The organism is Ohtaekwangia koreensis, from assembly GCF_900167975.1.
GTDB lineage: Bacteria > Bacteroidota > Bacteroidia > Cytophagales > Cyclobacteriaceae > Ohtaekwangia > Ohtaekwangia koreensis.
Window position 1 is genome coordinate 757,229 of the sequence record NZ_FUZU01000002.1, and the last position, 57,671, is coordinate 814,899.

Below are 57,671 nucleotides of genomic sequence, written 5' to 3' on the forward strand. Positions count from 1 at the left end.
CTTCTTTATATCCTCTATACTTATATGTATACCGTTGTCTTTCTACTATGCGTGGGCCAATCCGTCCTTGACGGACGCGTATGCCACTGCATTTCCTTCTATGGATTACAAGACCTTTAAAATAGAAAACAAGATGTCGCTGGGCCAGGCATCGGAAGTGATTTTCATGTTGTTGCTTCCCTTTGCTTTTCAAAAGTTTGGCGTAAAGAAAATACTGATCATTGGGTTGATCGCATGGATCACCCGTTTTGTATTCTTTGGATATGGTACAGCAGATACATCTGTCTGGATGCTATATACTGCAATTTTACTCCACGGTGTATGTTACGATTTCTTCTTTGTAACCGGACAGATCTATACCGACTTAAAAGCTGGTGACAAGATCAAATCGCAGGCACAGGGATTAATATCATTGGCCACCTATGGCGTAGGTATGTTTATAGGCTCTATTATAGCCGGAAAAGTAAAAGATATATACTCCTCTGGTGATCCGCTAGTAACAAACTGGACTAACGTGTGGCTTGTACCTGCCGGTATTGCAGCAGTAGTGCTCGTGCTCTTTATCTTGTTTTTCCGGGACAACAAAACCCAGGCAACAAAAAGTATATAAGCATCTTCATACAAAAAAAGATATATAACTAAAAAACTACAACATTATGAACATCGCCATGCTCGGTTCCGGTTTTATCGGACGATTTTATGCTGATTCATTGCAAGGCTATAGAAGCAAAGACAAAATTGTCAGCATCTATTCGCGCAGGGAAGAGAGCGTAAAGAAGTTTGCACAAGACTATAACGTTGCCTTCGCCACAACCACCATGGAGGAAGCGATCAATCGTCCTGAAGTAGATATAGTATGTATATCACTTCCCAACAATCTTCATGAGGAGGCGGTGTTACTTTGCTGCAAGCATAAGAAAGGTGTAATCACAACAAAACCATTAGGCCGAAATGCAGAGGAAGCGAAGCGTATGCTTCTCGCTGTAGAAAAGGCTGGTGTCTTCAATGGCTACCTCGAAGATCTGGTATATACTCCTAAGTTTATCAAGGCGCAGGAAAGTGTAAAGGCTGGTGCGTTGGGGAGAATTTTATGGGCGAAGTCACGTGAGACACACCCTGGCCCGCATAGTGATTGGTTCTGGGATATAGAGCAAGCCGGTGGTGGATGTATACTTGATCTCGGTTGTCATTGTGTGGAGATCACGCGCAGTTATATAGGGAAGGATATAAAGCCCGTTGAAGTAATGTGCTGGGCTGATACACAAGTAAAACCCATTGACGCAGAAGATCATGCGATCGGTTTGGTTAAATATGAGAATGGTGCTATAGGACAGTTTGAAGTAAGCTGGACTTTCCGCGGGGGATTGGACTTGCGTGATGAAGTGATGGGAACGGAGGGTACGATCTGGATCAACAGTTTTCTGCGCACGGGCTTCGATATGTTTACAACGGGTAAAGGTGCAGATTACGTTGCTGAAAAAGCAGAGAGCAATACAGGGTGGTTATTCCCGGTAGGAGATGAGTTGAATGAGCTGGGATATAATCACATGTTCATGGATATGTTCAACGCATACGAAAAAGGTGTTGATCCTAAAGAAACGTTTTACGATGGCTATGTTGTAAACGCTATACTGGACGCTGCCTATAAATCTGCGAAGACAAAACTTTGGGAGCCTGTAAAGCTCGATATCTGGCGCGGACGTGAGGGTGTGTCGAAAGATAGCCACCTGGTAGAATATGATGCTGATCATTACCTTATTAAAGAAGAAATGACGCATTACGGTTCTAAAAAAGTAATCCTGAAGAATAAGAAGACAGGGAAAATTTCAGAGAAAGTTTTGGAATAGGTCCATTCAGATTATAGTATATATTTAGCTGTGAACGTGTAACTTTGCAATATGAAATTAACAGGTCTGTGTTTGTTGATCGTTCTCTTGTCAGCATGTTCGCTGAAAAAAACAGGCGAGAAAACGGGCGAAGCCGTTGGCCAGTTTATCAAAGGTGCTTCCAGTGGTGTTCAGAATTCTTTTAAAGTAGAAGTTGAATTAAGTCCGGAGCTGAAAGCACAAGGCATTGAACTTGGCAAGGTCATTATCGCCAACGACACCCTCGGAGTTGATAATCTTGTAAGTGTATACTGCATCTTCAATAAGGATTTTCAGGATACTGTTTTGTTAAAGGCATATGACAATCAAAAGCTTGAAACAGGCAGAAGTAAATTGGTAATCAACGCCAGGAAAGATGAAGCCGGATTCTATGATTTCCCCTTCGACAGAAGAACAAATCTTGACTCGGAGGATTGCCGGTTGATTCTTCAATAATTTTCCTTTCCTAACCTATATATAGTTATGAGATTTTTACCTGTTAGTATTGTTATATGTATTTTACTCGGTGGCTGCCAACGGGCAACGCTTTCTGTAAGTGAGATGCGTGAAATTTTGCATGAGCGAAATGAAAAGTTGAGTGCACTTTTTAAAGAAGGTAACGCCGAAAAATTAGTCACCATGTATACCGACAGTGCCAAGCTTTGTCCGAATGGTGGCTATGAGATTTACATTGGTAAGAACGCCATCAAGAGATTTTGGAGTGATGCTTTAAATGGATCCGAGTTATTGGATATGAAAACGCAAACCTTGTCAATTGACGGAAGCGGTGACTATATCTATGAAACCGGGCGCACGACTACTAAAACAAAGTACCAGGATTCTGTTTATACTTCTGAAGTGAAGTTTGCCAACGTATGGAAAAAGCAATCCGATGGAACCTACCTATTAGATGTAGACATCTGGAATTCGATTAAGCATTGATCAACGTCCGGATTTAAGTATAGAAGCAAATTCATTACTTAACTTCGTCCGAGAATATTTTTCTTCAGCCAGTAAGCGACTCGCTTGCTGGCTTTGTTTTAGCAGTTTTTTATCAGCGATATATACTTGAATCTTCTGAACAAATGCAGTCGGGTGTTTAGGATCGCTATAGAACCCACAGCTATACTTCTCTATCTCCTCTTTGATCCACCCACCAAAATTGACAACGATAAGTTTACCGGCAGCAAGACCATCAAAGTATTTGTTGGGCGATCCGGTTTCGAGTATAGGCAACGGTCGGTAACAGATAAACGATGCATCGGTAATGTTCATCAGCTCTTTTACTCCATCACGATTTGTGAAGGGAACAAAAGTCAAGTTGCTCAATTGAATTCGTGCAGTACTCTCTCGCAGACGGTTGGCCATACCGCCATCGCCACACAAAAGAAAATGAACAGGAAGTGATGCCTTCTGGCAGTTGCGTGCACATTCAAGAAAATAATCCAACCCATTGGCATACCCAATGGCACCTATATATGAAACAACAAACTTGCCTTGAACACTATATTTAGCTTCCAGTGCTGGATCCTTTGATTCCGGGTAATAGAAATCAGTATCTGCCATGTTGGTAATGAGGTGTACTTTCTTGCCTGAAGATTTCTTTTCGATCGCGGCTTTGATCATAGGAGAAAGTGCCACAACAGAGTTAGCTTCCTCGTAAATATATTTCTCAAGACTATATAGCGATTGTTTCAAAAAGTAGTTCTTGATGACGCCAATCTGTATAGGAGCATCCGGCCATAAATCGCCAACCTCGAAGATGTATGGAATTTTAAAACGCTTCTTGATCCACAAGGCAGCGAGTCCAATGGTGAGCGGTACAGAGATCGCGTAGCAAAGGTCAACGTCTTTGATCGTACCGGCAACACGAACGGATTGCATTATATATTTTAAGAACGATACACTGCGTTTATAAAAACCGAATTGATTTTGATACGGGATCGGCAGATAGTGAACTTCAATCCCCTCTATCGTTTCAACCCGCTGAACATTCTCGTTGTGTCCTGTTATTACAACGGTGTGAATTCCCTGGTCAGTCAATGCCTTTGCGAGATAATAAGAGCGGAGGGCTCCTCCTTTTTGGGGTGTATTAAAATGTTGATGAAGAATCAGGACTTTCACGGTGCAAAGAAAGAAAAACAGTTAACAGTCAGAGTCTGCGGGCGACAGTTTTTTTCGATCTGTTACTTTTTATTTACTTTTATGTCGAGTTTAAACGCCTCTGAAAAAGCTAAACATTTTAATTTCTTTGCCTGGAAGGGTCTGATCGCGTCAGCACTTTCGTGGCTCACTTTATCAAAAACTGTTTATAGTTCTCAAACTATACTTCAGTGGTTCCATGATTATGGCCTGAAATCGTGCTGACTTCTTTGCGATAGTTTATCTTTTTTAATCAACAAGTATTTACAAACATGTTAGAAACAACACGACTTGAGCTTGTGCCATTGACGCATGAGCAAATGGTACTGTATAAAAATAATCCACAAGGTTTAGCGGAAGATCTCGGTATAAAATATGAGCCACGACAAAACGATCCTTCGGTAGCGCAGGATCTCGAAGAAGCCATTGGCTTCTGGATCATGAACACAGACGTTTACCGGTCATCTTTTAAGTGGTATACCAATTGGGAAATTATAGTCAAGGACAAGAATGTGGCCATTGGAGGCATCGGTTTTACAGGTCCTCCAAATGAAGAAGGCAAATCCATGGTAGGGTATGGACTCGATATCCGGTATCATGGCCAGGGTTACGCAACGGAGGCCCTACAGGCAATGGTTGCATGGGGTTTTTCGCATGAATCGCTCAAAGCCATTACTGCGGATACACCGCTTATGAATATTCCGTCACATCGGGTATTGGAGAAAAATAATTTTGAAGAAGTTAATCGAGACGAGAGTCTCATCCATTGGCAATTGATCAAATAAATTGAACAGCGCAGGCTACAAGTATATATACCTGTAGCCTGTTGCTTATAATCGATTTCTTCTTAGCATCGTTGTACGAAAAAAGTATACATTTGACCGCATACATCACCGGTAAACAAACGAAGTGTTGTTAGCGACAACAATTTCATCATGATTAAGCCCTCAACATCATCTCCTTACTTTATCGGAGGTATATTCATTGCTTTGGCAGGAGCAATTTGTTTTTCTACAAAAGCCATCTTTGTAAAGCTTGCATATCGCGACACCACTATAGATGCTGTAACGCTGCTCGCGCTGCGTATGCTTTTTGCACTGCCGTTTTTTATTGTGTCAGCGGCTGTTTCATCACGTAAAGACGATAACGTAAAGTTCACCACCCGGCAATGGATCGGTGTCGCCATTGTTGGCTTGCTGGGATATTATGTCAGTAGCTTGCTTGATTTTCTTGGATTGCAGTATATATCTGCAGGTATGGAGCGGTTAATTCTATTTATATACCCAACACTGGTGCTATTGATGTCAGCCGTTTTTTACAGACAAAAGATCAAGGCTTACCAATGGCTGGCATTGATCGTTACCTATGGCGGACTAGCATTAGCATTCTACAGCGAAGTAGACTGGAACGAACAACGTAACCATGACTTTTATCTTGGTGCTGCTCTCATTTTTTTATGTGCGATTACATACGCGCTATATATTGTGGGAAGCGGAAGACTTATACCCCTTGTCGGTGCGGCAAAATTCAACAGCTATGCCATGACGTTTGCTTCGGCTGGCGTGTTGGTACATTATGCCATTGTCAGTAACACTTCACTGTTGAACTTATCGCCCCTGGTATATTTTTATAGCTTCGCGATGGCGATTGTCAGCACGGTTATTCCATCCTATTTGGTAACAGAAGGAATCAAACGCATCGGTTCTGACAACGCAGCTATTGTAGGAAGCATCGGCCCGATGTCAACTATACTGCAAGCTTATTTCTTTTTGCACGAACCGATTTATGCATTGCAGATCACCGGGACAATTTTGATCCTCGTTGGTATCCTATTGATCGGAAGAAAAGGAAAACAGCAAAAGATTAAATCCTGAACTGAGTGGTTCAAACTATATTTAAGCCGTTTCGGTTTTAAATGTCGAGTGTACAAAAATACTTTCGTCTATTATCAGTAAGTTTCGCAAAACATGTATTGCTATGAAACAACTTTTGATAACCGTTTTGATGATTGCAGCCTTTTCCGGTTTCAGTCAGAGTAAAAAATACTCGTTTGTTTTTCTGAATAAGAAAACGGACGCAGAGGTTATATCAAAAGAGCAGTCGGATAAATTGATGCAAGGACACATGGCCAACATTACGCGATTGGCAAAAGAAGGCAAGCTCCTGGCAGCCGGTCCGTTTGATGGTGGCGGTGGTATATTTATTCTCAATACTCACTCTGTAGATGAAGCGAAGCAATGGCTAAGCACAGATCCGGGTGTACAAGCCAATCGCTGGAACGTTGAGATTCTCCCCTATACTTCGCGTGTCAGTGCGCCTTGCAAGGCTCCCGAACCATACGAGATGGTCTCCTATTCCTTTATTAGGTTCGATGCTGTAATAAGTAAATTTACTGCTGGCAATTATCCACAGATCATTGAAAAGCATAATGCATTTTTAAAGAAACTGGTCAACACCGGAAATGTAGTTACCGAAGGTATATTTGGCGATCACGATGGCGGCATTCTGATCATGCGTGGTGAGTTGCAAAAAGAAGTGATTGAAGCAGACCCAGGTCTTCAGGAAGGATTACTCGAAGTTAACTATAAGAAACTTTGGATCGCGAAGGGATCTTTTTGTGAGAAGTAATCAATGATGGAATTCGAAAGAATTTGCTTCTTCATCTTTTGGAAGCGAGGACGGATCGAATAAAAATTCTTTCCGTACTTCCCAGATCTTTCCATTGTGTTTCAGCAATACTATACATTCCACATCAAAGCGTGCTGAGAATTTTCGTTCCTGAAATTCAGCCCAGGCTTTTTCGTACATCGGTTTTTTCAAGTCACGAAAAGCAAGTGTCAGGTGCGGATGAAAAGGCTGATCCTTATACGATGCGTTGAATAAATTCAGTTCGCGTTTACAGAAACGATGAAGCTCTTTGTTAAGGAGATCCAGTGAATCGTTTTGCACGACATCGATAAAAATAACGCGTGGTGGAAAGGAGCCGAAATTATGAAGCTCCATTTTAAATATAGGCCTTCCCAATGCGAATCTCGAGAATGCAGCTACCAGCTCATTCTCTTTTTCCTCCTTCCATTTGAAAGGCATGTGGAGTGTAATGTGTGGTGGTGAGTTGAGTGATGCTTTGCTATTATACTGATCACGAAAATAATTTTTGAAACGCAACGCATCGTCCGAAACCGGTGGGGGCGGAACGATGGCTATAAAATATTGTTTCAGTTTTTCTTCGCTTCTACCTGACATAAATTTTCAATGGCAGCTTTCAGGTCAGGAAATTCGAAAACAAATTCTTCATCTAATAATCTTTGCGGATAAACTTTTCTGCTTTTTAAAACCAATTCTGTTTCGGTGCGAATTAATTGCGCCCCGAATTTGAGAAGAGATACAGGAAGCGGTAGCCCTAGGGGTACATTTAAACTGTGTCGCAGTAATTTCATAAAGTCGATATTACACAACGGTTGGGGTGAGCAAACGTTGTAAACTCCCGTAGCAGGTCGATTGATAAGCCAATCAATTACTTTGCGAAAGTCTTGTATATGAATCCAGCTGAAGTATTGTTTGCCATCTCCCATTTTTCCACCGAGACCAGCTTTCACAAGTTTTAAAAGTGGCGCCAATGCTCCGCCCTTCGGATCCAACACTATGGCTGTACGCAGAATTACTTTGCGGGTTCGTGGTGTGATACTTTCATTGAACGCAGCCTCCCATTGCTTGCATACATCCATCGAAAAGTCTTGTCCGGTTTCACCGGTACGTTCGTCCATCAGCTTGTCGTAAGAGGCGCGATAAATAGTAGCAGAGCTTGAGTTAAGCCATACCTTCGGTGGCACTTTACATTGACGTATAGCGGTGCCTAATACGCGTGTAGAGGTAAGTCTTGATTCGTAAATCAGCTTTTTGTTTTCTTCAGTATATCTGCAGTCAACAGACTTGCCACTCATGTTGATCAATGCTTCTGCTCCTTCGAGTTCGTGATTCCAGCCGCGAAGTGTTTTCCCATCCCAATATACTTCTCTTGCGCGTTGCTGCTGGCTTATTCCTGGTTTTCTGGAAAGTATAACGACTTCCTTATTCTGTTTTACAAAATAATCGGTCAGTGCTCTTCCCAGAAAACCTGAACCACCGGCTATAACGATCTTGTTCATTTGGAGTAGTATAGTTGAAATATAGTTAATTACAATTGTTATACAGCAGCTTTTGCAACTTCGCGTGCTTTTCTGCGCAGGTTAAAGAGTATAAAGAGATTGAAGAAATGCATTGCGCCCAGTACAAGAATGATCCACCCGATTTTTTCGCTTAGTGTCTCAATCATGGTTTGTGTACTGTCGATTGTGTGCCAGATCTTCAATGTATATACTGCGTAACCGATGTTCACCAGATAAAAGCCTACCAGGAGTAATTTGTTTACGCTATCAGCCAATGTTGCATCCTGGTGAAAAATCTCGATGAGAAATATACGTCCGTTTGCAAAGAGTGTTCGTGCTACCCAGATGGTAAGCAGAATAGTAACGACCAGGTAAACGCTGTAAGTTAGAATGATGTAGTTCATAAATATATGGTTAAGTGAAAAATTAAAAGCTGAGATGAGGTAGAAATCCACTGCGCTTAATTTTAGGAAAGCACCACCGGAGTGTGATAATGTAATAGTATATTCCCAATGCCCATGCAGGAACGGTGCCATATATCAGGGTATATACATTAGGAATTTTATAGTGAGAGATAGCAGCTCCGAAAACGAAAAGAGACAGTATATAGAAAACAGAGATAAGCAAATGTTTTCTTCGGGAGGAGTTATTCTCAGGATGTTTGATAAGCGAAATAATGCAACTGGCAACTTGCCAGCATCCAAGAAAAAACTGACAAACGAAAATAAATCCCCTTACATCATGGTAGAATATACCCAGGAACAGGAAAACCAATGCAGCAGCAATGAACAGCGTCTGAGCGATTGTGTCGATGTATTTCATATTGATTGTACTTTTGGTATTTTCAGAAAATATTGAAACATAGGGATAAAAAAATATGAATTTTACTTCATGATTTTTAAGACTACATTCCAGAACCAGCTCTCTTCTGATTTGATGAAAGTCTCCAGTAAGCCATCAGATTTTTCCGCAAAATTCTTCAGGTCTTTTACTACGCGTTTTAATTCTTTCGCTTCCTCTGATCCATCGCTCTGCACATCATTTACTTCGCGTAATACTTTCAGGATCGGCTCGAGTTCACGCTTTCTTCTTTCCTTTGCTACTTGTCTCGCCAATGCCCAAATGTCTTTTTCCGACTTGAAGTATTCTTTACGCTCACCAGGAATAAGTATTCTCGAAATAATTCCCCAGTCAAGAAGCGCACGGATATTCATGTTAGCATTTCCCCGGGAGATAGAGAGCTCTTGCATAATTTCCTCTGTTGAAAGCGATCTTGGTGAGACCATCAGAAGTGCATGAATCTGTGCCATGGTTTTATTGAGGCCCCAGCTATATCCCAGGTTTCCCCAGGCCTGGATCAGTTCTTCTTTTGCCTCTGTATACTTCATACGATCAAATCTACCAAAAGTTTCTAAACTTTCAATACTTTTTGAAAGTATCCTATAAAAAGAAACCCTGGCTGTTATAACCAGGGTTTTTCCTTTTTGTAATTAATGTTGATTAAAGTTTGCCTGAAAGCTCTTTGCTGGCTTTGAATTTGGCAACTTTTTTAGCTTTGATCTTAATGGCTTCTCCTGTGAAAGGGTTACGGCCTTTACGCGCAGCTCTCTTTGCTACAGAGAATGTACCAAAGCCAGTGAGTGTAAGCTTGTCACCTTTCTTCAACGTTTTTTCAACAGCACCAAGGAATGATTCCAACGCAGTGTTAGCAGCTACTTTCGTGATGCCTGTGTCTTCTGCGATCTTGCTAATTAATTCAGCTTTTGTCATACGTAATTAAATAAAATTTATTTTGATGGGGCACAAATATAAAGGCTTTTTGAATTCAGCAAACGCTTTACAAACAAAAAGGCTCACAAATATACCGTGCGTTTTTTTCTCGCTATAAATTTTAATTTGGCTGTATATATATTAACAATTTACAAATGTATAGGCAACACTTTGATACTGTTGAACTTTTACAAATGAAAATCTATACTCAATGCGCTTCGAGCCAGTTGGTAGCAATGCCAACTTCAACTTCCATTGGCACGGCCAAGTGCACAGCATGTTTCATCAAGGCTATAACATTTTCCTTTACGAGATCAGCTTCATCTTTATGAAGATCGAATACCAATTCATCATGCACCTGCATGATCATTTTTGTTTTCAGATTTTTCTTCTCGAGCCAATGGTGGATGTTGATCATCGCGATTTTAATAATATCAGCAGCGCTTCCCTGGATGGGTGCGTTGATGGCGTTTCGCTCGGCAAAGCCACGCGTAGTTATATTACGCGAATTGATATCACGCAAGTATCGTCTTCGTCCAAGAATAGTTTCCACATATTCCTTCTCGCGCGCCATGTTAATAGAATCGTCCATATAGCGCTTGATAGCCGGGAATTCCTTAAAGTATGAATCAATAATTTCTGCAGCCTCCGTGCGGGATATACCCAGGTTTTGTGAGAGACCAAAAGCGGTGCTGCCATATAGGATACCGAAATTTACTTCCTTCGCTTTCCTTCGCATGTCTGGCGTAACTTGCTCCAATGGCACCTTGAAAACTTTCGCTGCAGTAGTCGTATGGATGTCACGTTTATTTCGGAAGGCTTCAATCATCACTTCATCTTTGGCAAAGGACGCAGCAATTCTTAATTCGATCTGCGAATAATCTGCAGACATAAAAAGATACTCTTCACCGCGCGATACAAAGGCTCTGCGAATCTGTTTTCCTTTTGCAGTTCTGATCGGTATATTCTGAAGGTTAGGGTTGTTAGAGCTTAATCTCCCGGTAGCAGCAACAGCTTGTCTATAGTCTGTATGAATGCGACCATCAAACTTGCTGATCATTTTAGGAAGCGCATCTACATACGTTGATCTTAGTTTTTCGTATTCACGATAGTCGAGAATTTTCTTCGCTATATCATGCTTGGGTGCAAGGCTCGTGAGTATATCTTCACCGGTAGCGTACTGACCTGATTTTGTTTTCTTAGGTTTCTCGATCAGCTTCATTTTTTCGAAGAGCACTTCTCCCAACTGCTTTGGCGAACCTATATTAAATTCTACACCGGCCAACTCATAGACCTCCCGTTGTACCTTCTCCAATTCCTGGCGAAGTTCATCTGACATTTTAGACAGCGCAGCTGTATCTACTTTTACACCTTCAAATTCCATAGCAGCCAGCACACTCACCAGTGGCATCTCGGTGTTATTCATCAACAACGATTGTCTTCGTGTTTCAAGGTCTTGCTTCAGCTTAGGGCGAAGCTGCATCAACTGGTCTGCGCGCTCGCAGAGTTGTTCGCGTAAATCTGAATGACTGATTGGAAGCAGATCGTATTGCAGATACTGTGTGCAAAGTGTATGTATATCATGAGCCGCTTCCGGCTCGATCAGGTAATGCGCCAGCAGTGTATCAAACAATGGACCGCGTATGGTTACACCCGCTTTCTTTAAAGCGAGAATTGTTCCTTTAAGATTGTGACCAATTTTCAGAATCTTTTCATTTTCAAAAGCGTCTGCGAAATCACGAAGTATAGTGCCTACTTGTTCGGCATTCCCCAAAGGCAAAAAGTAAGCTTCACTTTCACGGTAGCAAAAGGACAGACCTTTGATAACGTATTCAAAATTAACAGCGTCATCAATAACAGAATCAATCGCGAAGCTGCTTTGCTCTTTCAACTTTTCTGCAAAGGCTTTATATTGTGTTTCCTCCAATACCTGGTATTGTACTTTACCGGCGTCAAAACTTCTTCGCTCTCCTGATTCTACAGTTGCTGTTTCAGCAGGCTCTTCGGAAGCTCCACCAAACATGGAAAGTTGTGAGCTCTGTGGCGATGCCTTGACAGGTGCTGCTGCGATTGAACCTGCTTCACCAAACACGCGCGCAGATATAGTTTTAAATTCAAGGTCGTTAAAGATCGGCTTCAGTTTCTCTGCATCAGGACCACTATATACAAGTGCCTCTTCGCTGAATTGAATAGGCACATCAGTAATGATGGTAGCGAGCTTCTTTGAGAGCAATGCTTGCTCACCGAATTGTTTAACGAGATCTTTTTGTTTCCCTTTCAACTCATCAGCATGCGCTATAATATTTTCTATAGACCCGAACTGTTTTAAAAGTGTCGCAGCAGTTTTTGGTCCGAAGCCCGGAATACCCGGAATGTTATCGGATGTATCGCCCTGTAATCCCAGCATGTCAATCACCTGTGATACATTTTCAATATCCCACTTCTCACAAACTTCTTTTACTCCCAATACATCTACAGCATTGCCCATATAGGCAGGCTTGTATAGGAATACACATTCATTCACAAGCTGTCCGAAATCTTTATCCGGAGTCATCATATATACTTCAAAACCTTGCGTACAAGCTTGTCGCGCAAGCGTACCAATAATATCATCCGCCTCGTAACCATCCATCTCCAGGATCGGAATGTTAAAGCCCTGTATAATCTCTTTTACTTTAGGAATACCATATCGAATATCTTCCGGGGTTTCCTGACGATTGGCTTTATATTCTGCGAAGATTTCATCGCGAAAAGTTTTAGTAGCTGTATCGAACGCAATACCGATATGAGTAGGCTTCTGTTTTTGCAAAACTTCCAGCAACGTATTGGTGAAACCAAAGGGCACCGAAGTATTTAATCCTTTGGAATTAATGCGCGGTGTTTTGGTAAATGCAAAATGGGCACGATAGATAAGTGCGTAAGCATCGAGCAGGAAAAGTTTTTTATCAGGTTTACTCATGATCGCAAAGTTGTAAAAGATGATTAAATATCCGCAGTCAAATGAAAATAAAAACAATCATTTCGCTGCTTGTCTTTATCTAACCTCAAAACACATGATAAAAATTCGATTTTAAGATAGTGAATGACTATGGAGGTTGAAATTGGAATAGCGTATCTTCCGTTATGACATTAAAATCACAATAGGCTTAAATAAAAAAGCACAACCATTTTAATGGTCGTGCTTTGAAATGATTTTGGAAGATGCTATTTTTTTATGGCTTCACATTGATATACCAGGTGTGACTTGCCAGTATCTATCGTATAATCGAAAAGAAGACCAGCATCGGTTATTGTACCAGAGCCTGAAATAACAATGGACATTTTTTTGCCTTTAAAAATTTGAGGCTCAATATAAAAGTTATTCCCTCGCACAACTGCTGTTACGGGAACATACATCACATTACCAAAGTTGGCTAATTCAATTGCAGCGATCCCTGCAACAGATTTTGTAATTGTAATCGAATAATTTTTCGATTCAATACCAGCGCGTCTTTTGTCTGAAACATTATACGTTCCTGTTACATTTTTGATGTGGGACTCAACATCCTCCGGGTTATTATCAACACGGGCCGACAGTGTGAAGACCGCGAGCAACAGAAATAGTAATGTTCTTATACTGTGTATAGAATACCTTTTCATATAAGAATTTATTTTAAAGCCAGATACAGATGTAAAAACGTATACCATGTGCCTGGAGTTCCTTTGCATTACCATATCCCCTTACGGAAATGTTTCTGAAAAGTTTAAAAGAATTCGTGCGCAATCGATAAACAATGATAAATTGATGGAATAAACCAGCTAAAATGATTGCCAGCACGCCTTTAGAAGCTTTTTACTATTGGGAAAAAAATTCACCGGATCAACCTTTTTTACGGCAGCCTCTTCCGGGGCAATGGAAAATTTATACCTATAAACAAGCTGGCATAGAAATTCGCAAAGTTGCGAATGCGTTAAAGGCACTCCATTTAGCACCGCAAAGTAAAATTGCAATTCTATCCAAGAATTGTGCACACTGGATTATGGCCGATCTTGCTATATGGATGGCAGGCTATATTTCTGTTCCTATATATCCAACCCTGTCGGCTACCGGAATTCAATATATAGTGGAACATAGCGAAGCGAAAGCTATATTTATAGGGAAGCTGGATGATTTTGGGAAACAACGTGCTGCTATAGCTTCGTCTGTTCACAAAATAAGTTTTCCCTTCTATGGACCCAACGAGGGAAGTCTGTGGGATGATCTGCTAAATACATCTCCACTCGCGGAGAGTCCTTTACCGGCAGCTATAGATATTGCATCCATTATGTATTCCTCCGGAACAACGGGTACACCGAAGGGTGTAGTGCTCACATTTGGCGCTTTTGATTTTGTGGCAAAAAGTCTTGCTAAAAATTTATATATACATAAACCCGAGCAATTCTTTTCCTACTTGCCACTTAGCCATATCGCAGAACGTTCCTATATAGAAATGCTGGTTTTTTATTCTGGCAGTACTATATCTTTTACAGAGTCACTGGATAAATTCGGTGACAATCTTCGTGAAGTACAGCCAACGCTTTTTGGAGGTGTGCCGCGTATCTTCGCGAAAATCCAGGAAGGTGTATTGCTTAAAATGCCACAGCAAAAACTTGATCGTTTGTTATCTATACCTATAGTTTCGTGGATTGTAAAAAAGACGATTCGTAAGAAACTTGGTTTTAGTAAAACGCATTTAATTGTAGGCGGGGCTGCTCCTATACCTGTACCTCTATTGACCTGGTTTGCAAAACTTGGTATTGAAATCCGCGAGGTGTATGGTATGACTGAAAATGGTGGCTATTCACATGGCAACCATGGCACCACTGTAAAGATTGGTACTGTAGGTAAGCCATGGCCAGATATAGAAACAAAGTTTACAGCGGAAGGAGAAATTTTGACCAAGCATGCTGGCTTAATGTTGGGTTACTATAAAGATGAGGAATCTACAAGGCAGTCATTTACCAGTGATGGATTCTTGAAAACCGGAGATAAAGGTATAGTTGATGCCGATGGCTACCTGACAATAACGGGTCGTGTTAAAGATCAGTTTAAAACAGACAAAGCTAAATTTATAGCACCCGCACCAATCGAAATGAAATTTACTTCCAATAAAGATATCGATAGTATATGTGTTGTAGGGATGGGTATACCACAGCCTATAGCATTGGTTGTACTTTCTGGTTTAGCTACCGGTAAGAGTAAAGCAGAGATCGTTGAGGGATTGCAAGCAACGCTTGATGCAGTAAATGCTACGCTGGAGCATTATGAACGTATAGAAAAAGTTGTAGTCCTTTCTGAAAGCTGGACCATTGAGAACGGATTTATAACGCCTTCTCTAAAAGTAAAGCGTCATGAAATTGAGAAAGTGCATGCTGCGAGCTATATCGACTGGTATAAACAAAAGGATAAAATCCTTTGGTCTTGAATATAAATCTCCCGCAGAATTTCAAAGATCGTGCAGAGTAAAAAATACACTCTTGCATTTCGTCAGCGTTAATCTATGAAGGTCTGCGGGAGTATAGTTTTATTTTAACTTGCCTTTGAAGAACTCCAGTGTGTTTGCATAAGCATCTTTCGAGGCTTCCTCTTTGTATCCTTTCGCATTGCTTGGATTAGCAAAGCCATGGTCAGCATTGTAGTTCTTGATAATTGCTTTCTTTCCTGCTGCCTTCATGTTCGACTCAAACTTGGCAACCACTTCTGGTGTGATATACTTGTCTTCTATCGCAAATATACCCAGGACTTCAGAGTTGAGTTTCTTTAGCTTGTCTATATCTTCTACAGGCATACCATAATACATAACGCATGCTACGGTTTGCTTGCCCGCGGTGAGTGCCGCCTGAAGCGATTGGCCGCCACCAAAACACCATCCGATCGTACCGATCTTTGCATTTTTACCAGCATAGGCTATAGCACCTTTCACGATAATATCGCCACGCTCTTGTTTAAACTCTTGCATATACTTAGCGGCAGTTTCACGTTCAGCGGAAACTTTCCCGTCATACATGTCCAGTGCAAGCACGTTCACATTGCCAAGATCCTTGAATAAACTTTCGGATTGTCTTTTTATATAGTCATTCAATCCCCACCACTCCTGGAAAACAAAAATCCAATTGTCGGTTTTGACTTTGGACATGAGTAAATAGCCATTGGCATCTTTTCCGTCAGCACATTTAAGAGTGATCATCTTACCGCCTTCTTCGCTTACGTGAATATACTTTCCGGGTAATGGATGCGATGCGTTGAAATCTTTGTTGGAGGCAAACATGGCAAATTTCTCTGTAGCCGGAGTATGGCAAACAACAATATCGTTTTGCGCATAGGACACGGTTGTTATCCAGGCACAGAAAATAAATAGATATATACTTTTCATGATAATGGGATTATACTTTTATTAATGATCTAATATACCTAAAATTTATATATCAGATAATGCTTTATCAACCTTTTAACTGGTCGCGAAGGATGCGGTCGTAGGTAATGAAATCTGTATTGATGGGTTCGAATCCGTTCTGGCGAAGGAGCATAGCAATTTGTGCTCGGTGATAACTGGAATGATTTACGAGGTGGATCATGATAGTCTCGACATTGTTCGTAAAGGGATCACCTGTATAATTTGTATAGGTAAGTTCTCTGTCGAAATCATCAGTACTCTCTACAAAATCAAGCCATTGCTTACCCGCGCTATCGGCCATTGCGACTAACTGATCAAAGGTATATATACCCCATAACTTTACAGGGGGTGGAGGAAGCCCTTTAACACGATGCAACCATAAAAGTTGTGCGGCTACAATGTGACCCAACAATGTCAGAATCTTTTCGTCTTCTATATGTTGGCGCTCAAGGCAGCCCAGCACGCGTTGATTAGCCCAGGCGTTGTATTGATATAGTTTAAGGAAGTACTTTTTCATGACAGGATTTTATAGATGTCTTAAGTCAGCAACCTGATCTAATATCCAGCCAGTAAGGCTCAGGCGTTCGCGCGTGGCAGGAATCACCTCATGTTCAATCTGATCACTTCGAAAGCAGATCAGCCTTCCTGCTATAGGAAGAAAATCCAGCGCCCCTTCATCTGCTAAATGCATTCGAAGTTGACCACCATGCTCTTCGTGCCAATCATTGTTCAAATAACAAATCACCGACAACTTACGGTGATCATCTTTTTTAAATTGATCCAGGTGACGCTTATAAAAAGAACCTGCCGGATAAATCGTCAAGTGTACTTCGTAATCTTTCAGGCTTAGAAAAAGTGTGCGGTTTATATACTGGATCAATTCCTGAAGCCGGTCAAGGTATATCTTTGCTGGCGCAGAAGCCGTTTGTTTATCAAGCCAGTAAATATAGTCGCCACGAATAGCTTCATTTATTTGGAGGTCTTGCTTTTTACCGATGCCCGCTTTTTTAAACTCGTCAATTCCCTGAGCGAATTCATGAATAGCCAGTATAGCATCGACCTCGGCCTGGCTTAAAAAAGAATCTGCTACTGCATATCCTTTTTCAGCCAGACCATCTACAATCGATTCAAAAGTTTCGTACATGGAGCAAAAATACGGACTTACTGCCCTACAAGAAAAACTGCATTGGATAAAAGCATTTTTCCATCCTCCCAGAAGCAACGGAACATCGGATTATCTACCAGGTATACTATGTTACCTTTGCCTTTTTGTTCCACGCCAAATACTAAACTGTTTGCTAATTTTTCGTTTGCATATTTACCGGCAAATCCCTGAACAGGTTTTAGCTTTCCTTTCAGCACACCCACGTTCCATCCATTTTCAATATATCCGTATCGCAGCTCGTTTGTTTTCAGGGAGTAATAGGTAGCAGGCAATCCAAATCCGAGTGGATGTGAATTGTCAAGCGTGACCTTGTAAATAGCACCTCCTATAAAATTGGAAATCTCTTTTCGATCTGCATCTTCGTAGCGGGTGAGAGCATCTTGCTTCGCTATATCTTTCTCTTTCTTCTCCGCCTTCTCCTTTTCATCATCATCTGTATACGGCTTCAATGCAAATCCTTTTTTATCTGCGAAAGCATCCAATCCGTTTGCGATAACAATCAGTTTCCCTCCGGCTGATACCCATCCGGAAATCTTCTCCAGGAATTTTTCATCGAGTGATGAATATCTTCCTTCCGGGATAATCAATACATCATACTTATTCAGCGCAACATACTTTATATAGTCAGTGCCAAGCGTTGTAATCGGATAATGTAATTGTTGCTCGAAGAAATACCAGATTTCACCGGTAGACAACGAAGACGTCTCATCACCGAATAGCAACGCAACGTTTGGCGCCTTCACGTAATTGACGGAGCTTGAACCGAAGTCTTTACCACTTTCAACAAAACCTGTTGGTGAAGTATATATTTTTCGATCGAGGCTTTTAGCAAGTGATTGAACTGTATTATCGAAGTCTTCTACTTTTTCATTATTTCTTCGTGTGACGATTAGAGCTCCACGGTCGAAATCTTTGCCGTTTACTTTGAACGCCTTTAATGACGAGCGAACCTTTATACCTTTTTGCATGAGTGCGGAAAGAAAAGCAACGTCCTTTACACCCTGATACTGGAATATATAGGCATACGGTTTAGAGGCTATTGTTGTATTATCGGCAACTTTAGATTCATAGGCTTTACCTGCATTGATGCGTTCGGTCAGTGCATAGGCTTTCAAATTATATGCGTACATCAAGTTCCATGCAGTAACGTCATACGTTAATGAGTCCGGTAATTTTGATTGTGGCTCAAACACCGCAGTAATGAATCGTGATTTTGGTTGATATATATTTATCACAATATCGTCTGTAGAAACCGAAACATTTGTAGTGGTTTGTGTTTGGTAATCAAAACCACGTGTTGCTTTGCCAGCAGAAGAATAACCATACTTGATGGAATGAGCATCCATCCATTTTGCAAGCTGATCAATCTTGTCAGGATTGTTGTTGCCTTTAATCACGTATGTTTTATAGGTTGATGCCGGGTTGTTAAGATTATCACGAAAGTACTTTTCAAACTCGTCAACCACACGACTATAGTTAATCGAGGTAATCTCTACTGTCGATAAACCGGTTGTGTGATGATGCGTCAGACGATCTTTCAATGTTAATGGATCGCCCTCTTTCGTAGAGATTGTGATTCCGGTTTGTCCACCTTGCTCATACGTCATGCCAATGGCACCGCTATAGGTTGGGTATGTGTCTCCATAGCTTGGATAGTATAGATCGAATACTTCTTTGGTGAAATATAGCCATCCTTGCTCATCAAAGTACTTGGCATTATTCTTCCCGATCATCACCTGGAATTCACGCTGCCATTTTGATATGATCTCATGAAAAGGTTCTGCAGCAGGAGCAAAGAAGTATGGATGATTATGGCCTTGCTCATGAAAGTCAACATGTACATGTGGCATCCACTGGTTATATACTTTTAAACGTGCTTGCGTTTCAGTCTGCGTGCCCCAGGCCCAATCGCGGTTCAAATCAAACATATAGTGGTTAGCACGTCCGCCAGGCCACGGTTCATTATGCTCGTGTGAATCCTCGCTGCCATTCGGAGGTACGTTGCCATATTGATTATAAAAATTAGCATAGCGATCACGACCATCAGGATTAAGACATGGATCCAGAATTACTACTGTATTCTTAAGCCACTCTTGCGTTTTCTGATTCTGTGGATTACTTAATTCATATAGTGTTTGCATGGATGCTTCGGTACTGTTCGCTTCATTGCCATGTACATTATAACTCAACCACACGATAGCTTTTTTATCTGCTGAAGGAGCACCGTCAGCCATGCCGGCTTTCTTCAGATTGTTTAAACGGATCTGTTCAAGATTTTGAAAATTTTCAGGCGATGTAACAACAACGTACACCAATGGACGATGTTCATATGTTTCGCCATATTGATAGAACTCTACATTCGGAAGAGCATCGGCTACATGTTTATAGTATTCAACAACGCGATGATGGCGTGTGAAACGGTCGCCAAGTTCGTATCCTAAAAAATCTTTCGGACTAAGAAGTTTTTGTTGTGCCTGGAGGCTGAAGGAAATAAATGTTAAAATAAAAAAGAGAATACGTTTATTCATATAGCAAGGTTAAGTTCGGCAAGTAAGGTATTTTAAATATCAATAGGCACGAGTATTAATTTTTTAAAAGGTGTTTCACTTGTGGCCAGTGGTGATGTATATGTTCATGAAAAAAAGCCATCGCTTGCAGAACGTCAAGCCTCCCGACAACTGGATGTTTATAAATTTTCTTCCGGATATTTTTCTCAGCGATTTTTTCAAGGAGATTCCGAAGTACGTCTCTGACGGAGTCCCATTGCCGTATGAGCTCTTGTAAAGGTAATGCGTCTGGTGTGTTTTCTATCAGCACTTTGGGGGCACTATACTTGATGGGCAGCCGCTGTGATGCTTTCAATACAAGAACTTTAAAAGACTCCAGGGCCCCCGAATTGTCGAGTTGATCTACTCCATGCGATTTCTTGCGCATATAGAGTACCGATAGCTTTTCTGAAACCATGATGTGTGTGAGAATCTGGTTGATAGACCACTTACCCTGTGGTGCCTTCCAGAGTATATCTTCATTCAACGCGATTAATTCGTTCAGTAATTTTTTTCGATCTGTTTCAATCTGCTCAAAGCGGATACGGAGTTTTGGATGCATGGAGTAAATCGTATATATCTATATAAAAATAAAGTATCTTTAACTAAACCAAAACTTAATCACCTTTATGGAAAATCAACAAACAGCTCCGGTGTTATCGACCAAAGATTGGGTCGTTACGCTCTTAATTTCGTTTATACCGCTTGTGGGTTTAATCATGTTATTCGTCTGGGCCTTTGGTTCGAGCGAGAATCCTAATAAAAGCAATTGGGCAAAAGCTATATTGATCTGGTACGCCATTGGATCTGTCTTTGCAATCATCTTGTGGGTAACGGTATTTGCTGCTATAATGAGTAGCTATCAAAATTACTAAACGCAATTTAAGGAAGGCTGATGGATCGTCAGCCTTCTCTTATAGTTTTCGGGTTACGAACGAAATGGTTGTGCCTTGCGTGTTTTGCATGTTAAACTGCCCTTCGATAGCTTCTGCCCTTCGTTTCATATTTCGAAGTCCGTTGCCTTTTGCAGAACCATTTACAGAAACGCCTTTGCCGTTATCTTTGATCACCATTTTAAATTCACCATGATCGACAGCGAGCAACACCGTTACCTCGGTAGCTTGTGCATGCTTGACGATGTTATTGATCGCTTCCTTAAAGATCAAGTATATATTTTGCTTTTGAACCGGATCAAGAATTTTAGAAGGATCTATACCGATTGCCTGAAATTCTAAACGTATATTCTTGGCTTGCAATAATTCGGTAGCGAAATCTTTCATACGCAACATCAATGCTTCCAGTGTATCGTATCGGTTGTCGATAGACCATACTATATCGCTCATGGTTGTCACCACTTCACGGCTCAATTCGCTAATGCCTCTCAGATAAGCTTTGCTCTCACTTTCTTCGGATCCGTTTTGGACGAGATCAGAATAGATGGATATGCGCGTAAGACTGGAGCCCACTTCATCGTGTAAGTCACTGGCTATTTTATTCCGTAAGCGTTCAACTTTCAGTGATTGCTCCAGGCGGTAGCGATGTATAGCATACATGATACTGATGGAGACTATTATCACCAACACGATAAACCACCACGTTTGCCAGAATGGAGGATGGATAGTTACAACCGTAGATATACCGGGATCAGTCCAGTAGCCATCGGAGTTTGCCGCCCTTACATGAAATATATAGTGCCCGGGATCAAGATTGGTATAGTGCGCTTCTCGCTCGTTGCCGGCATCAACCCAGTCGCGATCAAAACCTTCCAGCTTGTAAGTATACTTTATTTTATCAGGTGACGAGAATTCAATCGCAGCAAAGGAGAACGTAATATAGTTCTGCGAATATTCAAGATCTATATTCTGCTGCGGCTGATAAAATTTATCAAATATAGTGTAGCCTTGTAACATCAACGATGGAGGCGTTGTATTCGCTTTGATGTCCGCTGGCTTAAAAATGCTAAAGCCGTTAACGCCTCCGAAGTAGAATTCACCAGAAGAGCTTTTAAGCGCAGCATTTGAATTGAACTCGTTGCTCTGGAGGCCATCGTCTTCCGTATAGTTATTAAAGGTATAAGTCTTGGGGTTGAATTTACTCAGACCACCATTGGAGCTGATCCAGTAATTTCCATCGGTATCTTCCAGCATTTCATACACTACATTATTCGGCAGTCCATCCTTCTCGAAGAAGTGTGTAAACTTTCCGCTATTTATATTCAACTTGTTGAGACCGCTGTGCGTACAGATCCAAAATATACTATCGTTTTGCTGTGTTATACTGATCACCACCTGGTCACTCAAGCCGGTTGCATTTTTTTGGTCGTAACGGTAGTTGGTAAACTTTTGAGTACGCTTGTCAAACATGCTCATGCCGCCACCCCAAAACCCAATCCACAGATTTCCTTTTTTATCTTTGGTGATGCTGTTGATAAAATTAGAACCGATCGTATTATCGTCATCTGGATTAAAACGATATTGTGTTACGTTTTCGGTTTGAGGATTATAGTGTAACAGACCGTTCTCATTCGTTCCAATCCACAGCGTGTTGTCGTCATCCAGCATCAATTCATTCACCATTGTTATTTTACCCAACGGTGAATTGTGAGCCCCCAGATAAAATGTAGACTTGCCCGTATATTTTTCATAACGCACCAGGCCAGCACTGAAGGAAGCAATCCAGAAAACACTATCCTTGTAAATCATCTTGTATATATTGCTCGCTATATTTCCGCGGTTATCGCTGATGGTTAGTTGGCGGAATGATTTTGTTTTAGGATTGAATATGTTGATAGGCCCACTCTCCGAACCTATCCATATATTCTTCTCGTCATCTTCACAAAATGACCATGTCATGTTTTGTGATAGACTGTTTGGATCGCCTTGCTTGTTTTGATAAGTCTCGAAAATATTTTTATGAGGATCATACAAGTCCAATCCATTTCCGGAGACCCATACTATACCGGTGCGATCTTCCATCAATGCATAAATGGAATTGTTGCTGATACCTGAAGGGTTCGCTGGATTATGCTGATAGGTATAGAATTTTTTGGATCGATTGTCATAAAATCGGAGTCCGTTGTTTGTACCGATCCATACGTTGTTGTTCGTATCACATATAATTTTATTCACATCGTTTTGAAGAAAATTCGGTACACGAATGAAACGATTTACCGATCGATCCAGTATAATCACGCCAGCTTCATAACTGCCAATCCATAAGTTACCCTGCTTGTCTTCTGCTATGGAAGTTATACGATTACCACCCTCTAGTCCATATTCACCTTGAGCATTATAACGTTGAAAGCGGATTCCTTTTTCATCTTCAATAACACGATTTAAACCACCATTCCATGTGCCGATCCAGATCGTTCCGCGACTATCACAAAATAATGTTCGCACTGCGTTGTCACTAATAGATTGTTGATCATCCGGATCATTCTTGAAGCTGGTAAAAGTATTCGTCTTTTCATTGTATAGATTGAGACCGCTGCCCCAGGACGAAATCCAGAGTCTTCCCTTTTTATCTTTTATAAGATAGTTAGGCCTGTTACCGCTGATAGAAGTAGAGTCTTGCGACTTATGATAGTATTGCACGAACCTGTCTTCCTTGCGTATATATCTGCACAGTCCCTGAAATGTACCCACCCATAAATCTCCCTTGTTATCTTCTTGTACAGACCAAACCCAGTTGTGAGTAAGTGTTGTGCTGTCGAATGGATTGTTTTTGAAAATTTTAAAATGGTTGCCATCAAATCGGTTTAGTCCGTCCTGCGTGCCGATCCAGATATACCCGTAGCTGTCCTGGGAAATGCAATAGGGTTGTGATTGCGAGAGACCGTCTTTAATGGTGAGGTGATTGAATCGGAAAGGTATAGATTGGGCGTGTGCCCATTGTGTCGATACTAGAAGAAGTAATATACAGAAGGTCAGGTATGTTCTCACGGATGGTCAAAGGGTCAATTGCCAAACAACGAAAATACAATTTCGCGCGCACTAAACGAATCGCTTGAGAATAGAATTTACTTGTGCAAGGTAACTGCTGCCAAAAAGATTCACGTGTACGAGCAATGGATATAAATTATAGAGGTCAATGCGATTGTGAAATTCAGGCAACAAAGGAAACTCTTCGTGATAGGCTTCCAGGAATTCGGCATTGAATCCTCCAAACAGTTGTGTCATAGCCAAGTCCATTTCGCGGTGGCCAAAATATACTGCAGGGTCAATCAAACAAGGCGCTTCGTTGTGACTGGTGATCACGTTGCCGCTCCACAAATCACCATGGAGCAACGAAGGTGGCTCTTCCGGAAGGAGCGAAGGTAGCTTGATATATAGTGCGTCGAAGTTTCGGAGAAGAGATTTTTCGGCAAGTCCTGATTGCATCGCGAGTTTTAGCTGAACTTGCAACCGTTGATGAATAAAAAAATCGACCCAGGAAGAATTTGTTGCGTTCGTTTGAGGAAGTGAACCTATATAATTTGAGTGATCTAGTCCAAAAAATAAAGAACTGGTTCGGTGAAGTGTGGCGAGTTGTTGTCCAAGATCCTTCCAGTAATTTGCTGATCGTGATGATTGATCAATGAATTCCAATAAAAGAAATTGATATCCTTCTGCTTCGGATACTCCGATAACTTCTGGTATATAAATGCTCTGCGTAGCGCTAAGTTTTTTCAAGCCCTTTGCCTCGGCTTCGAACATGCCTGGAAATTTTGAAGCATCATTCCACTTAAGAAAATATCTTCCCTCCGATGTTGAAAGTTTACCTCCATTATTGATGCATCCTCCCGCTATAAATGAAAAGTCTTTTATAATAATAGAAGAAGAAACCTGTTGCTGTAATAAGGTCTGTACACGTTGATGAATAGCTTCGGGAATACCTCTCATTCTATTTTTTATAAAGGCATGTAAGCACTATATGTATAACTACTCAAGCTTCCAACCTGTTTTTATACCGGCAAAATAATTAATGCCAGGTGCAGCATTATAGTATCGGCCTCCGAGTGCATTCAGGTCATTTCCCAAGCTATATTTCTTGTCAAGCAGATTGTCGACACCGCCAAAAATATCGAGCGATAACTTCTTCCATTCCTTACGAAAGCCTGCGCGGGCTGCCAACAGTGAATAACTATCTGCGTAGTCGGTGTTGGCATCGTTCAATGGTATACTGCTGGTATAGGTATAGTTTACATTCGCATAAACACCCGGTTGAAGCTCAGCATCCATACTCGCGAAAAGTATGTTAGGCGCTACACCAGTTAGATCATTGCCGTCATAGCTGGTATTATCTTTTTTATAGTCTTTAAATGTATAATCATTGAAAGTATAACTTGTCGAAAGCCTGAAGTCGGATAAAAAAGCCTGAGGCGATAAATCAGGCGACCAGCTCAATTGTACTTCGGCACCACGTTGTAGTGTTTTTCCCGCATTAACAAAATACTCTCCGGAGTCCTCGAGACGTCTTACAACAATGGTTTGATCGAGATGAAAATTATATACTACAAGATCGTATGATAGTGTTTTTTGGAGCGCTGTTCCGCGAACACCAAACTCGATATTGTTGCCGCGTTCGGGATTTAAACTCTGGTCAAAATACCCGGCAGACGGGTATAGCTCCTGAACAGTAGGAGGCGAGTAACCCTGGCTATAGCTTGCATGGATAGATAGATCATCGTTTACTTTTTTAAGCAAAGCAACTCGGGGTGAGAAAACTACATCAAATTTCCTATCCGCTTCAAAGGAAGGCATATCTGATAATCGCAGAAACGATACATTAAGTTTATTTATACTTCCGCCAAGCGTTACAAAGAAATCAGAAGGAAGAAAGAATTCTGCTTGTGCAAAAGCAAAGTATGTATTGATGGAAATCTCATCATCAGTTTGCAATGCGGCACTTTGCCCGAGGTTGTTCGCATATACTTTCACAGGTGAAAAGCTGCGTTGATATTCTCCGCCAAAATTTACTTTCCCCTTTGTGAAATCGTATTGTGTATTGGTTCGTGCACCAAGTCCTTGCTCCGCTCTGCGTTCGTAGTTACGGATGGTTGGGTTATCAAATTGAGTAAGCGTTCCATATGCACCTGTCTTATTAGACCACCGGTCATTCCAGCGATAGTCATAACTTAAGCCTGAATAAAAAGTTTTGTTATATATAGTGGCGTGTTGTTCGACCGCACCAGGGCCGGCTCCGCTTGCTGGCCGTGCTTGCTTTGGATTTTCATCGAACTGCTGTTTAGTAAGTGCACCCGGTGTTTGATAGTATATATCCGTATATAAAATGTTCGTGGACAAAGTTCCTTTATCACTTACCATAAAATCGCCTTGTGCCTGTATAACGTCTCTCGCCATTTTGGTCTGTTCGCGATACCCATCGGATTGCTGGTGCGCATAGAGCACCCGTATGCTTGATTGCTCATCCTGTGCTTTTGCTTGTACACTATATTGCATAAGACCATAGCTTCCTGCCAATGCAGAAATATTTACGCCACTCGGTGTAGCGGGAGAATTTTTTAGTAACAGTACACCACCTGTACCTGCACCATATAAACTTGTCCCAGGCCCCTTTATAACCTCAGCCTGTTGAAAAGAGCTCTGATCAAAAAGATTGATATAGGTATTTCCACCTGCATCTGTAAAGGGTAAACCATTCCAGTATACTTTAACGTTTCGCACACCGAAGGGTGAGCGTAGTGAGCTTCCGCGTATAGCCAGTCGGTAGCTTCCTGGTGAACGTTCTTCCATTCGGACACCAGGTATAGTATTGATCGCAGGAAGCAGTGAAGAATTGCTAAATCTTGAAAAGTCTTTTTCACTTACAACACCAACCGAAGCCGGTATTTCTGATAAAGGTCTATCGTATTGAAAGGCCTCTATCACTACTTCGGAGAGTATTTTTGTCGAGTCTGTTGATCGACTTTCTTGTTGTGCTGTAGCGGAAAAAGCAAGCACTATACAAATAAAAAGAATTAAACCTCGTATCATTGCGTAGGGAGAAGCCTAAAATATAACAGAATCTCCCTTCCATCAAAGAAAATAGAACCAAAAGGTTCACAATTGGGTTATAATATTAAACTACAACAATTAAATCATGGGAAGACCTCCAGTATTACCGAAGAAGAAAAAAGACGGGTTTTGGCTTGAAATACGCAATAAGGGTGCAAAATCGGGTGGTACGATTCTTATCCGCGACACATATGAGGCAATGATGCAAGCTGCCAGACAATATGAAATAACAAAAGACGTGGTCATTTTAGGAGAACACCGTAATGGCAAGAAGGTTGAAGATGCCTCGCGTAAAAGAAAAAGTACTGCTGAAGCTGAATAGTTAAAATATAACTGGAGTCTGCAGTTTTTACGACTGCGGACTTCCAGTAAATTTTGTCAGAATCTCGTCAACAGATCGTTCTGGTTTAAAGAACTCAAGAACACGCAGCATAACTCTGTCCACTAAGGTATCAGGACATGAGGCGCCACTTGTTAAAATAATCTTGACTATGTTTTTACCAGGCAGGAAAGAGTGCGTCACAACATTTTGTTTTGTGTGATAGTTATAGTGATGAATCTCTTCTTCCGATTTTATTTCCTTCTCTGAATTTATAAAGTAGGTTGGAAATTTGCGCTCGCATAACTCAACAATGTGAGACGTATTAGAGCTGTTATATCCTCCTACAACAATAGCAAGGTCAGCATCAGTTTCTAACAACTGATATGTAGCGTCCTGATTGTCATTTGTGGCGTAACATAATGTGTCACGCGTATCTGCAAAATGCTCCTTGATGTTTTCTATACTATATAGCTGTATCATTAATTGTCTGAAGTAATCCGCTATAGCTTGCGTTTCCGTTGCGAGCATGGTAGTTTGATTCACAACACCAACCCGTTTCAAATCCTGAAGCGGATCGAATCCCTCGGAATGTTTGCCTGCAAACTCTTTGTAAAACTCTTCCTTGCTTTTTATGCCTAATATATATTGACCCAAGGCTTGGGCATCTTCTATATCACGAACGATTATTGAATGACCGCTTTGAGCACTGTGCGAAAATGTTGCGCGTGTCTCTTCATGCTTTGGCTTCCCGTGGATAATGATAGTATAATTTTCACTGCCCAATTTTTCAGAACGATTCCAAACCTTTTCTACAAATGGACATGTAGTATTATACTTTTGGACTTCGATGCCTTTGTCTAATAGGAGATGCTCAATTTCAACAGTTGTACCGAAGGCAGGAATGATCACTATATCTTCCTTCTTCAGATCATCCCAAGGTATAAACTGCCTGCCGTCAGTGTCCATGATAAATTGGATTCCGCGACTTTGCAAATCATTATTCACCTCCTGATTGTGAATCATCTGGCTCAATAGAAAAACGCGCTTGTCAGGATTTTCTTCGAGGGCACGATAGCTTATTTCTATAGCGTTCTCTACACCATAGCAAAAACCAAAATGACGTGCTATATAAAATTGTACTGGACCGAAGTCTAAAAGCGTAGGAGAGAAGTCTTGCTTACGCAGATCTTTAATTCTGCGTGCTTCTTTTATTTTACCAGTAATGGAAGACCGGTAATATGCTGGGATATCAAATTTTTTGATGGCAATTAAATTTTACACTAACTGCAAAGTTAGTGGAAGTTGCTAAACGTTAACTGTTATCCGTTAACAGTTGTTGACTTTTAAAGTTCTGTTAACGGATAACGTTTTAACGATTTATGCTGCCTTGGAGAGTTTATCTTCTTTGATCTTGTTTGTTCTGATTTCCTTACTTTCAAGATCAAACCATTTAACTTCTACAAAATTGTTTTTGATGTACTTGAGAACTTCCATCACTTTACCATCAATCTTGCTGCGAACACGTTCGCCCTTTTTAAAAAGTCTCCTCATATATTCCTATAAAGTTTACATTCTAAAGGCATAATTGAATTCTCTTGGAACGTCTTCATATGTGCCTGAGAGAATTACCAATTCACCAGATTTCTTCTTCTTCAATAGTTCGTTAAACTCTTTAACGGATTTCACTGACACCTCGTTCACTTTTGTGATAATAAAGCCTTCACGAATATCAGTGTACTTGGCCAGCTTGCCGCTTCCGAGTTCTTTTACGCGAACACCGTTGTTAATATCTAATTTTTTCAGAACATTTCCATCTACTTCTTCAACTTCTAATCCGAGTGATGCAAAACCAGTGCGTTCTTCGGGTTTCACTGTCCCGGTTTTTCCATCCCGATTTTTTAGAACCACAGGTAAAGTGACTTCTTTACCATCCCGGTTTACAGTTACATTCACTTTGTCTCCCGGACGATGGCGTCCTATATATTCTATCAATGCAGAGCTTGAAAGAATTGGAGCTTCATCAATTTTCACCACGACATCTCCTTCTTTCAATCCGGCATCTTTTGCAGAACTAGCCGCAGCAAAACCGGATACATATGCGCCCGCGTTAACATGCAGATTATGTTCTTTCACCAGTTGACTGTTAACACTGCCGATTGATACTCCTAACCAACCGCGTTGCACTATACCAAACTGAATAAGATCTTCAACAATTTTGCTAACGATGTTGGCTGGTACTGCAAAACCATACCCGGAGTATGAACCTGTTGGACTCGCTATAGCGGTGTTAATACCAAGCAAGCCACCATTCAAATCTACCAACGCACCACCGCTGTTTCCAGGATTGATCGCAGCATCGGTTTGGATGAAGGATTCAATTGCTGTATTGCCTTCCTGTGAATTACGTTGAAGTATATTAATACTTCTTCCCTTTGCACTGATGATACCGGCTGTTACAGTAGAGTTCAGATTGAACGGATTTCCTACTGCCAACACCCACTCACCAACCTTCGCTTTATCAGAATCCACAAATGAAAGATGTGGAAGAGTTTTCTCATTTATTTTAATCAACGCAATGTCTGTATCAGGATCTGTACCTACAACTTCAGCTTTATAGGTACGGTTATCATATAGTGTCACCTCTACTACGTCAGCATCCTGTACTACGTGATTGTTGGTAACTATATATCCGTTTTCATTTACAATTACGCCCGAGCCTGAACTTTGGCTAGGACCTTGGGGCATCATGCGTGGACCAAAAAACTCACGGAAAGGATCGAATGTTTCAGGTGATGATTCATTGCGTGTACTTCCTTCCTGTGTAGAACGAATGAATACTACTGCAGGTGTTACCAGTTCAGCAGTCTTGGTAAAGTCGAGAGGAATCACCTGGCCATTCTCATCAACCTTATAGGCCACCTTAGATATAGGTGTACCACTAAGGTATTCCAGTTTCACGCCCTCTTTATCTTTATCCAACCATTTAAATGTAGCAACCGTACTCGCACTTCCGAGCACCGCTGCCAGAAAAAGTGATGCAAATCTTTTCATAATCACAATTTAATTAAGCTTGTTTTTAGTTAATCAAAAACCAGGCAGAAAGCCTTTAGAAAGAAATTTTGTCAGTTAATTCACGCCCCACATCTTTCGCCTGCTGCCAGATTTTAACCTTTGGTATCTTAAGTACGAAAACTTTCGGATTTTGGTTCTAACTGTTATGTCAATATTGTCAGTTTTTTCTGGATGGTAAAATTTAGCTGAGGTTTGTATATCTCGCGATGAAGTAACAACCTATATAGTCTTCGTAACAAAGAGTGCTTGTCAATTAATTTTATTGTTGATGAATTAATTACGATGGAAGGTTTGCTTTATGACTACCTTGCTAAAAATGAAAGTTATGAGAATTGTCCTTATCATACTCACCTGTGTTGCGTTAGGTCCAAGTCTTTTTGCGCAACAAAAAGAATTTGGATGGTTGATTGGTACTTGGAAGTTAAAGGACAAAAATTCGTTTGAGCATTGGACTTATGATGAGAATCAAAAAGTGTTGCGAGGAATTTCATATCGTGTAAAGAATACCGCGGACACCACGATTACTGAAGAGATTGTAATCAAGTATCAGAACAATTCATTCTACTATATACCGGATGTTGCTGGAGAGCAGGGACCTGTTGAATTCAAAATAACAAAATACGATGCGACTACATTTGTAGCAGAAAACCCGAAGCATGATTTTCCGAAGATCATCCGGTATAAATTTGTACGCAAGAATAATGAAGATATAAACGAAGCTTCTATTGAAGGCAATGGAAAGACGATCTCCTACACGTTCGTTAGGGTGAGATAATCGTAACGTGTCTTACGGTATTTATATACTTGATTTGAACTTTTTGTGAAAATCACCCATCAAAAGGTAAACTATCAGTGCTCAAGTCCCGTAACGATCGTAATGGAAAACTACTCCCCAACCTATACCATGCAGTCGAACCATAGCGACAAAGAAACCGCACACCGCAGACTAAGAAGACTGCGCACACTTCTCATCATCTGGTTAATCTCTCTTTTGGCAACAGTGATTTGGTTTTCATTAAGTTCTTAGCAGAACCCTGATTCAAATTTTAATCCTTCTCGTACAACTATATCAGATCCCTCCGCCAGGAAAACAGAAACAGGTGCCTCGTTTTTTAAGAATTCAAATTCATTTCCATATATACTTCCAAAACCAACATCTATAGCATAACTCTTCACCGGGTATACTTTCCACTGTGGGTGTTCAACGCCGTATTCGGATGTTTTCTGATTGCTTATCCTGGTATAACCCCAATAATGTTCAGTGATAAATTCTTCCTCACTTCCCACTTTAATCGCGACTGCATTTTTTGAGGTGGTCACCTCGAGAGAATTCCATTCTTTTAATTTCCAACGGTACTCAACAGTAAGATCATTCTCGCCGGTTTCCCAGCGGTGCGTCATTGGCATGGTCTGGTAATTTTCTTTATAGATCTTGTTCGCGACAAAAGTCAATGCATGCTTCGGTACAATCTCTTTGATGAACACCACACCGCGCTTCCATCCATCAACATCTTTATATCGTACATAGAACCGAAGGTTAACCTCCTCAAACGTAGAATGAAAAGGTATACGAAATCCAAGCAGGCGTGTATTGACAAACATAAACCCAACCAGGCTTACATAGCAGGTATCATTCCATAAATCAAGTTCTGTTTTATATGGAAGATGACGTTGAAGGATGCCTGGATCTACTGCATAGTTTGCCAGGGCAAGCTTGCGCCACTCTGCTGTCAGGAAAACACGCGCCATAGTCAGAGGTGTTTTACCACTTCTGATATTTCCACTTCACCGTTAAATTTCTGAATGAGTTTACGGTCATCGTAGATGTATATAGAAGGTGTTTCGATCTGGCCATATGTATTGATCACATCATTTACCGATGTACTGCCAAAATGAACATTACTGAATTTATCTAATGTATATTCGGAAGCAAATTTTTGAAGCTCCTCGCGTGTTGCTGAAGATACAAAGTATAACTGGTAGTCCTTGAAGGCCTTTATGTTTTCACCAATCTGTTTTGCTTCACGTTGACAGTGATCACAATCAGGCTGAAACATGATGATAATATTTTTCCCTGTTAAGTTTTTTGCCGAAAACTGATTTCCATCTAACGAAGTTATAGTCATCGCAGGCAAATCATTTGCGGCAATGGTGGTTGAGGGTTGCTCGTTTGTTTTCGTTTCCTGTGGTTTATTACAGGCTGTAACGGCAAACACACACACCCATAGGAGTATAGATCGATTCTTCATGTTATTTAATGATAAAGAACATAAGCCAATATACAATATATGAAGTGGATGCAATGCCACCATAGAGCTTGATAACCTTTCTCCGGTTTTGCACATCTTCCCACCACAACATTGCCCAAGGTTTGTATAGGCCAATTACTAAAAAAGCAAAGGCCGTGATGCTGATATAGAGTAAGAGCTGTTGAACAAAATTCATGGTACAGTTGTTTAGATCAGCTGTTGCAATGCGGAAAGGTAATAAGTCATTGATGAATAGTCATCCACCAGAAACAAAAATATAATTTGCAATAGTCTGGTGGGGATTTTGAAGGACGCTATCTTTGCAGCTTTTCTTTTTCCTGTTATCTCATCTTAAGCTACCTATATATGGTTGCTTACAGCCGGGACAACCAATAACTGACAACGGAAACGTGAGGGCGATCGATTTTTTAAGTATCTATAAAGCGGATGGTTTGATAAAGACCGTAGCCGAAGGGATTCGCGCGCCCAAAGCACAGGTTGTTCGTATCAAAGGTCTATCAGGAAGTCTTGATGCTGTAGTGGTTGCAGCAACTTTTAAAGTACATCCACAGGATTATCTCGTTATACTTCAGGATCGTGAAGAAGCCGCATACTTTCAAAACGATCTTCAAAATCTTCTGGATCGTGAAGTACTTTTCTTCCCGATGTCATACAAGCGGCCTTATGAGTATGACGAAACGGAGAACGCTAATATCCTGATGCGTGCAGAAATTTTAAATCGCCTGTCAGGTAAAACAACTCCGGAAATAATTGTTACATACCCGGAAGCACTCAGCGAAAAAGTAATCAATAAACGATCACTTGCATCAAACACATTTACAGTAAAACTTGGTGAACGCCTTGATATAGCGTTCCTGGAGGAGTTCCTGCATAATTATGATTTTGAAAAGACTGACTTTGTATATGAAGCAGGTCAGTTTGCTATACGCGGAGGGATCATTGATATATACTCGTTTGCGTATGAGATCCCGTATCGTATAGAATTGTTTGGTGATGAAGTGGACAGTATCCGCACATTTGAGCCAGGCTCACAGTTGTCCGTCAACAAACTGGATAAGGTAAATATTATACCCAACGTCCAGACGAAATTAGTTCAGGAGGAACGTCAATCGTTGCTTGAATTTATTTCTGCAGAAACAAAATTGTGGTTTAAGGATGTACAACTCACAAAAGACATAGTTCAAAAAAGTTTTGAAAGAGCAGATGCATCGTTCGATAAAATATTAAAGGCAAGTGGTGCGCATGTAGTGTCTTCTCCTGAAAAGTTATTTGATACAGGCGAGGCATTTCTCCAGCGAACGACTTCATTTACACGCGTTGAATTCGGAAGCAGATTCATTCTTGAGAATGCACGCACTTTTGATTATCAATCTTCAGCGCAGCCATCGTTCAATAAAAATTTTGAATTACTGGCTGGTGATCTGTACGATCATCAGGTACAAGGGCTGAGTAATTTTATCGCTGCCGATATGCCCAGACAGCTCGAACGACTGAAGGGTGTATTCGAGGAGATAAATATAGAATTGAAATTCCAGCCGCTGGAGTTTGCATTGCGTGAAGGTTTTGTAGATCAGAATCTGAAACTGGTTTGCTATACCGATCATCAGATCTTTGAACGATTTCACCGCTATAAAGCGAAAGAAAAATTTACCAAATCGAAGGCGCTTACGCTTCGCGAGCTATATACACTTCAACCCGGAGATTTTGTAACACACATTGACTATGGCATTGCCAAATTTGCAGGCCTTGAAAAACGTGATGTGAACGGACATGATCAGGAAGCAATTCGATTGGTATACCGTGATGATGATTTGCTATATGTGAGCATTCACTCTCTTCATAAAATCTCAAAGTACTCTGGCAAAGAAGGTACTCCGCCTGTCATGAGTAAGCTCGGCACCCAAGAGTGGGAGACGAAGAAATCAAAAGTCAAGAAGCGTGTAAAAGATATAGCGAAGGAATTAATAGAACTTTACGCCAAGCGTAAAACAGCGCCTGGCTTTGCATATTCTCAAGATGGATTTTTACAAGCGGAGTTAGAATCATCATTTATATATGAAGATACTCCGGATCAGGCACGTGCCACGGAAGATGTAAAGAAAGATATGCAGAACCCACACCCGATGGATCGGCTTGTGTGTGGTGATGTAGGCTTTGGCAAAACGGAAGTAGCAGTACGCGCTGCATTCAAGGCTGCGACAGAAGGGAAGCAGGTTGCTGTACTGGTGCCCACTACAATTTTGGCAATGCAACACTATAGAACGTTTCGCGATCGTCTCTCTGATTTCCCGGTGAGAGTTGAGTATGTTTCGCGTTTCAAAACGGATAGTGATATAAAAAAGATCATCGCAGAAACGAAAGAAGGCAAAGTAAATATATTGATCGGTACACATCGTATTGTGAGTAAAGATGTAGAGTTTAAGGATCTCGGTTTACTCATCATTGATGAAGAACAAAAGTTCGGTGTTAAGGTGAAAGATCGGTTGAAGGAATTGAAAGTAAACGTTGATGTACTTACGTTAACAGCTACACCAATTCCACGCACACTGCATTTCTCTTTAATGGGTGCACGTGATCTTAGTATCATTGCAACGCCACCGCCAAATCGTCAGCCGGTAACTACAGAGCTTCATACCTTTAATGAAGAAATAATTCGCGATGCCGTTAGTAATGAACTACGAAGAGGTGGACAGGTTTTCTTTGTGCACAATCGCGTAAATGATATTGAATCTATTGCTAACACTATATATAGACTTGTTCCGGATTCCCGCATCGGCATCGGCCATGGCCAGATGGATGGTGACAAACTGGAAAAGGTAATGGTGAAGTTTATTGATGGTGAATACGATGTTCTGGTTTCTACAAACATCATCGAATCTGGTCTGGATATACCAAACGCCAATACGATCATGATCAATCAGGCGCATATGTTTGGTTTATCAGATCTTCACCAGATGCGCGGACGCGTAGGGCGGTCTAATAAAAAAGCTTATTGCTATTTACTAACTCCGCCTGCATCATCTTTATCTGCAGACTCACGCAAACGCCTATCGGCTCTTGAAGAATTTTCAGAATTAGGCGATGGATTTAAAGTCGCGATGCGTGATTTGGATATACGCGGTGCCGGAAATATGCTAGGTGCTGAGCAAACAGGTTTTATAAGTGATCTTGGATTTGATACATATCACAAGATTCTCGATGATGCTGTACAAGAACTGAAAGAGACTGACTTCAAAGAATTGTTTGCTTCAGATCTTGCTGAGAAAGCTAAACTTATTGTACAGGATTGTGTGATCGAAACAGACTTGGAGATTCTGATTCCGGAAACCTATATCGCCAGCACAACGGAGCGCCTACAGCTTTATTCGCGCCTCGATAATATTCCGGACGAAGAACAACTCAAAAAATTCACGGATGAAATTCGTGACCGGTTCGGTCCAATTCCTCCAACCGTGGAGGAATTGATCAATACCGTGAGACTTCGCTGGTTAGGTGAAAAGCTCGGCTTTGAAAAACTGAGCCTGAAGAGTGAAAAGTTGCGCGCTTACTTTATAAGCACCAAAGACTCCTACTTTAGTTCTGATATCTTCGGACAGATATTATCGTTTGTTCAGAAGAATTCGAAGCAGTGTAAGATGAAAGATAGTGCCGGCAAGGCAATGCTTATCATCGATGCGGTTAAAACCGTTGACGCTGCTATTGAACTGTTAAGTAGAATGGCCGGTCAGGAAACCACTAAATCTTCCAAAGAGATTTTATCCAAGTAAGGTTTAAGTCCAACCGTGTTGTCAAAAGCGTTGATCATCAAAACTTTTTGATACTTGGGAGAATAAAAAACTTCTATGAAAAATCCATCTGTATAATAGAGGAAAACCTTACAATCAGCAAGAACGCGTTGCATCAGATAATTACCGTGAAATGTGATGATGTCGCACTTCTTTTCGAAGGTCATAACTCTGAAATCGTCAAGGGTAAACATATTCGTTAGTTTTGAAACCTATAATCGAAAATGTATGCCATTCGCTTTAACCTTCGAAAATGTCAACTAAACGGAACTTCTACCATGCCAGACTTCCCAAAACTGGATGTTGATTTCCCGAAACAATGAAATCGGATTTACTTCGTTTTATACGCACCTGTTTTCCCTTTTATCAAAGATTCACTAATAACATGCGACTGCTTGGAAAACATGGGATTATACCCTTAATTAGCATTTGGATTAAAATCTAGAAATGAAAATGAAGTATTCTTTCAGGGTTCTTTTGTATGTCGTTGGCGGATCAGTTGCCCTGTCTGCCTGCTCACTTTTTGGAGGCAAAGGCGGCAAGCCGACAGCCTCAAACCCGGGTCAGATGAGTTCAGCCACAGGCTTAGCTTATAATGACGAAGATCAGGGCGGATTTATGGTAAATCCATACGAAGGTCAACCTGATGCACCAAATATGGTGTTCATTGAAGGTGGACGTGCAGTAATGGGTTCCTTTGAAGAAGATGTTATGTCATACCGCGACAACATCGAAAGAACAGTTTCTGTTGCTTCATTCTATATGGATGAAACAGAGATTGCCAACATTCACTGGTTAGAATACTTACACTATCTGGCAAAAGATTCTTCACAAGAAGCTTACCAGGCAGCCCTTCCCGATACAATGGTATGGGTTGGAAAATTAGCATTCAACGATCCGTATGTTGATCACTATTTACGTTATCCTGGCTTCCGTTATTTCCCAGTAGTGGGTATCACATGGAATCAGGCTAATAAATATTCAGTATGGAGAACTCGTGCTGTAAACATTAAGCTTGCAGAAAACGCAGGTGAAGAATATGCAGAAAGCGATGGACGTATTCCATTGGAATCTGGAATCGTGGTACCTGCTTACCGTCTCCCAACAGAGGCTGAGTGGGAATACGCAGCACAAGCTTTGATAGGAACACAGTGGTTAGAAGAAATGCAAACACACCAACGCATTTATCCTTGGGATGGTCACGCAGTACGTAACCCTTATGGAAAACAAATGGGTTTCATGTTGGCTAACTTTAAGCGTGGTCGTGGTGACTATGCTGGTATAGCTGGCCGCTTGAATGATGGTGCGTTGATTACCTCATATATATATGAGTTCCCTCCAAACGACTACGGCTTATACAATATGGCTGGTAACGTGAGTGAGTGGGTACAAGATACATATCGTCCTACAACATACCAGGATTTTGATGACCTTAACCCAATCAGAAGAGATGGTTTCCTTGATCCGTCATCTGGTTACAATAGTGATGCAGAAAAGAATCCTGAAACATTTACATCCCTTATCAACGACAATGCTCGTGTATATAAAGGAGGTTCATGGAAGGATGTAGCATATTGGATGTCTCCAGGTACAAGAAGATATTTGGATAAAGATTCAGCAACAGCAACAATCGGTTTCCGTTGCGCAATGATCAGAGCAGGATCGAACTACTAAGATTTTATACCCAAAAAATAAAAGAGGCCGGTGTCATAACACCGGCCTCTTTCTATTTATGCAGTTGATTGATGTATAGAATAGATATATAGCTATACTTTTTGTTAATCAATAACTTGAACAGGAAAGGTAACATCCATATCACTTTCACCTGGACCAGGACAAACTCCTGTTTTCTGTCCAGGTTGATGACGAAGTACGACTTGTACAGTTCCTACACTTCCGGATGCACCTGCTACCCATGTATTACTTAACCCTATAGGGAGGTTATTGTCATCTTTGTCGGCATATGCTACCGCTACATCTGTTCCACTGACTGTAAAGCAAAAAAGGTGAGCATTCTTCTCTTCTTTAATCTCGAGTGTAACATCATCCACAGGATTTTCTGTTTCATTCAAGACAGTAATGGCTCCGGTATAGGTAACGCCTTTTTTTAATTGTGCTACTGTGGGAGTGATAACGGGTGCTACACTCCCATCTCCATCGGCATCATAAAACTTCAATTGCACTGCAGAGACTCCGCTACCGGAAGCAGGAGTAAGGTCAACGATCAGCGTTGTGATAACTTCCTCTTCGTTTGTAGGAGCAGGATCATCGTTACTACAAGATGAAAGCAACATTGTTGCAAGTAAAAAAGCGGAAAATAAAAACCGAACGGTGTTCTTCAACTGATAAGGTTTGTTTGTCTTCATTGGTTTTAAATTTTGGTTAGTTGTTTTTAGTAAAATTGTATTTAAGTCTTAGCATGATATTTCTTCCCAAATCGTCTGCGTAGTAGCGTAGCCTGTTCATATAGTTACGATACGATGTATTCAGTAAATTCTCACCACTAAGGGTAATGGATAGATCATGTTTCCAAATGTGAATCTTTCCTCCGGCTTCAATATTCAATAGTGTATAGGCATGTGGCGCAGGCATAAAATCAAAATTCTGATTCCCTACATAGCTTGGTATATCTTTTGGGTAAACCGTAAGTGGAGCGCGGTACTGTTTTAGAGTGGTTGGTATACTTACGGATATATATAGTTTTTGGAACTGACCTGTGTTATTAAATGAATACCTCAAAGCATTTTCAAGCTGCGTTGGAGGGATAAGCGGTAGCTTATCATCTCTGGTGACATCGCGCGCGTATAAGTATGAAAATTTTCCGGTGTAGGTGAGATGTTCCGTTATACTGAAATTCACCGAAGCGTCACCTCCTACAAACAGGGCGTCCGTTTGCTTATACTTAAAGACGGGGAAATATCCACGAATTGTGAGCCGTGTTTCCGTAGGTTGTAGATATATATATTTATCGATGAGGTTTACAAAAGCTGTAATCTCGAAACCTATCTTCTCCGTAACAAACTGATATGTATTACTCCACTTTTTAGAAACTTCTTTTTTTATTGAAGATTGATCTGCGGACCAATCGCCATTTTGTAGCATTAATCCTTCCTCAACAGAGGCTGTTCCATGGTGGAGCCCTTGGCTATATAACTCACTGACATGAGGGGGCCTTGAGGACATACTTATATTTGAAATGAAGCGTGACTGTTTGGTAAAAAAGTAAGAGGTTCCAATAGATCCGGACAGGTAGTCAAAATTGAAAGTTGGCTTAATAAGATCATTTTGATTATTAAAAGTAAGCACCTGAAGGTATTGATGATCGAAGCGTGCCCCGAGTTCCAGTACCCAATTTTCCTTTCTTAGTTTTTCGATGAGGAAAAGTCCGCCAGAGTATAAATTATAGTCTGGTATAAGTGGAACTATACCCGTACCAGGTTCATTACTATTATTTCTAAACGTACCATTTATACCTATACTTCCCGACCAGTTTTTGATGTTATGTTCCAAAGAGGCGTCTATTACATTGCTGAACAGATCTAATGACAATGCTGGTATATCACTGCGGCCGCCTCTTCGTATATCAAATTCTTTACGTTGATTGTATTGTGCTCCGTACAGTATATTCAACTTCCCCAGTCCCTTGATTTCTTTTGATGCTTTTACCTTCAGTAGCTGGTGATTTATTTTTTGTCTTGGATTATTGATGTCATATGTGAAATCTGCAACATACCAGGGTTGTTGATTTTCGATAGAACTCTGAAGGTCATTTAAGTTTCCGGTGTGTGCGCTTCTTAGAATACCAATTTGCGTATTGAAGCTGCTGAAGTAAATTTCAACTTGCTTGTCATTCTTTTTATAGCCAAGTGTTCCTGAGAAGTCATATTCATGAACACCCGTGTTGGAGAGATTATAGTTTGGCGCCTGAAAATCTCCTGCCTTTTTACCGGTTCCTTGTAAACGCCAGCCCCAGTTCTCGCTCTTTTTAAATCCACCTTCTACCATTGCCGAAGCAACGCCAAGCCGTCCGTTAGACATCAGGCCTATATTTAGTTCTCCTTTTAATGTATTGGTGTAGCTTAGCTCAGGAGTGTTTACAAGAATTACTCCACCAATCGCATCTGCACCGTAGCGAACAGTCTCAGCACCTTTAACAACTTCTATTTCGGAGGCAATGAATGGATCAATCTCGGGAGCATGTTCGATTCCCCATTGCTGCCCCTCCTGGCGTATGCCATTGTTTAATACAAGAATTCTATGACTATGTAATCCTTGAATAACAGGCTTAAATATAGTCGGACCGGTATTCAACGAACTTACTCCCGGAAGTTGCCGTAATAGTTCCCCCAGGGATTTTCCTTTATTCGCATCAAGTTGCTCCGATGATAAAACACTTACAGATTGTGATATAGCATGCTGTTGTGCGTGCTCTCCCTCCACCACAATTTCATGCAGAAGTTGAAAATCTTGTTCCAGGGTAATTTTGATTGCATTGGTCATGGGTATATCTACAGTAACGATTTTATCTTTATACCCTATAAATTTTATTGATATAGTATATCTTCCTGCACAGAGGTTATCGAACGTGAATGTTCCATCTGTAGCAGCAACGCTTCCAAGGTTTATGGATTCAATCCAAAGAGCAGTTCCTACTAACGCGTTTCCTTCATTGTCCTTTACACTCCCTTTCAATGAAAGATTGCAAGACGGAATCTGTGCAAAACAGTTAGCGGCGAGAATAAGTATAGCAACAAAAAAAAGTATCCCTCTCAATATCTGCAACATGGTTGCAAATATATGAATAGAAATAAAAAAAGCATGTTTTAATCTACGATATCCTGAAGTTTATACTTCCTGATGATATAATATAGGAAGTTGAAAGAGAGCACATCGTCTTCGTTGCCTGCAGGTTTGGCCACATTTTTTGGAGATTCTGACGGTAAAGTTGTGCGGGCTGGAGAGCTTCTGAAGCTCGAAGAATCACGCGATATAGTTGTTGACTTGGCGTTGTTGGTAACGCCGCTGGCACCTCCGGAAGGTTCTCCTTCGCCACCAGGATAGTAATTTATACGCTCTTTTTCAGGTGAAGCAGTCGCTCCATCAAAGGACGCATCCTGAGCATGAAGCATAAAGACTCCTGCTGGAGTCATAATACTCAAACAAGCCGTAACGAATATATGCTGAAGTTTAAGCTTCATTCCATTTGTATTTAGGCTTCAAGGCGCTTAATGATAACGCCAGAATTTTATTTTTTGTTTCCCCAAAGTACAAAATTAAACATGTAATGCCATTTCTTTGAGTGTAACTTCAGTGGGTTAATTCAAATTTATAGGGAATTTTATAGTTTTTAAACATTTTAGCCATGTTAACGTGGGAAGATTTTTTGAAAATTGATTTGCGAGCAGGCACCATTATCCGGTCGGAATCGTTTGCAGAAGCCAAGAAGCCAGCCCTCAAAGTTTGGGTTGACTTGGGCGAACTTGGTATTAAACAGTCAAGTGCTCAGATAACGAATCACTATACTCCCGAGCAATTGATAGGGAAGCAAGTGATTTGCGTGGTTAACTTTCCTCCAAAGCAAATCGCGAATTTTGTTTCTGAAGTTTTAATAACGGGTTTCCCGGACGAGAATAAAGCAGTTGTTTTGAGCACTATTGACAAAAAAGTACCGAACGGTGCTCGCTTATTTTAAACCATGATTCACTTTTCACAACTTCCAAATATAGCAGGAGGTAAGATCCTTCTTTACTCTGAAGACAGATCTATAAGATCGCTCATTATTGATAGTCGGAAAACTACAGCTATACCGGATACTTTATTTTTTGCTATAACAGGCGAGCGACATGATGGTCATCGCTATATCCGTGAATTATATACCAAAGGTGTTCGTCAATTTATATTGGAGCATGGCATTGAAAATTTGGAAGAGCTTCAGGGAGCTAACGTTTTACAGGTCGAATCGTCAGTAGATGCACTTCAGAGTATAGTAGCATTTCATCGATCGCAATTTTCAATTCCGGTGATTGGTATTACGGGTAGTAACGGGAAGACGATAATCAAGGAATGGCTATTTCAAATGTTATCCAAGCAGTTGAGTGTGGTTAAAAATCCGGGAAGCTATAATTCACAGGTAGGGGTGCCGTTGTCAGTATGGCAAATTCAATCGCATCACCAGATTGGAATTTTTGAAGCGGGTATATCCCGTCCGAATGAAATGCAGAAATTAGCGCGCGTTATTAGGCCAACGATCGGTATATTTTCAACGATCGGGTCAGCGCATGATGAAGGCTTTACGGATCGGGAACAAAAAATACAGGAGAAGCTAAAGTTATTTGATCTCGCGGAAATTGTTATTTATTGCAAAGACCATCAGCCGATCGATCAGGCTATAGCTGCGAGTAATCGAAAATGCTTTACATGGGGTTATTCGTCCGATGCGAATATAGTTGTTGTCAAAAACGCATCTGATTTTACGGTCTCTTACGAACATCAGAATTTCTCATTGTCATTACCCTTCTCTGATCCTGCGTCAATTGAAAACTGTTTTCATTGCATAGCGCTTTTATTGTGGTTGAAGTACGATCATATATATATACAGGAAAGTGTAAAGACCCTGCGCACTGTACACATGCGGCTGGAGTTGAAAGAAGGTATCAATCATTGTCAGTTAATCGATGATACTTATAACAATGATTTAGCCGGACTTGAAATAAGTTTGCAGTTTCTCTCACATCAACATCAGCGTACACGCAAGCGCGTTATACTATCTGATATACTTGAATCCGGACTCGATAAAAAAGACCTTGTCAGACAAATAGCAACGCTAATCGACCAAAATAAAGTTGACAATTTTATAGGTATAGGAAGCGCGCTCGCAGAGTATAAAAACATGTTTCATTCTAGCGCTTCGTTTTTCGAGACCACAGAAACGTTTTTAAATACGTTTGACACAGATCATCTTCATGACGAAATGATTCTTATAAAAGGCGCACGCAGTTTTCAATTCGAAAAAATTGTGAGTCGTCTGCAACGTAAAGTGCATGGCACGGTGATGGAAATAAACCTCGGGGCGCTTGTTCACAATCTTAACTTTTTTCGCTCACGTTTAAATTCGTCAACGCGCATCATGGTAATGGTGAAAGCATTTGCGTATGGAAGTGGCAGCAATGAAATAGCAAATATACTGCAGTATCATAAAGTAGATTATTTAGGAGTCGCTTACGCGGACGAAGGTGTAGACCTCCGGAAGAATCACATTACACTTCCCATCATGGTGATGAATCCATCGGAAGAAAGTTTCGATTCAATTCTAACGTACAACCTCGAACCGGAAGTATATAGTTTCAAAATTCTCAAGGCCCTTATATATTTCCTCAATGGTAAACCCTGCAACGTTCATGTTAAACTCGATACAGGAATGCATCGCCTTGGTTTTGAGGAAAGCGATCTGGATGAACTCATCCGGTTATTGGTTGCAAATCCTACCATCAAAGTAGCTTCTATATTTAGTCATCTGGCAGGAGCGGATGAATCTCAACACGATACTTTCTCAACACAACAGGCGGAGAAATTTAAATCATGGGCTGATGCTATAGCTGCCGTATTAGGATATAGGCCACTATATCATATACTCAATACACCTGGCATTTTGCGCCTTGCTAATTTTCAATTTGACATGGTTCGCCTGGGCATTGGGTTGTACGGTGTTGATCCTACGGCTGAAAAATTTCAGGAGTTAAAACCTGTAGCAACATTGAAAACAATCGTATCACAGGTGAGAAAAATTAATAAAGGAGAAAGCATCGGGTATGGAAGGAGAGGCGTTGCAGGACATGACTTGACATTGGCAACAATTGCTGTTGGATATGCAGATGGATTTAGTCGCGCATTTAGCAGAGGTGTTGGTCAAGTGCTTATTAACGGGAAGCGTGCTCCTGTCATGGGCAATGTATGTATGGATATGTCGATGGTTGATGTAACAGGAGTTGATGTAAAAGAAGGTGACGAGGTGATCCTGTTCGGAACGCAGTTGCCCATTCAAGAAATTGCGTCTTCTATAAAAACTATTCCCTACGAAATTTTAACGAACACAAGTGAGCGTGTTAAGCGCGTTTTTGTTGCCGAAAGCATTTAAAAATCATCTGAAAGGCATTTTATCAAAATTTTAGCCCCTTTTTTCTCCGAATATTTGGCCGTTAATGTCGGTGGCTTCATATTTGTATACTAGATCGATAGAGAATAGAGGATAAAGACATTATTTGAAATGGAAAGACAGCAATCATTTGAAGAAGTAACGACTTTGCAGGCACCTCAAAAGCCTTCCTTTAACTGGAAGTATGTTTACATTTCGATCATCGTAGTGGTTTCTGTTTTTACGTTAGGAACGATTCTATACTCTTACAATTTTATTGAAGTAGCAGGCTCCTGGATCAGTCAGCTTAATGAAGATTTTTATTTGTTCATCGTAGCGGGCTTCATTGCTCAGATGATTGATGGTGCATTAGGCATGGCCTATGGTGTGAGTGCATCTACGTTCCTGCTTTCCTTTGGAGTTCCACCCGCAGCAGCAAGTGCCAGCATACATACATCGGAAATTTTCACCAGCGGAGTTTCAGGACTCATGCATTTGAAATTTCAAAATGTAAATAAAAAACTATTCAAGACTCTCCTGTTGCCAGGTGTTATCGGTGCCATTCTTGGTGCATATGTGTTGTCTTCATTGGAAGAGTATAACATTTATATAAAGCCGTTCATAGCGGCATATACACTTTATTTGGGCGTTATAATTATCAGGAAAGCCATTATCGGGAGCAGCAAAAAAATTAAAACGAAAGCTATACCGAAGCTTGCAACCTTTGGCGGATTCATGGATTCTATAGGAGGCGGAGGTTGGGGGCCAATCGTTTCCTCTACATTGATTGCCGGAGGCCGGCACCCGCGCTATACCATTGGCTCTGTAAACCTCACTGAATTCTTTGTAGCTCTCGCGAGTTCTATAACTTTCTTTGCAGTGATAGGACTTAGTCACTGGCAGATCATTGCCGGACTTATTGTGGGGGGTATAATTGCAGCCCCTATAGCAGCTTATTTTTCAAGCAGGCTTCCTATTAAACGAATGATGATTCTGGTGGGATGTATGGTTATACTCGTTAGCATTCGCATCATCTTTGTAAGTGTCAGTTCTTTCTTGTGACGCTAGCCACAGCCAAGGTTTTTCTTTAAGTCCCGTGAAGGAATGCCTCCAAAGTCAAAAGAATTTTCTTCGGAAGAAGAATCCTCTTTTACGGGTTGAGATTTAGGCTCAGGTTTCTCTTTCGCTTTCTTTAATTCCTTCTTTTTCTTTGTCATTTCCAGCATTGTCGATGCTATAACAACATCACGGATCTAAAAATAAATCATTTGCTCAAGACTGGAACCACCCATATCTTTGCCTTGTTTAAATTTAATCTAAATAAGTCGGGGATGACGCGGTTAAAAAATGTTTCTCAGATGAAACCTGGCGAAGTGGGCATTGTGGCTGGATTTACGGATGATCATCTCTCTGTAAAACTGATGGAAATGGGTTGTCTGCCAGGCGCTTCGGTGCGTTTCAATTTTACTGCTCCATTTGGTGATCCGGTGTGTATCAGTGTTTCAGGCTATGAACTTTCGCTTCGGCTGGATGAAGCTGCGACCATCTCAATCCTGAATTAGTGTAATGGCCTCCGGTAAACGTTTAAAGATTGCATTGGTCGGGAATCCGAATTCGGGCAAATCATCGTTGTTTAATTACCTTACTGGTCTCAATCAAAAGATAGGAAACTTTCCAGGAGTTACGGTTGAAAAAAAGACTGGCGCCTGCTCGCTTCTTGATGGAAGCGTTGTAGAGATTGTTGACTTCCCCGGCATTTATAGTATATATCCACGAAGTCTGGATGAGCAAATTGTTTCTGAAGTATTGCTTGACCATCATTCTTCCGCTACACCCGATAAAATTATTGTTGTTGCAGACGCCACAAATTTAAAGCGCGGCCTACTTCTGTTGACGCAAGTAATAGATATAGGCTTGCCAACGATACTGGTGTTAAACATGATGGACCTCGTAGCAAAGGCCGGCATCAGTTACGATCTTCAACTACTTTCTAAAAAACTGGGGGTGCCGGTTGTTCCTATCAACGCACGCAATGGCATTGGTATAATTGAATTAAAAACTCAATTGGCAGCAACGCTGCCAGTGTCTGATAAAACAATCTTTTCTATCTGGGATGATGCAAAGCTCCCTGTGAAACAACTTCGCGATCGGGTAGGAATCGACAATGATTACGAAGCATATTTATTTCTCGAGCAGCCCCAGTCACTTGGGTTCCTAAATTCAGAGCGGAAAAATATTGTTGATCAGATCAGATCAGAATATAAATTTTTCCCCGGTAAATTTCAGGGCGCTGAAACGATCCATCGCTATAGCTTCATTCAAGATTTGCTGAATGAAATCACACTGAAGGCCTCCGTTGATCAATCCTGGAAAAAAAGGTCCCGTCAACTTGATCTTATACTCACACACAAAGTGTGGGGCTATCTTATATTCTTCGGAATACTCTTCCTTATTTTCCAGGCAATCTTTGCGTGGGCCACGGTGCCTATGGATTTTATCGATGGTGCATTTGCTAATCTCAGTCGGTACATAAGTTCTGTATTACCCCAAGGGCCACTCACAAGTCTTTTAGCAGAAGGTGTTATTCCCGGACTTGGTGGAATTATAATTTTCGTTCCGCAGATCGCTATTCTCTTTGCTTTCATTTCAGCATTGGAGGAGTCAGGCTATATGGCACGCGTTGTTTTTCTGATGGATAAAATGATGCGCAAATTTGGTTTGAACGGAAAGAGTGTTGTTCCATTAATGTCTGGTGTAGCGTGTGCTATACCAGCCATCATGGCTACACGCACAATTGACAATTGGAAGGAGCGTACCATTACTATTATGGTAACACCATTGATGAGTTGCTCTGCACGATTACCAATCTTCACAATTCTGATTGCACTTATCGTACCCGATCAAAAAACACTTGGATTCTTTAACCTGCAAGGTCTCGCGCTCATGGGACTATATTTGCTTGGCTTTGTTGCTGCGATGGGATCCGCATGGGTAATGAAACTAATCATCAATGTAAAGGAACGGAGTTATCTGATGATGGAACTTCCTACCTATAGAATTCCCAAATGGTCGAATGTAGGCTTTACTATTCTTGAAAAAACGAAAGCATTTGTGTTGCAAGCCGGTAAAGTAATTATGGCCATCACAATCATTCTATGGGTATTGGGAAGTTATGGTCCCGGAGACAGAATGAGTAAAGCAGAAGAAGTGGTGCAGGAGCAAACAAAGAATATGCGACTGACTGAAGAAGGAATGGCTGATCGTATCGCTGCTTATAAACTCGAAAATTCATATGCTGGTATAATCGGGAAAGCTATAGAGCCAGCGATTAAACCTTTGGGTTATGATTGGAAAATAGGTATAGCATTGATCACATCGTTCGCAGCACGTGAAGTGTTTGTAGGTACCATAGCAACCATCTATAGCATTGGAAGTGTGAAGGAAGATGATGAGACTACAATCAAAGCCCGCATGAAAGAAGAGATTAATCCGGATACCGGAGGTCCACGCTTTACACCGGCTGTAGGATTTTCACTTCTGGTCTTTTACACATTTGCTATGCAATGCATGAGCACACTTGCAGTGGTATACCGTGAAACGCACGGCTGGAAATGGCCAATGATTCAACTGGTGTATATGACAGTGCTTGCTTACGTATCTGCGCTCGCAGTCTACCAAATTCTTTCGTAACCGATATTTTATCGACAACCGTTCTGAATTGTGCCCTCATAATTCATAACTTACGCATGTCAATTCTCTTTCATGAATAAGAATTACCAACTCGGCTTGCTATATCTTGTTAAACTGCTTATCGATGCAGACGGGATTGCTGATGAAAAAGAATTGGAGGCTTTGCGCCTGATAAAAAAGCATGAGCAGATATCAGATGATGTCTTTCTTGAGTTCGAGGATGCGTTGCAACAATTTAATGAGCGCAAGGTGTATGAAACCGGTATCACGCTCATCAATGCTTGTAGCCAGGAAGAAAAGCTGAAAGTATTTGCAACGCTCTACAGACTTTCAGAAGCCGATGGCCGCGTTCATGTTAAGGAAATAAAATTATTACTATACTCTATCAAAACAGCCGGAATGGAATTCGACGATGTAGTAAATTACGCCCGGTCTTTACCTTCGATCTTTTAATTTCCATTGATACTATGATAAGAATTGTCGCATCAGGCATAGCTCTTTCCCTGATCATGTCTGTTTTGATTTCCTGTACGAAACCAAAACAATCCATCAACAAATTTTCAGATACAGTTTTTGTTAAGATTGCAGATTTTCAGGATCGAAGATTATCAGATAGTCTATATATATACTTTAAAAATGAAAATGCAGCGTACCGAAAAGATGCTGTACTTGCATTTGCTTCTATCCAGGACACGACCGCTATAGATGCACTTCAGGAAGTATTGTTGAACGATACAGATTCTTTGGTGCGACAAGCAGCAGCCTATGCGTTGGGTCAGACTAAAAGCAACAGGAGTGCCGTTGCACTTGCCACAGCCCTTAAAAAGGAGAAGCTTAGTTTTATTCTTAAAGAAATATTGGAGGCCTATGGGAAGGTGACCTCGCGTTGGGATTTAACCGTAACTCCTAAAGACTCAATTGTAACAGAAGGATTAGCATTGTCATATTATCGTGCCGGTCTTAAGAAAACAATCGATAGTACATTTCATAAAAGAGCATCCGAACTTTTACAGAAACCAAATACAGAACCAACACGACTTGCTGCAGCTCACTATTTTGCCAGAGGTGCGAACGGATTTGACAGGTATGAGAAAGCAATACTCCATGCTGCGCGGTATGATCTCTCATCTGATGTACGGATGGCATCTGCATTAGCACTCGGAAAAATTAAATCCGATTCATCGCGAGTAAATCTTGAATATATAGTGAAGAGTGATGCTGACTACCGCATTCGTGTAAATGCAATTCGCGCGCTTCAAAGTTTTCCTTTCACGAAGACTAAAGTAACGCTGTTAAATACATTAACCGATGAACAAGTAAATATACCAGTAACAACATCGGAAGTAATAAAAGAGGTCATCACAAAAGATGATTGGAAGGAAGTGGCATCGATCGCGAAGGTTGCATCCAATCCACGCGTGCAGGCAAACCTATACGAAGCAGCGCTGCGCGTAAGTGATGATAAAGCACTTGCAGAAGAAATTGCCAATCAGGTTAAGTCTGCATCAAATCCTTACAAGAAGTCAGCATTTTTATCAGCACTTCAACAATCGGTTATGATGTATGCATTTGTAGAAGAGCAATTATTCGCAGCGGACACACCCGTTGTTAAATTGTCTGCAGCGGCAGCATTGGTGGCCATGAACTACCATAAAGATTTCAAGCCCTCTTTGCAAAAACATTTTTCTGATATATATATAAAGGCTTTACAAACCGGTGATGCTGCAGTTATAGGAACTATAGCGGGCGCGCTGATGGATTCAACATTACGATATAAAAGTATAATGAAGGATTATACATTTTTGTACGATGCAAAAAAACAGTTAAGCCTTCCGAAGGATAATGAAGCACTACAAACTTTGGAAGCCGCTATAGCATTCTTCGAAGGCAAGAAAAATTCTCCTCCCGTTCAGAATGAATTCAATCATCCGATCGATTGGAAACTTGTAAAGTCCATTCCGAAAAATCAAAAAGTAATGGTGCGTACAACGAAGGGTGATATCATACTGAAACTTTTAGTGGAGGAAGCACCCGGTTCTGTGGCGAACTTTGTAGCGTTGCTCAATCAAAAATATTTTGATCAGAAATTCTTCCATCGTGTGGTTCCTAATTTTGTTGTACAGGCAGGATGTAATCGTGGCGATGGATGGGGAAGCGAAGATTACTCAATTCGCTCAGAGTTTTCATTAATAAGGTATAAAACCGGAAGTGTAGGAATGGCGTCTGCGGGAAAAGACACCGAAGGTACACAGTGGTTCATTACACATTCGCCAACACCACATCTTGATGGCCGATATACCATATTCGCAGATGTGGAAAGCGGAATGGAAATCGTGCACCTGATAGAAGTAGGCGACCAGATCCTGGAAGTATCTTTCGTTCAGTAATAAATGCCTCTTTGGATTTCTGTGAGGCAAAAAGATATGATTAACTTCGCCTCCAAAATCAGTATCACCATTGAGCTTTTCTTTTCAACAAAATTTTAAACTTGGTGTTCTCGGTGGAGGACAGCTGGGGCGGATGCTTATTCAGTCCGGAATAGATTTCAACATTCCTTTTTCAATTCTTGATCCGGATGAGCATGCGCCTTGCTCAACACTTGCTGAATTCCATCATGGCAAGCTTACAGATTTTGATACCGTGATGAAATTTGGCAGCGCGTGCGATGTCATTACAATTGAAATTGAAAACGTAAATACGAAGGCACTGAAAGCACTGGTGGATCAGGGCAAGAAAGTATACCCACAGCCTGAAGTTATTGAGTTAATTCAGGATAAGAGAATTCAAAAAGCATTTTATCGTGACAACGGTATACCTACTGCTGAATTTATACTGGTTGAAAACGCTACTGAAGTAAAACAGAATGCTACATTTTTACCCGCTGTAAACAAGTTGGGGAAAGAAGGATATGATGGTCGCGGTGTACAGATTCTTCGCGAAGAAAAAGATCTTGCGAAAGCATTTGACGCTCCAGGCCTTCTTGAGAAACTGATCGACTTCGATAAAGAAATTTCGGTGATCGTTGCCCGCAATGAAGCGGGTGAAATTAAAACATTTCCGGTAGTTGAAATGGTTTTTCATCCGGTGCATAACCTGGTAGAATATTTATTTGCGCCTGCAGATATATCAAAAGCTATAGCGCAGGAAGCAGACACTATAGCTTGTAAAATCATCACCACACTAAACATGGTGGGTATATTAGCGGTCGAAATGTTTGTTACCAAAGATGGCAAAGTACTTGTGAATGAAATTGCGCCACGCCCACACAACAGCGGTCATCAAACTATAGAAGCGAATACTACTTCTCAATATGAACAACATCTTCGTGCCATCCTGAATTTACCTTTAGGCGATACAAGTTTATGTATACCGAGCGCTATGGTAAACTTGCTAGGTGAAGCAGATTATTCCGGGTTGGCCAAATACGAAGGCTTTAATGAAGTTGTAAAGCTTCCAGGTGTACATGTACATTTATACGGTAAACGTTTTACAAAGCCTTTCCGAAAAATGGGACACGTTACAATCGTTGATCACGATGTAGAGCGCTTAAAAGAGAAAACCAACTTCGTAAAAGAAACATTGAAAGTTATAGCCTGATATATATATGAGCAAACCTGTAGTCGGCATTATTATGGGCAGCCAGTCTGACCTGAGAATTATGAAAGAAGCAGCCGAAGTGTTGGATGAACTTGGTGTTGTATATGAGTTAACCGTTGTATCAGCACATCGTACACCCCTTCGCATGGTTGAGTATGCAACGGATGCCCGTAGTCGCGGTCTGCAGGTAATTATAGCAGGCGCTGGTGGCGCGGCACATTTACCCGGTATGGTTGCTTCACTTACGTCATTACCTGTGATCGGAGTACCGGTGAAGTCGTCCAATTCAATTGACGGTTGGGATTCTGTGCTTTCAATTTTACAAATGCCCTCAGGTGTTCCCGTTGCAACGGTAGCGTTAGACGGCGCCCGCAATGCAGGTATTTTGGCAGCTCAGATCATCGGAGCATCCGATCAGACATTGGCCAGTCGATTGGATGAATTCAAAAAATCGTTGCAATCAAAGGTGGAAATAGCAGCGAAAAATATTGAAACAAAAGGCTGGAAAAGCGCTTTATAGGTAATCTGCTTATTGATTGATTTTTTTTCTGTAAATTCCGATTGCAGAACTATATCCGGAAATGACCCCCCGCGAAAAAGGTTGGCTTGAAGAGTATCTGAAATTCCGGAAGGAATTGTTACAGGATCTCGCTACGGAGACAAAGCGAAAAGCTTCACATCCGGAAAAGTCTCTCTATAGGGTAATTCAACCTACCGGCCTGATGTATGGGCAAATCGTTGGAGATATAGACTTGCCAGGAAGCGAGCATTGGGATGAGAAAGATCGAATGAAGATCCTGCTCGCGGAAAGTCTCATGTGTAGTTCACTCCTCTTTGAAGATAAACCTGTTAATAATCCTGATGACCTTTCCCGTGTATTTTTAAAGACACTGGAAAGCGTGAGTAACTTTTACAATAATATCTTTCCAGAGCTTTCTATACCTACAAAAACACTCTTCGGTAGGAAGAAGACTGTGATTGAACTTGTTGAGAAAATCCTTGACAAACGCATTGAACATACAAGTACATTTGAAGGAAACTTCTGGGAGTACTTTTTTCACAATACATTGTTGTTCCTGGATGTATTCATCTTTGGTCAATGGATACACACCAATGCTGATAAAGTAGTAGCAGACTTCTTTCGTTATGAGCGCGATGAATTACGATTCTCTATCGTAAAAGTTATAGCCTCCGCTGCACATGCCAATAAGGAAATTGCATTTGAAGAAAAGAGACTGCTGGAATATTTTCTGCAGAGTACAGATCTATCGCACGAACGCAAAAAAGAAGCCGTACAGATTTTTGAAGAAGGTATAGCAGTTGAAGACATAAATCTTCCCGCGGAGAATTCGTGGATCTTAAAAAAGTTCTTTCTTGAATTAGCAATTCTTACGTTGTGGGCAGACAAGAAAGTAGAGCAGTCTGAATTGGACTATCTGAAAAGTTTTTGTCATTACCTGGGCTTTTCTGATGAAGACCTTGAGAATAGTATGATTGCTATAGAAGGGTTTGTGCTGGAGCATTGGGAGCAATTAGAACACCTTCAGAACAAACAAGACTTTCACCAGGTGAGCGAGCAATTTATAAAGCGTGTAGCGCGTGTGGCTGAACGAAATAAAAGTCGTTTGATAAAAGAAATTCACGAGCGCGAAGATGTACTCAACCTGTTACGAAAAGCTCGGTCCAATGAGCTTACGCTTGATGAGAAAGAGCGAATGAGACTGGAGTTAATTCAAATGATGAAAACGCTTCCTACGTTTGTGATCATTGCCCTGCCTCAGAAATTTTTAACACTTCCGATTTTATTGAAAATCCTTCCAAGAAATTTATTTGCAGAGGGAGTTAGCTAATGAACACGAAGTGTTTCAGCTATGTATAACTGCTTGTCTTAATTGGAGTAGTGATGGATATATACTTAGTCTTCCTTTTCTTCAACTTCAGTTTTACGCGGAACGATAACAGAGAAAATAATGGAAAGTGTAAGTGTAGCGATGATCACTGCAAACGACAGGTAAACATTCACATCGATATCAAATATCTCCAATAGCATTTTTGCGCCAATGAAGAAAAGAATGATGGAAAGTCCTTTTTGTAAAAGATAGAACTTGTCGATAATCCCTGCGAGCAAGAAGAACATAGCACGCAGTCCCATTACAGCAAAGATGTTGGAGGTATAGATCAAAAATTCATTCTGCGTAATAGCAAATGCAGCAGGTATTGAATCGACAGCAAAGATCAAGTCAGTAGTTTCAATCAGAATAATCACCAGGAAAAGTGGCGTAAACATTAGCTTACCGGCTTCTCTCACCACGAACATTCCGCCATGATCATCTTTCGTTACCGGAAGATACTTGCGACTTAATTTCATGATCGGATTTTTCTCCGGTTCAATCTTCTCGTCACCGTCTTCAAAATAAATGCGGATACCAGAGTAGAGCAGGAATACACCGAAGATGTAAAGGATCCAATGAAACTTATGGATGAAGTATGCACCTACGAAAATGAAAAATCCGCGGAACACAATGGCTCCTAAAATTCCCCAAAAAAGTGTTTTATGATAGTACTCTTCCTTAACCTGAAAATATTTCAGGATTAAAAGAATTACAAAGATGTTATCAACTGATAAAGCATACTCAGTGAGGTATGCTGAGAAATATTCCACTGCACCTTCTGCTCCGCTATCATCGTATTTATATATGAAAAAGCCGAACATTGTAGATATCAGCACCCAGAAAATGGATTGATACAGCGCTGATTTTGTAGAAATTTTATGAGCCTGTTTATGAAATAAACCCAGGTCAAGCACCAGAAAAAGAAGAATAATGACAGCGAAGACGCCAAAAAGAATAGTCTCCCGTTCGCTCTGGTTTCTAAAAAGGGAGAAGAGGAGTATGTTCACCAATGATGACAAAGGGGGTTCTTTCAGTTAATGATTAAAAGCCTATAAACATTAAAAAATCACATTCTTGGAAACATGTGAATGCCAAAACTACAAATATATTTCAATCTCAAAAACTTCGCATTCGATTTATACGAAGTCAATCTCTAAAAATAGCAGATTAATTTTTACTGAGAGCAGCGTTCGCAGATACCTTGGATTAAAAGATTGACTTCGCTGGCCCGGTAGCCCTTGGGTAATTTAACAACGGGTACTTCAATTTCCAGGCAATTGGTTTGGCCGCAGCTGGTGCATTTAAAATGGACGTGGTCGTGATGATGTCCTGTTTTGCTGCAAGCATCATTGCAAAGCGCATATTTTAAACTCCCTTCGTCATCGAGGACTTTATGAATGAGTCCTTTGTCAAGAAAAGTTTTTAGTGTCCTATAAACCGTTACCCGGTCAAGCTCATTATTGATTTCTTTTTCAATGTCCCCATGAGAAAGGGCATAATCCTTATTCAAAAAAAGATGAAGGATCTCCTGGCGGCTGGGAGTGGAGCGCAACCGGAATGTTTTCAGTAAACGATCGGAAGGAGCATTCATGATCATTGCAATTGTAACTTCAGCAAGTTACTATAAATACCATTATTGAGCTGCGTTAGTTCAGCGTGCGAACCAGTTTCTGCCAGCATGCCTTCTTTGATTACAAAAATACGATCGACTTTTTTAATCGTGCTGAGGCGGTGCGCAATGATGATGGAGGTACGTCCTTCCATTAAAGTTTCGAGTGCCTGCTGAACGAGAACTTCAGAATGGGCGTCTAGCGAGCTCGTTGCTTCGTCAAGAATTAAGATCGAAGGATTTTTGAGGATAGCCCGGGCGATAGCAATACGCTGCCGCTGACCGCCGGAGAGTTTTACACCACGTTCGCCAACAACCGTTTCAAATTTTTCGGGAAACCTTTCTATAAATTCGAGCGCATTGGCTTTACCAGCCGCTTCGCGGATCTCATCGACAGTGGCATCCGGTTTTCCATAGGCAATGTTTTCGAGGATGGTGCCGCCAAACAGAATTACTTCCTGCGGAACGATACCTATATTATGACGATATGCCGTCAGGTTGAAATCGTAAATATTTTTATCATCAACTTTTATTGCGCCCGTGTGGATGGAATAGAATCGCATTAACAAGTTTATGATGGTTGATTTACCTGAACCACTCTGGCCAACCAATGCTATTTTTTCTCCAGGAGCAATGTTAAAGTTAAGTCCTTTTAGTACTGTAAAATCAGCACGTGTAGGATAAGAAAAGGAAACATCTTCAAAAGAAATTTTACCCTGTAGTTTGATTGGTGCAGACACTGTACTTTCTTCTTCATCCTTCTCTCCAAGAATGTCCAATACTCTTTCCGATGCACCAATAGAACGTTGCAGTTGTGAATATATATCTCCTAAGCCAGCAATTGAAAACCCGATAAACGAAGTATATAGTATAAATGAGAATAGCTCACCCGTTGTAATTTCACCGGTCTGTACGAGTTTAGCGCCATACCAGCCTACAGCAACTATACCACCGAATACTACAAAGATTATAAACGAGACAAACAGACTGCGGTAGCGTGCGCTGTGCAGTGCTATAGATACCACTTCGTTGATTGTTTTGGTATAACGCTTGATCTCAAATAATTCGTTTGTAAAGGATTTAACAACGGAGACAGATTGAAAAGATTCTTCTACTATGACATTGGCCTCTGCCAGTTTATCCTGCGTTTTCTTCGAAAGCTTTCGAATAAATTTTCCAAAGATTAAAGCGGAGAGTACAATGACCGGGAACGTTAAAAGCATGAACCCGGTAAGCGTTGGGGCGAGGTAAAAAATAATGACGGTTCCTGTAATAAGTGTAATTACCTGGCGCATGAGTTCAGCGAGTGTAAAACTAAAAGCGCCCTGTAATGTCTCAATATCCGACACCATTCTGCTCATGAGTTCACCTACGCGCCTGTTATCAAAAAACGTTAACGGCATCCAGATAATTTTTCTGTATATAGATTTTCGTACATCAGCCATACCGCGTTCTGTAACGATCGAGAAGGTATATACTCGTATGAATGAAAAGATACCTTGAACGAAAAGGATGGCAAGCAAGGCAAGCGCTGCCTGGTTGATCGTAGAAAAATATTTTGGTTTTCCGGAAGCTATATCCAGTAACTCACCTGATAAACGTGGAAATGCCATAAGTGTAACGCTTGACAGAACCAACGCAATAAGTCCGAATATAAATAAGCTTTTATAAGGCAGCATGAATTTAAAAATGCCTGTAAGTTGTTTCAGGCTGTTTTTATTGATGCGCCTTTTCTCTTCTTCCCGTAGCGGTTCTCCGCTGTTTCGCTTTGCCATACTTCTTTTTGAATCTCGACTTACTTACGAGTTATTGCAGGGTAACAATTCCCTTGATTGAGAAAATTACTGTATCTCCTAAAAACATTTTTTGACCTCCTGTAACAGAGTAGGATGAGAGTACCGGTTTATTGTTCAGATCCTGAAAATTCATAATTAAAAAACGGGAACTGCTATAAAGAGAATTTACTTCATTGAATTGTGCCTCTATCCGCTTTATATTTTCTGGCCGCCCATAGTAATATATCTTCATCGAGCGCACCGGCAATTCTTTATCCGTTACAATGGTTTTTATTTTCAGATTGCTTTTATTGTCAGGCAATCCATCTTCTACTTTATAGGCACCTTTATTAATGGGCTTATTCAACGTTCTTAACTCCCGGAATATATCCAGTTCATCAATCCATCCGATTGAGTCAACAGGATGAATAGTTTTTGTTTCTTCCTTCTCACCAAGCTTTGCAAATTTTGTAACAGACGCTTGCGC

At 40.9% G+C, this 57,671-nt stretch carries 54 protein-coding genes (2 of these 54 running past the window's edge); 23 read left to right on the forward strand and 31 right to left on the reverse strand.

Features of this window, described 5'->3' with window-relative positions; all coding sequences use genetic code 11:
- The 4 genes in view from B5Y40_RS16200 to B5Y40_RS16215 are tightly spaced (at most 51 nt apart) and all read left to right on the forward strand, a layout consistent with a single transcriptional unit that may run on beyond the window.
- A protein-coding gene (locus B5Y40_RS16200) for an MFS transporter (RefSeq protein WP_079687833.1) crosses the window boundary here: on the forward strand, positions 1-610 show its final stretch. Its footprint begins 626 nt before the window's first position; 610 of the gene's 1,236 nt are visible here — the last part of the coding sequence; its start codon lies beyond the left edge, outside the window; the stop codon is at positions 608-610.
- Positions 611-653: 43 nt separating this feature from the next.
- Positions 654-1,847, forward strand: a complete 1,194-nt coding sequence (locus tag B5Y40_RS16205; protein WP_143785790.1) for a Gfo/Idh/MocA family protein — start codon at positions 654-656, stop codon at positions 1,845-1,847.
- 51 nt (positions 1,848-1,898) lie between these two features.
- Positions 1,899-2,321, forward strand: coding sequence for a hypothetical protein (locus tag B5Y40_RS16210; protein ID WP_079687835.1), 423 nt, complete (start codon positions 1,899-1,901; stop codon positions 2,319-2,321).
- Between the two features lie 27 nt (positions 2,322-2,348).
- Entirely contained in the window at positions 2,349-2,807 is a 459-nt protein-coding gene (locus B5Y40_RS16215) for a YybH family protein (protein WP_079687836.1), read from the forward strand.
- On the opposite strand, the gene B5Y40_RS16220 is transcribed toward B5Y40_RS16215, so the two are convergent.
- Positions 2,808-3,989, reverse strand: coding sequence for a glycosyltransferase family 4 protein (locus B5Y40_RS16220; RefSeq protein WP_079687837.1), 1,182 nt, complete (start codon positions 3,987-3,989; stop codon positions 2,808-2,810).
- A 290-nt stretch (positions 3,990-4,279) separates the two neighbouring features.
- On the opposite strand from B5Y40_RS16220, the gene B5Y40_RS16230 reads away from it, so the two are divergent.
- The 3 genes from B5Y40_RS16230 (at position 4,280) to B5Y40_RS16240 (ending at position 6,635) form a co-directional block, all read left to right on the forward strand.
- Positions 4,280-4,792 carry a GNAT family N-acetyltransferase gene (locus B5Y40_RS16230; protein ID WP_079687839.1) on the forward strand — a complete coding sequence of 171 codons (513 nt, stop codon included), beginning with the start codon at positions 4,280-4,282 and terminating at the stop codon, positions 4,790-4,792.
- Between the two features lie 150 nt (positions 4,793-4,942).
- Complete coding sequence (locus tag B5Y40_RS16235) at positions 4,943-5,881, forward strand: DMT family transporter (protein WP_079687840.1); 939 nt, start codon at positions 4,943-4,945, stop codon at positions 5,879-5,881.
- 103 nt (positions 5,882-5,984) lie between these two features.
- Positions 5,985-6,635 carry a YciI family protein gene (locus B5Y40_RS16240; RefSeq protein WP_079687841.1) on the forward strand — a complete coding sequence of 217 codons (651 nt, stop codon included), beginning with the start codon at positions 5,985-5,987 and terminating at the stop codon, positions 6,633-6,635.
- Here the strand turns inward: B5Y40_RS16240 and B5Y40_RS16245 are convergent, their stop codons facing one another.
- From B5Y40_RS16245 to B5Y40_RS16280, 8 genes are all read right to left on the reverse strand, one after another.
- Positions 6,636-7,250, reverse strand: a complete 615-nt coding sequence (locus B5Y40_RS16245; RefSeq protein WP_079687842.1) for a 2'-5' RNA ligase family protein — start codon at positions 7,248-7,250, stop codon at positions 6,636-6,638.
- On the reverse strand, positions 7,223-8,152 hold the full coding sequence (locus B5Y40_RS16250) for a TIGR01777 family oxidoreductase (protein ID WP_079687843.1): 930 nt from the start codon (positions 8,150-8,152) through the stop codon (positions 7,223-7,225). The genes B5Y40_RS16245 and B5Y40_RS16250 overlap by 28 nt, the downstream gene beginning before the upstream one ends.
- 38 nt (positions 8,153-8,190) lie before the next feature.
- On the reverse strand, positions 8,191-8,556 hold the full coding sequence (locus B5Y40_RS16255; RefSeq protein WP_079688461.1) for a hypothetical protein: 366 nt from the start codon (positions 8,554-8,556) through the stop codon (positions 8,191-8,193).
- Positions 8,557-8,578: 22 nt separating this feature from the next.
- The gene (locus B5Y40_RS29385; protein ID WP_143785791.1) at positions 8,579-8,974 is read right to left on the reverse strand and encodes a hypothetical protein; all 396 of its coding nucleotides are present in this window, start codon (positions 8,972-8,974) and stop codon (positions 8,579-8,581) included.
- 62 nt (positions 8,975-9,036) lie between these two features.
- Positions 9,037-9,540, reverse strand: a complete 504-nt coding sequence (locus B5Y40_RS16265; RefSeq protein WP_079687845.1) for a GbsR/MarR family transcriptional regulator — start codon at positions 9,538-9,540, stop codon at positions 9,037-9,039.
- Positions 9,541-9,652: 112 nt separating this feature from the next.
- Positions 9,653-9,922, reverse strand: a complete 270-nt coding sequence (locus B5Y40_RS16270; RefSeq protein ID WP_079687846.1) for an HU family DNA-binding protein — start codon at positions 9,920-9,922, stop codon at positions 9,653-9,655.
- A 208-nt stretch (positions 9,923-10,130) separates the two neighbouring features.
- Positions 10,131-12,881: a DNA polymerase I gene (gene polA, locus B5Y40_RS16275; RefSeq protein ID WP_185145733.1), complete on the reverse strand. Its 2,751-nt coding sequence runs from the start codon at positions 12,879-12,881 to the stop codon at positions 10,131-10,133.
- A 245-nt stretch (positions 12,882-13,126) separates the two neighbouring features.
- Positions 13,127-13,561: a hypothetical protein gene (locus B5Y40_RS16280; RefSeq protein WP_143785792.1), complete on the reverse strand. Its 435-nt coding sequence runs from the start codon at positions 13,559-13,561 to the stop codon at positions 13,127-13,129.
- Positions 13,562-13,725: 164 nt separating this feature from the next.
- On the opposite strand from B5Y40_RS16280, the gene B5Y40_RS16285 reads away from it, so the two are divergent.
- Positions 13,726-15,366 (forward strand): AMP-binding protein, encoded by a 1,641-nt coding sequence (locus B5Y40_RS16285; RefSeq protein WP_079687848.1) that lies wholly within the window; start codon positions 13,726-13,728, stop codon positions 15,364-15,366.
- A 99-nt stretch (positions 15,367-15,465) separates the two neighbouring features.
- Here the strand turns inward: B5Y40_RS16285 and B5Y40_RS16290 are convergent, their stop codons facing one another.
- From B5Y40_RS16290 to B5Y40_RS16310, 5 genes are all read right to left on the reverse strand, one after another.
- A complete protein-coding gene (locus B5Y40_RS16290) occupies positions 15,466-16,314 on the reverse strand; it encodes a dienelactone hydrolase family protein (protein ID WP_079687849.1) in 849 nt (282 codons plus the stop codon).
- A 67-nt stretch (positions 16,315-16,381) separates the two neighbouring features.
- Positions 16,382-16,852, reverse strand: coding sequence for a DinB family protein (locus B5Y40_RS16295; RefSeq protein ID WP_079687850.1), 471 nt, complete (start codon positions 16,850-16,852; stop codon positions 16,382-16,384).
- Between the two features lie 9 nt (positions 16,853-16,861).
- Positions 16,862-17,479: a 2OG-Fe(II) oxygenase gene (locus tag B5Y40_RS16300; RefSeq protein ID WP_079687851.1), complete on the reverse strand. Its 618-nt coding sequence runs from the start codon at positions 17,477-17,479 to the stop codon at positions 16,862-16,864.
- A gap of 17 nt (positions 17,480-17,496) precedes the next feature.
- On the reverse strand, positions 17,497-20,028 hold the full coding sequence (locus B5Y40_RS16305; protein ID WP_079687852.1) for a M14 family metallopeptidase: 2,532 nt from the start codon (positions 20,026-20,028) through the stop codon (positions 17,497-17,499).
- Positions 20,029-20,083: 55 nt separating this feature from the next.
- The gene (locus tag B5Y40_RS16310; RefSeq protein WP_079687853.1) at positions 20,084-20,608 is read right to left on the reverse strand and encodes a DinB family protein; all 525 of its coding nucleotides are present in this window, start codon (positions 20,606-20,608) and stop codon (positions 20,084-20,086) included.
- A 67-nt stretch (positions 20,609-20,675) separates the two neighbouring features.
- On the opposite strand from B5Y40_RS16310, the gene B5Y40_RS16315 reads away from it, so the two are divergent.
- The gene (locus tag B5Y40_RS16315; protein WP_079687854.1) at positions 20,676-20,921 is read left to right on the forward strand and encodes a hypothetical protein; all 246 of its coding nucleotides are present in this window, start codon (positions 20,676-20,678) and stop codon (positions 20,919-20,921) included.
- Positions 20,922-20,960: 39 nt separating this feature from the next.
- Here the strand turns inward: B5Y40_RS16315 and B5Y40_RS16320 are convergent, their stop codons facing one another.
- From B5Y40_RS16320 to B5Y40_RS16330, 3 genes are read right to left on the reverse strand one after another with little or no spacing between them, the layout of a single operon-like run.
- Complete coding sequence (locus tag B5Y40_RS16320) at positions 20,961-23,987, reverse strand: ligand-binding sensor domain-containing protein (protein WP_079687855.1); 3,027 nt, start codon at positions 23,985-23,987, stop codon at positions 20,961-20,963.
- 51 nt (positions 23,988-24,038) lie between these two features.
- Positions 24,039-24,926: a fructosamine kinase family protein gene (locus B5Y40_RS16325; protein ID WP_079687856.1), complete on the reverse strand. Its 888-nt coding sequence runs from the start codon at positions 24,924-24,926 to the stop codon at positions 24,039-24,041.
- 39 nt (positions 24,927-24,965) lie between these two features.
- Positions 24,966-27,020, reverse strand: a complete 2,055-nt coding sequence (locus tag B5Y40_RS16330) for a TonB-dependent receptor (protein WP_079687857.1) — start codon at positions 27,018-27,020, stop codon at positions 24,966-24,968.
- A gap of 106 nt (positions 27,021-27,126) precedes the next feature.
- Here B5Y40_RS16330 and B5Y40_RS16335 point away from each other — a divergent pair, with 106 nt between their 5' ends.
- Positions 27,127-27,363 carry a hypothetical protein gene (locus tag B5Y40_RS16335; RefSeq protein ID WP_079687858.1) on the forward strand — a complete coding sequence of 79 codons (237 nt, stop codon included), beginning with the start codon at positions 27,127-27,129 and terminating at the stop codon, positions 27,361-27,363.
- 27 nt (positions 27,364-27,390) lie between these two features.
- Here the strand turns inward: B5Y40_RS16335 and B5Y40_RS16340 are convergent, their stop codons facing one another.
- The 3 genes from B5Y40_RS16340 to B5Y40_RS16345 all read right to left on the reverse strand — a co-directional run bounded on the left by B5Y40_RS16340 (position 27,391) and on the right by B5Y40_RS16345 (position 30,414).
- Complete coding sequence (locus tag B5Y40_RS16340; protein ID WP_317043562.1) at positions 27,391-28,632, reverse strand: 4-hydroxy-3-methylbut-2-enyl diphosphate reductase; 1,242 nt, start codon at positions 28,630-28,632, stop codon at positions 27,391-27,393.
- 108 nt (positions 28,633-28,740) lie between these two features.
- Positions 28,741-28,914 carry a hypothetical protein gene (locus B5Y40_RS29660; RefSeq protein WP_159453720.1) on the reverse strand — a complete coding sequence of 58 codons (174 nt, stop codon included), beginning with the start codon at positions 28,912-28,914 and terminating at the stop codon, positions 28,741-28,743.
- 15 nt (positions 28,915-28,929) lie between these two features.
- Positions 28,930-30,414, reverse strand: coding sequence for a Do family serine endopeptidase (locus B5Y40_RS16345; protein ID WP_185145734.1), 1,485 nt, complete (start codon positions 30,412-30,414; stop codon positions 28,930-28,932).
- 346 nt (positions 30,415-30,760) lie between these two features.
- Here B5Y40_RS16345 and B5Y40_RS16350 point away from each other — a divergent pair, with 346 nt between their 5' ends.
- Positions 30,761-31,210 carry a DUF6265 family protein gene (locus tag B5Y40_RS16350; protein WP_143785793.1) on the forward strand — a complete coding sequence of 150 codons (450 nt, stop codon included), beginning with the start codon at positions 30,761-30,763 and terminating at the stop codon, positions 31,208-31,210.
- 248 nt (positions 31,211-31,458) lie between these two features.
- Here the strand turns inward: B5Y40_RS16350 and B5Y40_RS16355 are convergent, their stop codons facing one another.
- From B5Y40_RS16355 to B5Y40_RS29665, 3 genes are read right to left on the reverse strand one after another with little or no spacing between them, the layout of a single operon-like run.
- The gene (locus tag B5Y40_RS16355) at positions 31,459-32,184 is read right to left on the reverse strand and encodes a YqjF family protein (RefSeq protein WP_079687861.1); all 726 of its coding nucleotides are present in this window, start codon (positions 32,182-32,184) and stop codon (positions 31,459-31,461) included.
- A 2-nt stretch (positions 32,185-32,186) separates the two neighbouring features.
- Positions 32,187-32,684: a peroxiredoxin family protein gene (locus tag B5Y40_RS16360; protein ID WP_159453721.1), complete on the reverse strand. Its 498-nt coding sequence runs from the start codon at positions 32,682-32,684 to the stop codon at positions 32,187-32,189.
- 1 nt (position 32,685) lies between these two features.
- Positions 32,686-32,880, reverse strand: a complete 195-nt coding sequence (locus B5Y40_RS29665) for a hypothetical protein (protein WP_159453722.1) — start codon at positions 32,878-32,880, stop codon at positions 32,686-32,688.
- 214 nt (positions 32,881-33,094) lie between these two features.
- On the opposite strand from B5Y40_RS29665, the gene mfd reads away from it, so the two are divergent.
- Both mfd and gldJ read left to right on the forward strand, forming a co-directional pair.
- A complete protein-coding gene (gene mfd / locus B5Y40_RS16365; protein ID WP_079688464.1) occupies positions 33,095-36,472 on the forward strand; it encodes a transcription-repair coupling factor in 3,378 nt (1,125 codons plus the stop codon).
- Positions 36,473-36,937: 465 nt separating this feature from the next.
- On the forward strand, positions 36,938-38,164 hold the full coding sequence (gene gldJ, locus B5Y40_RS16370; RefSeq protein ID WP_394333191.1) for a gliding motility lipoprotein GldJ: 1,227 nt from the start codon (positions 36,938-36,940) through the stop codon (positions 38,162-38,164).
- A gap of 104 nt (positions 38,165-38,268) precedes the next feature.
- Here gldJ and B5Y40_RS16375 read toward each other — a convergent pair whose 3' ends face one another.
- The 3 genes from B5Y40_RS16375 to B5Y40_RS16385 are packed head-to-tail and all read right to left on the reverse strand — an operon-like array spanning position 38,269 to position 41,688.
- Positions 38,269-38,856: a hypothetical protein gene (locus B5Y40_RS16375; protein ID WP_079687864.1), complete on the reverse strand. Its 588-nt coding sequence runs from the start codon at positions 38,854-38,856 to the stop codon at positions 38,269-38,271.
- Between the two features lie 16 nt (positions 38,857-38,872).
- The gene (locus B5Y40_RS16380; RefSeq protein WP_079687865.1) at positions 38,873-41,275 is read right to left on the reverse strand and encodes a TonB-dependent receptor; all 2,403 of its coding nucleotides are present in this window, start codon (positions 41,273-41,275) and stop codon (positions 38,873-38,875) included.
- 38 nt (positions 41,276-41,313) lie between these two features.
- Positions 41,314-41,688 carry a hypothetical protein gene (locus B5Y40_RS16385; protein WP_143785794.1) on the reverse strand — a complete coding sequence of 125 codons (375 nt, stop codon included), beginning with the start codon at positions 41,686-41,688 and terminating at the stop codon, positions 41,314-41,316.
- Positions 41,689-41,852: 164 nt separating this feature from the next.
- Between B5Y40_RS16385 and B5Y40_RS16390 the strand changes: the two genes are divergently transcribed.
- The 3 genes from B5Y40_RS16390 (at position 41,853) to B5Y40_RS16400 (ending at position 45,683) form a co-directional block, all read left to right on the forward strand.
- On the forward strand, positions 41,853-42,182 hold the full coding sequence (locus tag B5Y40_RS16390) for a tRNA-binding protein (protein WP_079687867.1): 330 nt from the start codon (positions 41,853-41,855) through the stop codon (positions 42,180-42,182).
- A 3-nt stretch (positions 42,183-42,185) separates the two neighbouring features.
- A complete protein-coding gene (locus tag B5Y40_RS16395) occupies positions 42,186-44,624 on the forward strand; it encodes a bifunctional UDP-N-acetylmuramoyl-tripeptide:D-alanyl-D-alanine ligase/alanine racemase (protein ID WP_079687868.1) in 2,439 nt (812 codons plus the stop codon).
- A gap of 129 nt (positions 44,625-44,753) precedes the next feature.
- Entirely contained in the window at positions 44,754-45,683 is a 930-nt protein-coding gene (locus B5Y40_RS16400; protein WP_079687869.1) for a sulfite exporter TauE/SafE family protein, read from the forward strand.
- Between the two features lie 2 nt (positions 45,684-45,685).
- Here B5Y40_RS16400 and B5Y40_RS29670 read toward each other — a convergent pair whose 3' ends face one another.
- Positions 45,686-45,838 carry a hypothetical protein gene (locus B5Y40_RS29670; RefSeq protein ID WP_159453723.1) on the reverse strand — a complete coding sequence of 51 codons (153 nt, stop codon included), beginning with the start codon at positions 45,836-45,838 and terminating at the stop codon, positions 45,686-45,688.
- 114 nt (positions 45,839-45,952) lie between these two features.
- Here B5Y40_RS29670 and B5Y40_RS16405 point away from each other — a divergent pair, with 114 nt between their 5' ends.
- The 7 genes from B5Y40_RS16405 (at position 45,953) to B5Y40_RS16435 (ending at position 53,758) form a co-directional block, all read left to right on the forward strand.
- Positions 45,953-46,183, forward strand: a complete 231-nt coding sequence (locus B5Y40_RS16405; protein WP_079687870.1) for a FeoA family protein — start codon at positions 45,953-45,955, stop codon at positions 46,181-46,183.
- A gap of 4 nt (positions 46,184-46,187) precedes the next feature.
- A complete protein-coding gene (gene feoB / locus B5Y40_RS16410; protein ID WP_079687871.1) occupies positions 46,188-48,311 on the forward strand; it encodes a ferrous iron transport protein B in 2,124 nt (707 codons plus the stop codon).
- A gap of 72 nt (positions 48,312-48,383) precedes the next feature.
- Entirely contained in the window at positions 48,384-48,764 is a 381-nt protein-coding gene (locus tag B5Y40_RS16415; protein WP_079687872.1) for a tellurite resistance TerB family protein, read from the forward strand.
- 14 nt (positions 48,765-48,778) lie between these two features.
- Positions 48,779-50,698: a peptidylprolyl isomerase gene (locus tag B5Y40_RS16420; RefSeq protein WP_079687873.1), complete on the forward strand. Its 1,920-nt coding sequence runs from the start codon at positions 48,779-48,781 to the stop codon at positions 50,696-50,698.
- A gap of 70 nt (positions 50,699-50,768) precedes the next feature.
- Positions 50,769-51,908, forward strand: coding sequence for a 5-(carboxyamino)imidazole ribonucleotide synthase (locus tag B5Y40_RS16425; RefSeq protein WP_143785795.1), 1,140 nt, complete (start codon positions 50,769-50,771; stop codon positions 51,906-51,908).
- A gap of 7 nt (positions 51,909-51,915) precedes the next feature.
- Positions 51,916-52,428, forward strand: a complete 513-nt coding sequence (gene purE / locus B5Y40_RS16430; RefSeq protein ID WP_079687874.1) for a 5-(carboxyamino)imidazole ribonucleotide mutase — start codon at positions 51,916-51,918, stop codon at positions 52,426-52,428.
- 61 nt (positions 52,429-52,489) lie between these two features.
- Complete coding sequence (locus B5Y40_RS16435) at positions 52,490-53,758, forward strand: tellurite resistance TerB family protein (RefSeq protein WP_079687875.1); 1,269 nt, start codon at positions 52,490-52,492, stop codon at positions 53,756-53,758.
- Positions 53,759-53,823: 65 nt separating this feature from the next.
- On the opposite strand, the gene B5Y40_RS16440 is transcribed toward B5Y40_RS16435, so the two are convergent.
- From B5Y40_RS16440 to B5Y40_RS16455, 4 genes are all read right to left on the reverse strand, one after another.
- Entirely contained in the window at positions 53,824-54,807 is a 984-nt protein-coding gene (locus B5Y40_RS16440) for a TerC/Alx family metal homeostasis membrane protein (protein ID WP_245840586.1), read from the reverse strand.
- A gap of 167 nt (positions 54,808-54,974) precedes the next feature.
- The gene (locus B5Y40_RS16445) at positions 54,975-55,391 is read right to left on the reverse strand and encodes a Fur family transcriptional regulator (RefSeq protein ID WP_079688467.1); all 417 of its coding nucleotides are present in this window, start codon (positions 55,389-55,391) and stop codon (positions 54,975-54,977) included.
- A gap of 2 nt (positions 55,392-55,393) precedes the next feature.
- Entirely contained in the window at positions 55,394-57,184 is a 1,791-nt protein-coding gene (locus B5Y40_RS16450) for an ABC transporter ATP-binding protein (protein WP_079687876.1), read from the reverse strand.
- A 31-nt stretch (positions 57,185-57,215) separates the two neighbouring features.
- Positions 57,216-57,671: the 3' portion of a hypothetical protein gene (locus B5Y40_RS16455; RefSeq protein ID WP_079687877.1), read on the reverse strand. 150 nt of this gene lie beyond the right edge of the window; 456 of the gene's 606 nt are visible here — the last part of the coding sequence; the start codon falls outside the window, past its right edge — the gene reads right to left on this strand; it ends in the stop codon at positions 57,216-57,218.

Coding starts and splice junctions, on each gene's coding strand:
- B5Y40_RS16210 (WP_079687835.1), top strand. CDS start 1,899: ATGAAATTAACAGGTCTGTGTTTGTTGATCGTTCTCTTGTCAGCATGT.
- B5Y40_RS16215 (WP_079687836.1), top strand. CDS start 2,349: ATGAGATTTTTACCTGTTAGTATTGTTATATGTATTTTACTCGGTGGC.
- B5Y40_RS16230 (WP_079687839.1), top strand. CDS start 4,280: ATGTTAGAAACAACACGACTTGAGCTTGTGCCATTGACGCATGAGCAA.
- B5Y40_RS16235 (WP_079687840.1), top strand. CDS start 4,943: ATGATTAAGCCCTCAACATCATCTCCTTACTTTATCGGAGGTATATTC.
- B5Y40_RS16240 (WP_079687841.1), top strand. CDS start 5,985: ATGAAACAACTTTTGATAACCGTTTTGATGATTGCAGCCTTTTCCGGT.
- B5Y40_RS16245 (WP_079687842.1), bottom strand. CDS start 7,250: ATGTCAGGTAGAAGCGAAGAAAAACTGAAACAATATTTTATAGCCATC.
- B5Y40_RS16250 (WP_079687843.1), bottom strand. CDS start 8,152: ATGAACAAGATCGTTATAGCCGGTGGTTCAGGTTTTCTGGGAAGAGCA.
- B5Y40_RS16255 (WP_079688461.1), bottom strand. CDS start 8,556: ATGAACTACATCATTCTAACTTACAGCGTTTACCTGGTCGTTACTATT.
- B5Y40_RS29385 (WP_143785791.1), bottom strand. CDS start 8,974: ATGAAATACATCGACACAATCGCTCAGACGCTGTTCATTGCTGCTGCA.
- B5Y40_RS16265 (WP_079687845.1), bottom strand. CDS start 9,540: ATGAAGTATACAGAGGCAAAAGAAGAACTGATCCAGGCCTGGGGAAAC.
- B5Y40_RS16270 (WP_079687846.1), bottom strand. CDS start 9,922: ATGACAAAAGCTGAATTAATTAGCAAGATCGCAGAAGACACAGGCATC.
- polA (WP_185145733.1), bottom strand. CDS start 12,881: ATGAGTAAACCTGATAAAAAACTTTTCCTGCTCGATGCTTACGCACTT.
- B5Y40_RS16280 (WP_143785792.1), bottom strand. CDS start 13,561: ATGAAAAGGTATTCTATACACAGTATAAGAACATTACTATTTCTGTTG.
- B5Y40_RS16285 (WP_079687848.1), top strand. CDS start 13,726: ATGATTGCCAGCACGCCTTTAGAAGCTTTTTACTATTGGGAAAAAAAT.
- B5Y40_RS16290 (WP_079687849.1), bottom strand. CDS start 16,314: ATGAAAAGTATATATCTATTTATTTTCTGTGCCTGGATAACAACCGTG.
- B5Y40_RS16295 (WP_079687850.1), bottom strand. CDS start 16,852: ATGAAAAAGTACTTCCTTAAACTATATCAATACAACGCCTGGGCTAAT.
- B5Y40_RS16300 (WP_079687851.1), bottom strand. CDS start 17,479: ATGTACGAAACTTTTGAATCGATTGTAGATGGTCTGGCTGAAAAAGGA.
- B5Y40_RS16305 (WP_079687852.1), bottom strand. CDS start 20,028: ATGAATAAACGTATTCTCTTTTTTATTTTAACATTTATTTCCTTCAGC.
- B5Y40_RS16310 (WP_079687853.1), bottom strand. CDS start 20,608: ATGCATCCAAAACTCCGTATCCGCTTTGAGCAGATTGAAACAGATCGA.
- B5Y40_RS16315 (WP_079687854.1), top strand. CDS start 20,676: ATGGAAAATCAACAAACAGCTCCGGTGTTATCGACCAAAGATTGGGTC.
- B5Y40_RS16325 (WP_079687856.1), bottom strand. CDS start 24,926: ATGAGAGGTATTCCCGAAGCTATTCATCAACGTGTACAGACCTTATTA.
- B5Y40_RS16330 (WP_079687857.1), bottom strand. CDS start 27,020: ATGATACGAGGTTTAATTCTTTTTATTTGTATAGTGCTTGCTTTTTCC.
- B5Y40_RS16335 (WP_079687858.1), top strand. CDS start 27,127: ATGGGAAGACCTCCAGTATTACCGAAGAAGAAAAAAGACGGGTTTTGG.
- B5Y40_RS29660 (WP_159453720.1), bottom strand. CDS start 28,914: ATGAGGAGACTTTTTAAAAAGGGCGAACGTGTTCGCAGCAAGATTGAT.
- B5Y40_RS16345 (WP_185145734.1), bottom strand. CDS start 30,414: ATGAAAAGATTTGCATCACTTTTTCTGGCAGCGGTGCTCGGAAGTGCG.
- B5Y40_RS16350 (WP_143785793.1), top strand. CDS start 30,761: ATGAGAATTGTCCTTATCATACTCACCTGTGTTGCGTTAGGTCCAAGT.
- B5Y40_RS16355 (WP_079687861.1), bottom strand. CDS start 32,184: ATGGCGCGTGTTTTCCTGACAGCAGAGTGGCGCAAGCTTGCCCTGGCA.
- B5Y40_RS16360 (WP_159453721.1), bottom strand. CDS start 32,684: ATGAAGAATCGATCTATACTCCTATGGGTGTGTGTGTTTGCCGTTACA.
- B5Y40_RS29665 (WP_159453722.1), bottom strand. CDS start 32,880: ATGAATTTTGTTCAACAGCTCTTACTCTATATCAGCATCACGGCCTTT.
- gldJ (WP_394333191.1), top strand. CDS start 36,938: ATGAAAATGAAGTATTCTTTCAGGGTTCTTTTGTATGTCGTTGGCGGA.
- B5Y40_RS16375 (WP_079687864.1), bottom strand. CDS start 38,856: ATGAAGACAAACAAACCTTATCAGTTGAAGAACACCGTTCGGTTTTTA.
- B5Y40_RS16380 (WP_079687865.1), bottom strand. CDS start 41,275: ATGTTGCAGATATTGAGAGGGATACTTTTTTTTGTTGCTATACTTATT.
- B5Y40_RS16385 (WP_143785794.1), bottom strand. CDS start 41,688: ATGAAGCTTAAACTTCAGCATATATTCGTTACGGCTTGTTTGAGTATT.
- B5Y40_RS16390 (WP_079687867.1), top strand. CDS start 41,853: ATGTTAACGTGGGAAGATTTTTTGAAAATTGATTTGCGAGCAGGCACC.
- B5Y40_RS16395 (WP_079687868.1), top strand. CDS start 42,186: ATGATTCACTTTTCACAACTTCCAAATATAGCAGGAGGTAAGATCCTT.
- B5Y40_RS16400 (WP_079687869.1), top strand. CDS start 44,754: ATGGAAAGACAGCAATCATTTGAAGAAGTAACGACTTTGCAGGCACCT.
- B5Y40_RS29670 (WP_159453723.1), bottom strand. CDS start 45,838: ATGACAAAGAAAAAGAAGGAATTAAAGAAAGCGAAAGAGAAACCTGAG.
- B5Y40_RS16405 (WP_079687870.1), top strand. CDS start 45,953: ATGACGCGGTTAAAAAATGTTTCTCAGATGAAACCTGGCGAAGTGGGC.
- feoB (WP_079687871.1), top strand. CDS start 46,188: ATGGCCTCCGGTAAACGTTTAAAGATTGCATTGGTCGGGAATCCGAAT.
- B5Y40_RS16415 (WP_079687872.1), top strand. CDS start 48,384: ATGAATAAGAATTACCAACTCGGCTTGCTATATCTTGTTAAACTGCTT.
- B5Y40_RS16420 (WP_079687873.1), top strand. CDS start 48,779: ATGATAAGAATTGTCGCATCAGGCATAGCTCTTTCCCTGATCATGTCT.
- purE (WP_079687874.1), top strand. CDS start 51,916: ATGAGCAAACCTGTAGTCGGCATTATTATGGGCAGCCAGTCTGACCTG.
- B5Y40_RS16435 (WP_079687875.1), top strand. CDS start 52,490: ATGACCCCCCGCGAAAAAGGTTGGCTTGAAGAGTATCTGAAATTCCGG.
- B5Y40_RS16445 (WP_079688467.1), bottom strand. CDS start 55,391: ATGAATGCTCCTTCCGATCGTTTACTGAAAACATTCCGGTTGCGCTCC.
- B5Y40_RS16450 (WP_079687876.1), bottom strand. CDS start 57,184: ATGGCAAAGCGAAACAGCGGAGAACCGCTACGGGAAGAAGAGAAAAGG.